This is a genomic window from Jeotgalicoccus nanhaiensis (assembly GCF_015235105.1).
GTDB lineage: Bacteria > Bacillota > Bacilli > Staphylococcales > Salinicoccaceae > Jeotgalicoccus > Jeotgalicoccus nanhaiensis.
In genome coordinates this window covers 403,700-456,920 of the sequence record NZ_JADGLW010000003.1, presented here as the reverse complement: position 1 = coordinate 456,920, position 53,221 = coordinate 403,700, and the positions used below count along the sequence as shown (strand labels likewise).

Sequence of the window (53,221 nt, the reverse complement as noted above, 5' to 3'; positions counted from 1 at the left end):
GCACGCCGCCAGCGTTCATCCTGAGCCAGGATCAAACTCTCCATGATTGGAGAACTTAAACTTAAGCTCTGTTGATACTGCTGACAGTATCTCGTTTGCGTTTCAATTGGTCGCCTCAATGTGTGCTTCTAGTTAATAGAAGACTTCTTTATTCGGAATTAAACGTTGACATATTGTCATTCAGTTTTCAATGTTCTTTGTGTTTTTCAGGCAATCTCTGTGATTGCTTAAGTTATCTTAACATGTCTGTTTTTCAGATGCAACAACTTTTATTAAGTTTTTGTTAAGAATATAAAGTTTTGATTACGTCGCGTTTGAAGCGACCTTTATATCTTAGCACATTCAAGCTTCGAATGCAATAACTAATTTTAAGTGTTTGTTAAGTTTCTTTCGCGCCTTTCGACGACTTTCATATCATAACACGTCTGTTTTTCAGATGCAACAACTTTTTAACTTTTTATTATTCTTGTTAATTTTTGTTGCGTCGTGTTTTGACGACTTTTATATCTTACCAAGATACGGAGGAAAGGTCAACGCTTTTTATATATTAATTTTATATATTATAAAGAAAGACCGCAAAATCAGCATTCTGCGGTCTTTTTTCTTCTTATATAGTTTTCTTCATAATATTTCTAACTCATTATTTCTTCTTATCCTGTTTCACAGCTTGCCGCGTTTTGTTTTTATAACCCATTTTCTCACGTGCTTTAATTTGGCTTTCTTCTTTCGTACGTTTTTCTTCCGCTTCTTTTTTGAGCTCTCTGCGTTTTTGCTCATTAATATCACTTCTCGTGATACGGCCTCTCTCTTCTTTTTCTTTTTGAGAGTCTTCTATATACTTCGGCAATCTGATCAGTTGATATGCGTTAGTCAGAATGACCGTAAATACTGAACGGTAAATCCAGTTAGTCTCTTCTACTGATATAAAAGGAAGTAATGTGAGTGAAGTCATAAAAATCATAAAGAACGCTGAAGCTATAAATACATTCGCCTTTGTGATTTTATTTTTATAATATGCAAAGCCTACTCCGGCTACTACGATTATAATAGGAATCCATACAAAGGACCATGTAGAACCGTGATCTATCCCAACCTGTCTGAAACGGAGATAGAACAAATCGAAAACTGCGTACATTATTAGAAGAATCTGTACATACGGCCAGGCTTTTCTGAATATTCCCATGCCAAGCGGATGAATGAATAAATATATATAGAAAACAACCTGACTGACTGTTGCTATTAACAGTCCGTAGCCGACCAGAAATATAAAGCCGGCAAAAAAGTCACCGAACTGGCCCTGGAACAAATATTTCGTAACAGTTTCGTATTCAGTTACCAGACTGATGGCGGTAGTTATAACCGCACCAATCATTAATGTAACAAAATAAAACTTAACTAAATACTTCGATGTCATTCAGCAGTGCCTCCGATCACTTTCTTCGCCATGTCTATATAGACAGCACTGATTTCATCATCTTCATATACTGACGGTGCAAAATCTTCTTCATTCCATTTCGGCTGACCCAGCGGAAGCTGTCCTAATAACGGCGTATTTAATTCATCTGCGAGCTTCTGGCCGCCGCCTTTACCAAAGATATACTCTTTGTTTCCTGTTTCTTTACTTTCAAAGTAACTCATATTTTCCACCACGCCGATAATCTCGTGATCTGTATGCTGTGCCATTGCACCAGCTCTTGCTGCAACAAAGGCAGCAGTCGGGTGCGGTGTTGTAACGATGATTTCTTTACTGTGCGGCAGCATCTGGTGAATATCCAATGCCACATCGCCGGTACCCGGCGGCAGGTCAAGCAGCAGATAATCCAGATCTCCCCACTTCACTTCTTCAAAGAAACTTGTCAGCATCTGGCCGAGCATCGGCCCTCTCCATATAACAGGCGTATTTTCTTCAACAAAGAAAGCCATGGAAATGACTTCGACACCAAATCTCTTTACTGGGATAATCGTTTCGCCGTCAAGTTCCGGACGTTCTGTAATACCCATCATATCCGGTACACTGAAACCGTATATATCGGCATCAATTAAACCGACTTTTTTGCCTTCTTTTGCAAGCGCAACTGCCAAATTCACAGCAACTGTCGATTTACCAACGCCGCCTTTACCTGAAGCGACAGAAATAAATTCCGTCTTTCCGAGTGTAAAACCGCGTTCCATTGCACTGCCGCGTGTGGAGCGGAATTTTTCAATTGTTTCATCCGGCAGCTCTTCAAAACGCAGTCCAACACTGTCTGCACCCTCTTCTTTAAGCAGGCTGACGATTTTCATCTGCAGTTCCAATTGTTCCTGCCCGCCCTCGCGGCCAATTGCTATTTTAACACTGACGTGTTTTTTCTCTTCTTTAATACTAACTTGTAAAATCCCTTCGGTCTCACTGATCGGGACATTTAAAATCGGGTCGTTCAAATTTCCTACTAGTTCTCTTACCTGACTTTCAGTAATCATGTATATGCTCCTTCATTCGACTTAATTCCATTACCGTTAATAATAACACAACATCAGAGACGCTAATATAAACGAAAAGTGAATTTCCGGTTACATTTCAAAAACTGGCTCTCCGTCTATAACAGTTTTCAGCACTTTTGTTTCCTTGACTTCATCCGGTGTGACCGTCATGACATCTCTGTCCAGCACGATAAAGTCCGCAAAATATCCTTCAGCTATTCTGCCTTGTATATTTTCTCTGTAGACAATTCTGGCCGCTTCAGTAGTATACATTTTAAACGCTTCAAAACGGGAGACAATTTGTTCCGGATTATATACAGTACCGTTATCCTCCCGGGTCATCAGCGCATGAATGCCGAGAAAAGGATTAACTTTTTCAATCGGTGCATCGGATGATCCGCCGAGTATAATACCTTTATCCAGCAGTGTTTTAAAAGGATATAAATATTCTGCACGTGCACTGCCTATATATTCCTCTACCCACGGCATATCTGAAGTCAGGAAGGTCGGCTGAATATCGCAAACAACAGGCAATTTGGCGATACGCTCAATTAAATCCGGCCGCAGCAGACTGATATGAATCAGACGGTCATGCTTCCCTTTTGGCACAGGATACTTCTCTACAGCATCGAGCACCATTTCAATCGCCCGGTCGCCAATCATATGAACAGCGATCGCATCATTATTAGCCCGGGCAGTCTGAACCAGCTGCTCCAGTTTTTCCACCGTGTGAATCTGCAGTCCTTTGTCTTGTGTACCGTTATATGGTTCGCTGACAAGTGCAGTCTTCGCTCCAAAAGCACCATCTGCAAAAATCTTCATCGCATCGCGTTCCACAAAGTTTTCTTTATATGTTTTATCAGCCTTAACGACATCTTCGTATACCTGCTCATGAGTCAGAAGATTCACCCTGAATTTTAATGCGTCTTTACCCAGCGTGTTTAAATAAGCATCCAGCGGCACATTAAAATCACCGTAGTAGGCAAGATCTTCCGTATGAACATTCGCAATACCGAGAGACTGCAAATATTTAACACCGCGGGCAATGTCTTCCCCTAACGATTCGGCGGTATCTTCCACAGTTGCCGCACGCATTTCTTCAAACGCCTTGTCGTATACCCAGCCTGTCAGTTCGCCATCCTTATCTCGTTCAAAATATCCGCCTTCCGGGTCCTCGGTATCTTTAGTGATGTTCAATGCTTCGAAAGCTGCAGAGTTCACTACTCCCGCGTGCGCACAAATACGCGTAATTAAAGTCGGTTTATCGGTCAGGTCATCCAGCTCTTCTGCTGTAATTTTATACTGGTTGCCGAAATTGTTTTCATCATAGCCGAGGATATTGTTCCAGCTGCGGTTTGTCTTAAACGCTTTAACCTGTTCTTTCATCTCATCGATGTCCGTTACATCGTCGAGTGCCAGCAGCTCCAGTTTCTTGCCGATCATAACCAGATGCTGGTGCACATCGGTCAGGGCGGGCATCATTGTTTTACCTTTTAAATCGATAAATTCAGATGCAGATGATTTTAATTCTTCATAGCTCCCGATTCTCTCAATCAGACCATTATGTATTAATACAGCCTCAACCGTATCCATAGGTGCATTCATCGTATAAATTGTTCCGTTATAATATAATGTCGACATCTATTCCATACCTCTCATCTATAAAAAAATACTTTCATATATTATTATATATGAAAGTATTTCCAGATTCATTTATCGTTCACTTAATTTTTTACTCCGGTCCCTCGCACTGCCGAGAGTCTTCGAAATCATTTCCTGAAGTTTGAATTCACTGAGCGTATCTAAGCCCGCTTCAGTCGTACCTGCTTTAGATGTAATATCCGTCCGCAACTGTTCAAATGATTCAGGACGTTCCGATAAAGTTTTCCCTGTACCAATAACCAGGTTTCTCGTCAGTTTTTCCGCATCTTCTTTTGAAAATCCGAGTTCCTCGAGACTTTTCGCATACTGTTCGTAAATGTAGTACAGAAATGCTGGCCCTGAGCCGGTCGCTGCTGTAATGTTATCCATGCCTTCTTCACCAACGACAACATTTTTACCGAAACTCGCCATTAATTCAATCAGTTCGTCCTTGTTGTCGAAGTCATCCGAAAATGCAATGCCGTTAACCGAATACTGCACCATTGCATTTGTATTCGGCATAATTCTCGCTACCGCATTTTCCATACCAGCTTCTTCCTGAATTGTCGCGATGTGAATACCCGCCATCACCGAAATCAGTTTTGTTTTCTTTTCCAAATACGGACGGATCCGTTCAGCTACATCTGTAAAGTTCTGGGGTTTGCTGGCGAGCACGATATAATCGGCATCTTTGCACAGTTCCGCATCATCGTAGGACACATTCACACCTAGCGATTCTTTAAATTCCATCGCTGCCACCCGGTTTGACTTACTCGTAATATAAATGTCTTCTGCTTTGACTGTTCCTTTTTCAATCATTCCTGTAAATATCGCACTGGCCATATTGCCTGCGCCAAAAAATACTATTTTCATCCCTACCACTCCGCTCAGTTTTTCATTCGTAAGCTGTCTATAATATCATATTATCCACGAAGGTTGCATCAGATATAAAAAACAATCGCTGTATAGTGGCATATCGCTGCGATTATGATAAAGAAGTGCCAAATCATGTGAAAATATTTACGTGTTTTCTGCGCATAAAACCATGCCCCTGCAGTGTAAGCGAGTCCGCCGAGTATAATAAGGCCGATAAAGACCCACGACGTTTCACTTATAATAGAAGGAATAAATGCAACTGCGGACCAGCCCATAATTAAATAAATTGCCAGACTGACTTTTTCGTTCACAACAGGTGCCAGCACCTTATAGAGAATACCGAGTATTGTTGCAACCCACTGCACGATAAGTATTACAAGGCCGAAGGTGCCGCCGACAACAGAAATTGCTATCGGTGTATACGTTCCGGCAATCGCCACGTAAATAAAACTGTGGTCGAGAAGACGCATAACATATTTATGATTTGTATTGTGCTCCATCGAATGGTACAGAGTGGAGGTCAAAAACATCAGCAGCATACTGATGACGAATATTGAACCCCCGGCTGCATGAGACATACCACCCTCCAGATACATATAGACAGCGGTAAACGGCAGCAGAAAAATAAATATTATCGCAGCTACCCCGTGACTGACCGCGTTGCCCACTTCTTCTCCGAACGTTAAGGGAACAACATTTTTCAAAGTTCTTTCTATCCTTGTAGATACTTCTTCTTTATTATATTTGCTGCTTTCAGAATTTGACTCTTCAGCCATTAGATCAGTCCTTCTTCAGTTAAATCTTTAAAGGCAGTTTCTATACTGTCATTTCCTGCTTTATTTTTAAGCGGTGAAAATTCACCTTTTCTGTCGACCTGAAGCGTATTGTGTTTATCAGCATATTTAAATGCATCGAAGTAAAACTTCTCAAACTTCAGCACCTCTTCTTTTACAACTGTTAAATGATGGTCGAGGTGTTCCAGTTTTTTCAGCGCCAGATGGTAAGGCATTTCACCGTCAGCTGCTTTATTTAAAAAGTTCATGCTGTACATATGAATACCGATATTTGCGTTCGTGAATTTGTCTTCACTGCCGGCAGGAAGTTCCGTATATTCCACCACCCCTTTACTGCCGTTCATTACGGCCAGACGTCCGACTGACTCACCAGATTTCGGCGTAATCGATTTCGATGTAATATCATTATTTTCAGTAACGTGGAGACCGACCAGCGCAGGATCCAGCACTTTAACGACAACGTTGTCGACATTGTTCATAAATACGTATTTTACGCCCGCCTGCTCCATCTCCTTGAGCATCCCGCTGTTCTTTAATGAGCTGAAAATCCCTCCGTTGCCGTTCGGTGTCAGCATAATGTCCTTATATTCGGTAAGAAGCAGTTCGCCCTCTTTGGTCAGCGGTGGAAAATGCTCCTGTTTAAAGAAGTGAATGTTTTCTTCCGGCACTTCAAAATAATTATGCTCTTTAAAGAAGTCCATCGTTTCTTCATGGTTGATATCGCTCGTCATAATATACCAGTGAACTTTCAGCTCACCCTGTGCATTTTTAAACTCGAGAATCTGTCTTGCCTGAAGCTCGAACAGCGACACACCTTCAAATGAAAATGTTCCTTTCGGACCTGGGTGTTCAAGTCTTGTTCCCTGACCTCCGGCCATCAGCACTACTGCAACTTCGCCGCTCTCGACAGCAGTGTTCGCCGCTTCAGACACAGCATCTAAATCGAGTGCGGATTTCAGCACATAAGGCACCTCTTCTACTGAAGATAAATCCACTTCTGTTTTGTTGACATATGTTTCGTTATAAACACGTTCGATAGTATCAATGTCGAGCGCGTTAAATTGTTCTTTCACTTTGTCCTGATAGCTGTCTTCCAGCAGATTGTATTGAGGAATCCATTTTTCAATCATATTTTTTCTCCTAACTTATGCAGTAATAATACGTTTGATTAGTTTAGTCTGTTTCTGCTCACTGCCTAAATGATAGCTCGCGATAACTTTCTGAGCGACGCTGTTCACGTCTTCAGTGTTCGCTGCAATTTTAGCGATAACATCGCCTTTTTGGATATAGTCTCCAACTTTCTTCTCGAGTACAATACCGACAGCGAGGTCGATTTCGTCTTCTTTTGTCTGGCGTCCTGCACCGAGGATTGATGCTGCAACCCCGATATTTTCCGCATCGATGACTTCAACGTATCCTTCTTCTTCGCTGACAACATCAAAGTGATATTCTGCCTGCGGCAGATTTTCAGGATGATCAACAAGCGTGCCGTCGCCGCCCTGATTGTTAACGAAAACTTTAAACTTTTCTAGAGCACTGCCGTCCTTAATAACTTTTTCCAGCATAGCGCGTGCTTCATCGAGATCTTTTGCCTTGCCGCCGACAACTGCCATCTGTGCTCCAAGTGTTAATGATAATTCAGTTAAGTCAGCAGGTCCTTCACCTTTAAGCGTATCGATTGCTTCTTTCACTTCGTTTGCGTTACCGACAGCATAGCCGAGCGGTTCTTCCATGCTTGAAATAATTGCCATCGTGCGGCGGCCGACATTATTACCAATACGCACCATTGTCTCAGCCAGTGCTACAGCATCTTCTTCTGTTTTCATAAATGCGCCGTCTCCGACTTTAACGTCTAAGACAATTGCATCTGCACCTGCAGCAATTTTTTTGCTCATTATAGAACTTGCAATTAACGGAATCGAGTTTACCGTTCCCGTAACATCGCGCAATGCGTAAATTAATTTGTCGGCAGGTGTCAGGTTTCCGGACTGTCCGATAACCGCAACTTTGTCCTTATTGACAAGATTCACAAAGTCATCCTGTGTCAATTCCACATGGAAACCTTTTAAAGCTTCAAGTTTGTCAATTGTTCCGCCGGTATGACCGAGGCCGCGCCCGCTCATTTTTGCAACGGGAACATCTAGTGCTGCTACTAAAGGTGCGAGCACTAATGTAGTTGTATCACCGACACCGCCTGTAGAGTGTTTATCCACTTTAATGCCGTCAATTGCAGACAAATCAATCTGATCACCGGAATTCACCATAGCCATCGTAAGGTCAGCTGCTTCTTCAGGGGTCATATCGTTGAAGAAAACCGCCATTAATAAAGCTGAAGCCTGATAGTCGGGAATTTCCCCATTTGTATATCCGTTAATGAAGAATTCAATCTCCTCTTTAGTCAATTCTTTGTTATCGCGTTTATTGGCGATAATATCTACCATTCTCATCGTAAAGTGCTCCTTCTATTTAGACGTTGCCGTCCATTCCTTTTTATTCTTATAGCGTTTCGTATGCGCATAAATATTCTCAGCCGCATAATCTTCATTAGTATACACTGTTATATCAAAATATGTCCCATTTTCACTGTGTTTTTCGTCAGTATAAATATCCTTTAAATGCACAAACAAATTTTTCATTGCCGTATGATCGAGGCTCGGATATTCACGTAAAATTTTCTTTTGCAGCCGGCCGTTCTGTTCCAGCACTTCCTGCACAACAATAACAAACGATTCCGATTCCTTAATTACATCATCAAAAATATTAGTCTGTCCGCGTTCAGCCATTGTAAATCCTCCTCTCTGTTAACAGGCATATCCATTTCATCTTTTTAATATCTTCATTATACTTAAAATATGTCACAATTCATAACATGAACTTTAAAAGTGGAGGTACAGATATGCAGAATTTACACGGGAAAACTGCTTTAATTACCGGAGGTTCCAGAGGTATCGGTTTAAAAACTGCCCAGGCACTGGCTGACAACGGAGTAAACGTTGCAATAGCCGGCCGCAACAGCGACACTTTAAAAGATGCTCTTTTAACCCTGGAAAAAAAAGATGTAAAAGCTATTGCCGTAAGCGGTGACGTTTCAGTTAAAGCGGATGTTAAAAGCATCGTCGAAGAAGTATTAAACGACTTTGGCCATATCGATATTCTGATTAATAACGCAGGAATTATGGGTAACGGCAGCTTCTTTGATGATAATGAAGATATGTTCCGGAAAATGATCGACGTTAATGTTTTCGGTATGTATTATATGATGAAAGAAGTGCTGCCTGGTATGCAGGAGCAGAATTCCGGCGACGTGGTAAATATCGCTTCTGTTTCAGGTCTTCGTTCGTCAGCAGGCAGCGCACTGTATTCCGCGACGAAGCATGCCGTTATCGGATTAACTGAAGGCGTGATGCGGGAAGTCCGTAAAAATAATATACGCGTTCAGTATTTAACACCATCAGCGGTCTTAACTGATTTAATCGGCACACCGTCACTCGAGCCCGAAACGATGACCCATCCCGAAGATATCGCTGATATTATCGTCAACCAACTGAAGATTCATCCACGCACATTTGTTAAAAACAGCGAGATGTGGGCTACGAATCCAAAGCCTAGAAATCTGTAATTAAATATAATTATCGTCTGGAACTGATATTTCCAGACGTTTTTTATGCGGCTGGTAAAAAATAACGCTTGTTTATTTTTAGAAAATGATTTGCCAGTCTATTAATTTTTCTTCATAATTAAAATTGAAGTTTCAGAATGGAGGGTAATAATGAGCCCAACTAAAGAAGATTATCTAAAGGTGCTGTTCGAACTTGGAGCGTGGAAAATCCAGGTGCCGAATAAAGAAATTGCCGAGCGTTTAAATATTTCCCCCCCGACTGTGACTGAAATGATGAACAGTTTAGTTAAAGCAGGATGGGTAGAATATACACCATATAAAGGAAGTATGCTGTCTGATGCAGGAGCAGAATATGCAAAAAAACTGATACGGAAACATCGCCTGTGGGAAGTTTTCCTTGTTGACAATCTGGGATTTAATATCGATGAAGTGCATAATGAAGCAGAAGTGCTCGAACACTCGACAAGTGATATTTTAGCCGATCAGCTTGAAAAGTATTTAGGCTATCCGGAACACTGCCCTCACGGCGGCGCTATTCCTTTAGAACTGATGGATACCCAGGAAAAAGTATCAACTCGTTTATCCGATATTAAAAACGATGATATCGTCAGCATTTCAAGAATATTAAATGAAGATAAGCTCGTGCAGCACTTTAAGCGTGCTAATCTGAATATCAACGATGACATTCAAATTACTGACCGTGACAAAAAACTTGATCTTTTTTACATTACCAATCACACTTCCGGTGAAGACACTGCGCTGAGCCGGACAATTGCCCAGTACTTATTCGTCGTTGATAAAACCGAATAAACGAAAAGACCGCTTCCTGCAGGAAGCGGTCTTTTCGTTTGTCATATTATATTATTTAACGTCTTCGCCTAAATAAGATTTAAGCATCCAGTTATTTTTCTCAATCTCCTGAGCCATTGCGATGAACATATCTGCTGTACGGTCGTCGCCGGCACCTTCTGCCACTTTCACACCCTGGTTTAATTCTGCTGAGAGTACTTCAAAGTCTTCTGTCAGCTGTTTAACCATCTGTTTTGCATCAAGTCCGTATTCGCCTTCTTCAATACTTGACTCTTCAAGTGCTTCAGTCAGTTTTGCGACTGGTTCGCCGCCGATTGTTAAAATTCTTTCCGCAAGATCATCTACATATACTCCTGTTGCATCATACAGCTCTTCAAATTTAGCATGTAGTGAAAAGAAGTTAGGTCCTTTAACATACCAGTGGAAATTATGAAGTTTAGTCCATAATACCGTGTTGTTTGCCAGCTGTTTATTAAGTACCTCGATTACTTGTGTTTTCTCTTTAACTTGTACCATTAAAAATCACCTTTCTCTTATATAGATTTGATTTTCGCCTAAACTCACTATTTAGAATCATTATTATCTGTAAATATATTATACCACGTCTGAAACAGATTTCAACTCTTATTTATAACTATTATAAATAAGGTTCTCTCTGATTCCGACTATTGTTTAGCAATACCCCTGCATACTTTTTATAAACATAAAAAAGCCGGATTATAATAATCCGGTCATCTTCAGCCCGTCATAGAGCCCATTTTCATCAACGTGTCCAGTGACGTATCTGCTGGCCGCTTTCGCTTCCTGAACACCGTTGCCCATCGCAACACTATTCTCAATTAGCTCAAGCATCTCTACATCATTGGGTCCATCGCCAAATGCATACGTATCCTTAATATCAATATTCATTTTATCCAGCAGCGTCTTTATTCCTTCAGCTTTTGATCCGCCTGCTGGAATAACATCCATACAGAATTCATGCCATCTTAAAAAATATACGTCGTCATAAGAAGCTGTATACTCTCTTTCCTCCTCCTCTGTACAGAACAGAAGAGACTGATAAATAGCATTATCTTCAAAATACGCTTTGTCTTCCGAAACTTCAAAGTCGAGTTTCAGTGAACCAATCCCCGCTTTTACATGTTCATGTTCTTTTGTGCTGACCCTTAAATCTTTCTCATCGCAAAATGCGACCGGGTGGTTATTGCTGTGCGCTTGTGCACTTAATTTTTCCAGTGTGCTGCTTTCGATTGGATTATCATATATCACCTGACCTTCGAAAACAATATATTGTCCGTTGTAGCTGATATATGTTTCAATGCCGAGTTCCTCTCTCAGCTTCTTATACATGAATGGGCCACGGCCGGTTGCGATCGCCACAATATGCCCATCTTCTTTCAACTGGCGGACAGCTTTCTTCGCTTCAGCAGGCACTACTTTATCAGAGTTGTATAACGTTCCATCGATATCAAAAAATATTAACTTGCGATTTGACATAAGGCACCTCTTCTATAATTTGTTACAGTATATAAATATTCGTTAAAATAATTAAACCGATAATCAGCAGCAGCCAGATTACTGTCATGACTAGATTAGATTTATCGTGAAATGCAGTGTACAGTTTGAAATCCGTTACTATATTCAAAATGAGCTGCAGTATAACTACACTAACCAAGAGCCAGACTCCAAGTGTTATGTTTCCTGTGAAAAATATCGCTGCTCCAATAATAAATACCACTGTCATAAGGACTAAAAACACACGTTCAATATAAACGAGTTTCAGCCGCATTATTTTACCTATTGCTTTTTCGTCGCTGAAGTATCTCCGTTCATCAAAGGAAAAATGCAGTCTGTCATCGTTGAAAAAAGTCGTCATTGCAAATTTAAGCAGCAGCCCTGCCACGAGGACAAATAATAATATGTACATACAGTAAGTCCTTCCTGCTAGTTATTCACTGCACGTTTAGCCAGTTCATCCGCCATCTCATTAAAACGGACACCGGTATGTGCAGCGACTTTGTAAAAATGTATGTTGATTTGTTTTCCAAAGCTGTTCATTTCTTCAGCATAATTACGCGTGACAGCATTTTTTGCCTGCCATTCCCCAGTGTACCATTTTTCAAGACCAGCGTAATCGTAGTGCACATGGATAGTCTTATAACCATGCTGTATTGCCCATTTGACGGCATACAGAATACCTGCAATTTCAGCCGACACATTCCACAGATTATTATCCGGATCAACAGGCGTGCTTTCTGCAGCAGTATGGATTACTTCATCATTAATGATAAACACCGCACCGAAGCCTGCCTTGTTAACACGCTTATCATAGCTGCCGTCCACGTAGCTGACGAGCTCGCCGTCAGGTATTTTTTTATTTTCATCTTTAAGATTATTCATAAAACGCTCCGCCTCAGCTTTTGTTTTAAAAGATTTAAATTCGGCTCCGCTGAAGCCTTTTGCTGCTTTTTCGCAGTCTGCCCATGTATTGTAAATACCGGGACGATGGCCTTTTCTTACCGCATAAAATTTTGCCATATATATCCTCCTGTAAGTTTCAACTATAAAAATCACTCATGATTGTACCATGAGCAGCCCTCTGTTTTATAGTAAACTGTCAACACCTAAAGATACTGGTCTTAAACATCAGCACATATCTGCTGTCAGTGTATTTTCTCAATAAACTGTCTTTTTATATGAAAACACTTTCTTAAGCGCTGCTCTGGACATTGAATTTAATGTGTATTAATATCTCCTATGTGCTTTTAATAGAAAGCTTGAAAGGGAGGCGCGTATGTTTAAAAATCCTTCAAGAAATACAATTATTACAGTGTTTATGATCGGAGCTTTCGCGGTCGGCATGACGGAATATGTCGTTACGGGACTGCTCACTCAGTTTGCCGCTGATTTAGATGTTGCTGTCTCGACGACAGGACTGCTGCTGAGCGTATACGCGCTGAGTGTCGCTCTGTTCGGACCCGTCATCCGGCTCTTAACTTTAAAATTTTCCCCAAAATTATTATTACTTATATTAATATCTATTTTTATTATCAGTAATATCATTGCAGCGACTGCACCGAATTTTGAAGTGCTGCTGCTGTCACGCCTGTTATCTGCCTCGATGCATGCTCCGTTTTTCGGCGTCATGATGAGTCTTGCGATGGCAATTTCACCGCCTCACAAAAAAACGGGAGCTATTGCTCTTGTCAATGGCGGCCTTGTGATTGCAGTAATGCTCGGTGTACCTTTTGGCTCTTACATCGGTTCAGTCCTCGACTGGCGTGTGGTTTTCTGGATGATTGTCGCTCTTGGCGTTATTAATCTGCTCGGTTTGATTCTTGTCACTCCGAACTTTAAAATTGCAGACGTCCCAAAAATTACTGCAGAACTGTCAGCTTTAAAAGATAAAAATGTCATCATGCTTATTATAACAATCGTCTTCGGTTATTCCGGAGTTTTTACAGCATACACCTTTTTAGAACCGATGCTGCGTGAAATCGCCAATATGGGAGATCTTGGCGTTACCTTCAGTATGCTAATGTTCGGTACTTTCGCCGTCATCGGGAATTTCTCTTCCGGCAGAGTTCAGCCGGGTAAACTGACGGGAGCCGTAACGCTGGTTATTTTATTTGTAGCCATCGTGCTGCTCGGGTTTACATTTATGCTGAAGGTACCTTATCTCGCTTACCTTGCTGCCGGCCTGTTCGGTTTAGGCACTTTCGGTATTTCACCGATGCTTAATGCTAAGATTATTTTTGCTGCGATAACGGCACCGGCTCTTGCAGGCACGCTCGCCGCTTCAGTATTCAACTTGGCAAATGCCATCGGTGCTTCGCTGGGTTCTGTGCTCCTGTCTAACAATTTCAGTTACACTGAAATCACATTTATTGCAGGCGGCATGCTGATATTCGGCGCCTTATGCATGGTTGCCACACACTTTATAGAAGATAAAGACCGCTTCACAGCCTGATGTTAAAAAGCAAAATTATAACCTCCGGGAATCTGAAATCAGATTCCCGGAGGTTTTCTGCTTACCGCTCTGTTAACAATTGATCTGCGAGCAGACGGTAGCTGTTTATTTTATCTTCTATATTATGAGTAATCGTCACAATCATAAATTCTTCGACTTGATAGGCTTCACTGAGCCTTGTCAGTTCAGCACCGGCTTCTTCCGGTGTTCCAAAGATTAGATTTGATAATATAGTTTCTGCTTCCAGTCTTTCATCTTCTGTCAGTTCAACAGCAGCTGCATCTTCCGGGCTTGAAATCCCTTTAAAAGCTCGTCCCGTGGATTTCAGCGCCTGATTGACAGCATAACTCCAGGCGAGTTTACGAGCTGTTTCGCCATTTTCATGACAGAACACATTAACTGTAACAATAATTTTACCCGGTGAAGAACTTTCACGATATGTATCCAGCACCTCCAGGGGATTGCTCGTACTCATAAATTCCCCAAAACAGTAATTCATATTGCTGTCCCGTGCAGAAATTGCACTTTTACCGCTCGTGCCAAGCATCCATAATTGAGGCGGGGTATCCGGTACTGGCATTGCCCGGAGGCTTTTATCATTATTCTTTATAAATCCCTGAAGCTCTGCCAGAAGTTCCGGCATTTTAAACACCTGCTGCAAATAGTTATCGCTCAGCGCTTCGGATGCTTTGTTATCTCCGCCTGGTGCACGACCGATACCGATATCGATACGGTCTCCGTAAAGAGCGGCCAGAGTATTGAAAGTTTCCGCCACTTTAAACGGTTTGTAGTACGGCAGTAAAGTTGCGCCGCTTCCGAGACGAATATTTTTGGTCACCATCCCGATAGCGCCGAGTGTCACTTCAGGCGCACTTGATGATAAACCGCTCATACCGTGGTGTTCTGCCAGCCAAAACCTCGTAAACCCAAGTTCATCGCCCGCTACGGCCAGCTTCACACTATTTCTTAGCGCTTCGCCTGCGGACATATTTACAGAAACAGGTGCCTGGTCAAGAATACTCAGTTTCATAATTTATTTTTCTTCTTTCAGTGTAATGCGGTACTCTCCCACCTGGTCTTCTTCATACAGGTTATCGAGTGATGTTGAATAGTTGATAATTCTCGCCTGGAACTCCTCATTATTATTCCCCGGGAGTCTTACAAGGAACTCTTCTTTGTACAGGTGCTCTGATAAATTGTGGTAATCTTCACTTGCCACATCAAATTCAATATACACTGTACCTTCTTCTTCATCTCTTTTTAACTCTTTTACATCCAGAGTTATATCGTCTAAAACTATAATGTCATTCGCCACTATTATTCATCCCTTTCGATTCACTAATGAGAATATTAACATCTGCAATATTCTATTGCTAATAAAATGATTACCCTTTTTAAAATTTTCTAAGCCTTGTCAAATGGACATTCCAGCGTATATTTTAATAATTTATATGTGTTCATTTTCACATATAATTAGACATTGGCTGCTTTATTACGTACATTAAAGAAATACAAATTGATTGGAGACAGACTATATGTTCAGTGATATCAAACAATTAATGAAAAATCCTTTTTTAATTATTTCCCTGCTCGCAATCTCAACAATCCCGGCACTCTATACAGCAATCTTTCTCGGCTCCATGTGGGATCCCTACAATCAGATGGATGAAATCCAAATCAGTGTCGTCAATGAAGACGAAGGCGCCGAGATGAATGATGAATCACTTAATGTCGGTGAGAGAATTGAAAATGAACTCGCTGAAAATAGCGAATTTGACTGGCAGTTCACCGATGCAGAAACGGCACAGAAACATTTAGAAAATGGAACATCGTATGCAATTATACATATTGCAGATAATGTATCCGAACAGGCAACAACGCTCCTGGATGAAGAACCGGAATTGATTTCAATCGATGTGACTACAAACCCGGGTTTTAATTTCGTCGGCAGCATGATGGGCACCCAGGGCGGATCAGGTGTTGCAGATGCTATTGCCAAAACTGTCGGTGAGACTTATACTTCAACGTTAATGGATGCTTTATCAGAAGCAGCAGAATCGACAAATGATATCGAAACTGCCCTTTCTGATTTACAGGAAGGTGCGTCCGAGCTCCGTGAAAGCAATGAACAGCTGCAGACAGGACTTGATCAGGCAGCGCCGGCGCTTGGAGCCTCGGGCAGCCAGCTGACAGAGGGGAATACTGAAATCACCGCCGGTCTCGAGTCACTTGAAGAAAATCTCGGCTCACTTGAACAGGAAGTAGCAGAAGGCTCAGCCCCTCTCGAGGATTATTCATTTACTGAACACAATGCTGAATCAATCATCAGCCCGGTGGAAGTAAACGAAAGTGAAATTACTGATATGAATAACTACGGCCAAAGCTTTGCTCCATTTATTATTGCTGTAAGCTTATTTGTCGGGGCAGTCGCTTTCAGTGTAATTTTCCCAATCAACCGGAGCACTGAAAATTACTCGAACTCACTTTCTATGTCCGTCAGTAAGCTGATTATTATCTCAATCCAGGCAGTGATCTCTTCTGCTGTAGTTGCATCAGTCATAGAATTTATGTTCGATTTCCCTTTAAATGAACCGCTTAAATTTTACGGCGTGATTATACTCTGGGCATTTGCCTCACTGCTCTTTGTATCGCTGCTTATATCGCTGTTCGGCAATATCGGTAAATTTATAACGATCGTTCTTTTAATCATTCAGCTCTCTGCGAGTGCCGGAACCTTTCCGATAGAAACAGCCGGCAGCATCTATCAATCCATTCATCCGGTACTGCCGATGAGTTATGTTATCGCAGCTATGCGTGAGTCGATTTTCAGTTTTGAAGGCAGTTTATCATACGGTGATGCAGTCATTTATACTGTTTCAATTACTGCCGGAAGCATTATCATACTTCAGCTGATAAACTTCCTGAAGTTCAAATTTGCTTCATTCGAGAACCTGATCAGAAAGCTGAGCAGAATTCAGTACTGATTATATGAACCGTCTGAAGTTGTAATCGAAGGCTTATCTTCATCAAAAAGGCACTGTCCCCGTCGGGGGACAGTGCCTTTTCTCTATTTAAACTTCATCTTCTGTAAGATCTTCCACCGGATAATCCAATTCTCTCAGCCGGTTTACAAATTGTTCATGGTTCAGATAAATATGATTCAGCTCTTTCAGTATTTCCTCTCCGCTGTAGAAACGAATGACTGTCTGAATATCACGTTCAATTGTAATATTGGTAATATCTTTTTTCGGCAGTACTGTTTGTCCCCGGCGGAATTTAATAATCATTCCAGATGGTGCAATATGCAGTTCGTAATATTTATCACCTTTATCGGCTTTAAATATAAAGCCGGCTATAATTCCGATTAGAATAACGAGTGCTACAATATAAGCACGGTTAAAAGCACTTTCTTCAATATTTCTGAACGTCATATATGACATATCAAAAATAATAAATAGTAAATAAGCACTCATTGCGACGAGCCCGAACAGTTTTACATTAAATCCTTTCGGATCATAATTTTTCGGTACATCTTTTCTCTCTAAATATATTACACCGTCGTTTGCCATCACAGCACCTCATCCTGCTCATTTATTCCACTATTTTAACATACCTCAAATGATGGAGAGAAAACACGTTTCAATTTTATTCTGTCACTTTGTCCAGCACTCCGAGGTTTCTTTTCATCAGTGAAATATAATCTTCCTGATTTTCGATATCCGCTTCTGTCCTGACCTCCATATTATGAATATATTCCGCTTCAGCACCTATCTCCTCCTGAATCACTTCAGAAATTCTGCCCGGACTGTTTTGTTCAAATAATACATATTTCAAATCATTGTCTTCCGCGGTCTTTAATAGTTCCGACAGCTGCTGCTGGGAAGGTTCATCGCTCATTGAATATCCTGAAACAGGTATTTGTTTTACACCGTAACGTTGCCAGTAGCCGAAAGCAGCGTGAGGCACAATAATTTTAGCATTCTTTTTAGATGATAAAACTTCGCTGAATTCCTCATCCAGCGCGGTCAGTTCTTTCACAAGTTTCTCATAATTTTCCTGGTAGAGCGTCTCTTCATCTTCATTCAATTTAATCAGTTCATCTTTTAGTATTTCAGCCGTTTCTATCATTTTTAACGGATCAATCCATATGTGAGGGTCGAATGAATCGTGGTTATCGATTTTTATATCTGCGATATCTTCCGCGATTAATTTTCCGTTCTCATAAATTGAAGCTCGTACAGAAAAACTTTTTGCTCCGGCTGTATACTTAAATTCTTCCCCGCTGCTCACCACTTCAAATTCATCTTTGCCTTCAGCTGCTGCCCATTCTATTTTATCGCCATTACCGGAAGCGCTAAGTTCCACCGTATCGCCCGTATGATAATGTTCTTTCATACCCTCGATAAAGTCATCATCCGCTTCGTGTTCACGGCCAGCAAATTCTTCAGGTGCGCCGCTGAACAATTCATGATAATCGCCGATTTTAATCAAAGCTGTTTCCTCGCTGCCGAGGGCATCAGCTATATTTTCAGAGAATGCTTCCATGCCCTCGCCGACATACACAACACCGTCGCCGTCTGCGTATTTCAGCATTTCCTGAGATGTCGGTTCATAGCTGTGACCATCAGCACCCGGCGGCAGAATAGATTCTGTTTCTACAGTATCACCGCCGATTTCAGAAATGATATATTCCAGGGGATATACTGTAGTGTAAATTTTTAATTTATCGCTATCTTCGGTATCACTGCTGCATGCTGTTAATATTATCACCGCAGCAAATAAAAGCATCCAGTTTAATCTTCGCATTCTATCCCTCTTTCTAATGTTTCAGCATATCTTTTTTAATACTGTCCGCCGTTGAATCAGCCGGATAATACGTTGGCCAATTTACAACTTCATCCAGCAGCGCCTCTCTGTCATCACCCCAGTATAAATGGAAATGGCTTGATTTCTCAGGTGCAATAATATGATCGCTGAACTGAATGAAGTCGGGCGCTTCTCCATCACCATCTGTTTTATTAAAGATAAAGCGAACGCCTCTGTTGCCAGCTTCATATTCCAATATTTCATATCCGTCATATTCATATTTTCCTGTATACTCTTCATCACTTTCATAAAAAGTAAATTCACCGCTGTCCGTTATGTTAATCTCGTTCACATTTGTCATATAGCCTTCACGGTAATATTCCTTATATTCTTCTGCTGTCATATCACCGTCTTCAGATTTATGCTCGAACACGTCGTCAAGCTCGCCTGACTCAAGGTACGGGTATATCGATTGCCACTCGCCCGACCAGTCGGATATATCCCGATCTTCTATTTGGTTGTCTTCAAAATGTCCGTTGTATATATCGCCCGTATGGTCATCAATTTTAATATTTACCGGGTCGCTTTCAGCTACAGGCTCGTGTTCATCGTCATATAAGACTGTTTTTATGTACTGTTCATCCGCCGCTTCCAGAGACAAAGCATCCTCGTATTCTCCTTCAATCAGTTCCCAGTTTTCCTGATCCTCACTTGTATACCAGTGCCAGTGGCCATCTGTTTCGATATCGGCAGCTGCCGTCAGCTCAACGGTATCACCGGTATGATAATGATCTGAAAGCCCCTCTATAACTGCTGGTGCTGTTTCTGTATTTCCCGTCTCTTCTGTATGCTGGTGCGATTCGTGAGTATCTTCTTCCGATTGCTTTACCTCTTCATTCTGGCATGCAGCGAATAATCCTGCCGCAGCAAGCACGCTTAAACCCTTCAGCAATTTCTTTTTCATTTTGTCCTCCTATTTAAATCGTAATAATTACTATTCGTAATAGTTACGTTTTATATAATAGCATTGTCATCTTAAAAATGTAAACTGTTTTTTTATAAAAATTAAAAACCTTCCTGATTTCTCAGAAAGGTTTTTATCAAAAATATTTATTTAGCACAGCTACATCCAATCTTTATATTTAAAATATCCCAGCATAGCCACGCTGATTATAATCATTGCTCCCAAGGTCACAAAGTAGGCCGGCGGCCACGACAGTTCCGGCATATTTTTAAAATTCATGCCGTATATACCGGTGATTAGTGTCAGCGGCAGAAAAACCGCTGAAATAATCGTGAGCACGTTAATAATTTTATTCATGCGGAAAGTATTATAAGAAATATAATTATCTTTCATTTCATCAATCATTTCTTCTGAGAATTGAATAATCAGCTGCTGTCTGTCGATTTTAGAATCGATTTTACTCAGTATCGGCTCGCTCTGGCTGCTGTTAAAAATATCTTCCTGTTCCTTAAATTTTTCCACGAGTTCTTCCATCGGGACGATGACGCGCTTCACCCGGAAGATTCTTTTTCTTAAATCGAACATTTTTGCTGTGATATCTTCACCTTTTTTCTCATTGCCGTGCTTTTCTTCAAACAGCATTACATCATCTTCTATTTCATGGACGATATCGAAATACTGATCGACCGTTGCATGAAGTATATGGAGTGCGATATCAACTTCCAAATCTTCGTGTTTATGTTTAATAATTTCGGCAATATCGATAAAATCATCCAGCACTCCGTCATGATAGGTAACAATGACATCTTTCATGATAGAGATATTAATTGCATGAGCTTCCAGCGTATCCCGGTCAATGACGTGACAGATTAACAGCTGATAGTCATCAAAGTTATAATACTGCGGCCGGTATCTTTTCGTAGTTTCATCCTCTAATCTGTCTTCTTTAAAATTAAAATCTGCAAGCAGCTGCTCCTTATCGTTAAAACTGTTGTAATCATACCAGGTAAAAGTTGTATCGTAAGGAACTGTATCCCGGCCATCTACTGTTTCTATCTGGTTGTTTTTAGATATGTACTGAATTTCAAGACTCATCGGAATCTCCTCCCTGATATCTAATACCCGAATGTTAAAGGTTAAAGCAAAAGAGCAGTGAGATTAAAAAATCTCACTGCTCTTATCATCTTATTTCATATCTTTTTCAAAAATCGTATCTCTCTTGAACTTGGAACCTTTGAACATCGTTTTCGAAATGATTGGGTACGCAACACCTGCAACGATAAATCCGATTAGCCATGCAAGGTCAACGAACATGAAGGCTGCCGCCGCCCCGATACCGAGTGCCAGTATCGCCGCATAGTTGACTCCGTCAAAGTTTCCGCCTTTTTTATACAATTCTTTAATATCGATACGCTGTTTTCTCATAATGTAGAATTCAACGATAAGAATCGCAATTAACGGTCCTAAGAAAGCTGAGTATACCTGAACGAAAGTATCCAGACCTTTTGCATTGTCATCCTGTACTAACAGCCAAGGGAATGAACCCATTGCAAGCAGTCCTGTAATTACTACTGCAACCTTGTAGTTCAGTTTAGTAAATAGCTGAATCACATAAGTTGGTGTAACAATGTTTGCTACCATGTTTACTGCTATTGCACCAAATACGATAAATACAGAGATGAACAGCTGCATGTAAACATTATCGAATAAGGCTGGCAGTCCAAGTGCCGGATTTGTATAGCCTGTCGCACTTGCAAGCATCGCACCGACAACGATTACTGAACCGTAGGCAACAATAATCGGCAGGAAGTAAAGTAATCCTCTTTTTCCGTCCGTATAACCTGTTTTCAGTTCACGTGAATAGTCTGCCGCACTTAGGAATATAGCAGCATAGTTGCCGAGGAAGACCATGATATATGCGAAGAACTCAATCCCCCATGTACCTTCGGCATTAATCCATGAAGTTGAAATTGCTGCACTGTGGTCTTTAACCAGTATGATAAACACAGTTACAACAATACCCATCAGAACGATGGATGCCACTGATTCAACTGCTTTAATACTCTTGAAGCCTTTCATTGAAAGCACTATCTGTATAACTAATAGAATAATAAAACCAACAAAAACGTTGTCGAATGCGCCGCCTGACAGTATTCTGAATACTTCATTTAGCGCCGTACCGCCGATCCAGCTCTGGATACCGTACCAGATAACAGCAGGCACCGCCCGGAGCAGTGAAGAAAGTAATGTACCTTTCTCACCAAATGAAGCTTTTAAGTGAGCTACGTAAGGAATACCGTATTTATAACCCGCTCTGTCGTTTAATGCAAAGAGAATAGAAACGATTCCGATTGCAATTAATGCTGCTGCAATAGTCTGCCAAATATTCAGTACTGCCATACCTGCAACTACAACACTCGCACCGAGTGTCATATTACCCATGTTGACACCGTCTCCGACCCACAGTGACATGTATCCCGCTGCTCCTAAAGTTCTGTCTTCAGGACCATTCGGTTTAAGAGAATCCGTCTGAGCTGCCGCATCCAGGCCCTCAGGCGGTTGATTGTTATGTTCTTCTGACATATTTACACCTCTGTTATATTCCAAATTTGATTTATTTACATTCAGTGTTTAACACCATGATTTATTATATATGTCTAAAAGCCCGATGTCTTTATCCAGTATAGATAATTTTTTACGTTTTTATCTATTTAATTATCTATATTTTACAGGTTACTCCTTTCTCATTATTTCCAGTATCTTCAGTCCGACCTGGACTGAGAGCATTTCATTCGCATCGTCGTAGTCCATCTGGGTAATTTCCTTAATTTTATCAAGGCGGTAGGAAACCGTTTTATAGTGTACGTAAAGTCTGTCTGCAGAACGCGAAACATTTTGCTGGCACTGCAAATACATTTCCAGTGTCTCAATTAATTGTTCCCTGTTTGTCTTGTTATAATCGAGCAGCCTTCCGAGACTGGTGGGAATAAATTCTTTCAGTCTGTTGTTATCGTGTTTGAACTGGTAGAGCAGACGGTAAATGCCAAGCTCTTCAAAACTTAAAATAGGATTGTGCTGGTAAGACATTTCATTTACATCAAGCACTTCCTGCGCTTCTTTGTGACTTTTCGGCAGATCATGCACTGTATCCGCAATGGAGCCGATACCAGTATAAACTTTCGCATCTCTGACTGTACTTTCAAATTTGTTAATGACATAGCCGAGCGTTCTTTTAATAGTATCCATCTCTTTTTTCTTATTGCTCTGTCCGGAATGCACCGGCCAGATTACAATGACCTGATTAAACCGTTCGCGCACGATAGCATTTTTTAAATAGTAGTCTATATTATTATTTAAAATATTATAATACCGTTCTCTGATTTCGCTCGTTACTTTTTTACTTTTGAATTTCAGTGTAAATACTACGACTGCAGAACGGCTGTTTAAATCAAATTTAATATTATCGGCACGTTCGGCAATATCATCTTCATCCCTGATGTCGCCCGATAATAAATCATCGATAATCTCATTCTTATACTTCTTCTCAACTTCAGAAATCGCAATTTTTTTAGCAAGATTTAAAGACAGCGCTGTCGCCGCATTTTCAATAGCTATAAAATCAAAATCGCTGAAGCCTGAATGAATTGCACTGATCACAAGCATAACTTTCGTCTGGTTAACCGATGTGACTGGTATCATAATCTGCTCACATTCACGGTCCTGCAGTTTCGGATAAATTACAAAGCGGCGGTAGATTGGGAAAATGGTGTTCTTGGTATTTTTCTCCTCTTGAAACTTATGAGATTCGTAAAATAATTCTACTTCCTTGTCCGTTGTCGCAATTACCTTAAACAGTTCGTTGTAAATTGTGACTGGATTTCCAATCAGTGACTCGAGCGTCTCAATAATCACTTCATCGCTGACATTTCGAATTGACAATTCGGTGAAACGGTGATGAATTTCTCTGAAGTACTCCAGTTTTTCAACATCCTGATTAAAAATTTTCCGTGTGACTTTATAAATAATATCGATAAACGGAATTGCAGTCGGCAGCGATATAATAGGAATATTCCTCTCTCTGCAGACCTCCCTTACCGGTTTTGGGATACTGTCAAACTCTTTCGGTATCTTAACGATTAAAGCGCTGATTTTTTTATCGGCAAGCTCGTGCATCCAATCCTTCATTTCTTCTTCGTTTAAATCTTTTACCGGAAAGAAACTTGTCAGAATGGACTCGCCCCCGTTAAGCCATAACGAAATGTCAGGTGAATCGATTACCGTTATACCTTTTATGTTTTTTGCGAGACTCTGTTTGGTGCCTATATATTCAGCCTCCCGGAATTCGTCGAGAGTCAGTAATTCTTTAACTGTATAATACATGGTCAAACCTCTTTTTAAATAATTTTATCCTAAGTCGATAAACATTCTTATATCTTCCACCATATACTATAACAGCTTTTGACCTCTTTATACCCAATAATAAGCTCATGGAAAACACATAATTTCTTATCGAAGTTGGATATACCTTTTTACACTAATAGATTTTGTTTATTGCTAGTCAATTCCCTTAAAAATGCTATGATTAAATTATTATAATTAGGAGGGTGTTTTATGAGCAGAAAAGCATTTAACACAAAAACAGTCAGCAGCTCGGGGCCGTATTCGCACGTTACCGACGCTGGAGATTTTCTTTATTTTTCAGGACAGACAGCAAAAAACAGATTGGATGTTACTGAAGATTTAACAGGAGATATTGCTAAACAGACTGAAATTGCCTTCAATAACCTTTTTGACGTTATGGAAGATGCGGGAGTTACAGAAGATCAGGTTGTTAAAGTAAATGTTTACTTAACGACGATGAAAAACTTCGAAGCGATGAATGAAGTATATAAAGAGAAATTCAGCGCACCATATCCGTCACGCACATGCGTGGCAGTACTTGAGTTACCGCTCGGCGCAGAAGTTGAAATAGAAATGATTGTTAAAAAATAAGATTAAATAAAGCAGAATCCTGAGTTGTGGGATTCTGCTTTTTTGTTGAGAATGGGGAGGAATTTTTTGGAGATGAGGAGTGTGCAGGAGTTGGGATACATATGAGATTTTGTCATACCAACCCTAGGAGTCTGGGATACATATGAGATTCCGTCATACCAATCCTGAGAGTCTGGGATACATATGAGATTCTGTCATGCCAACCCTGGCAGTCTGGGATACATATGAAACTCTATCACATCAACCCCAAGAGTCTCGGATACATATGAGATTGTGTCACATCAACCCCAGCAATTTTTCAGCCATTTCCTTCTCAATCCTCAGCAATATTAGTCTAGAAGCTATTATGATAAAATCAGAGTGAGGAGGCGTGACTATGAAAGTACTGATTTTTGACGGAGACTGCAGTTTCTGCAATTTCTTCGTACGCTTTACGGTGCGCATTAATAAAAATCCTGAACTTCGCATTACCGATTTCAATACTGATTGGGCTAAAGAAAATCATAAGCCGGATGACGATATAGACAGCGTTATTTATATCGCAGAAGACAAAACTTATATATATTCTGATGCTGCACTTCACATGCTCGCGGATGCTAACAGGCTTTTTAAGCCCGTAATTCTTCTAAAACTTATTCCTAAATTTATACGGGATACATCATATAAAGTCATTGCAAAATACCGTAAAAAAATTCCCGTTAAGAATGTCTGCGAACGTCCTTCAAAAAAATTTATCGATATGTATTTAAGTTAATAGGAAAAGTGCCGGCAATGATGACATTACCGGCATTCTTTTCATCTTCTCGTGCCACCGTCAGTTCTCGGTGGCGCGCAATTCATCTTCTCGTGCCACCGTCAGTTCTCGGTGGCGCGCAATTCACCTTCCCGTGCCACCGACAGTTCTCGGTGGCGCGCAATCGCCCGCTTCAATATCACTCTCAAATATTTAAAACACATTCAGCGCCGTGTAAATAACGAGCGGCAGAGTGATTGCGCTGAGCAGCGTGCTCATCATCACAATTTCCGCAGCGTATTCCGGATCACTGCTGTACTGCTGGGCAATGACGGAACTGTTTACAGATGCAGGCATTGCTGTCGTAATCAGTATCGCCTGTGCAACGACACCTTCGACGTTAAAGAGAAGCAGCATCGGCAGTGCCATGGCAGGAATGACTAACAGTTTAACAGCTGTTGCGATAAAGGCAGTAAACCGGAGATGGCGGAATCTGATACCGGCAATCTGTGTTCCGAGTATGAACAGCACCATACCGATCATCGCGTCTCTTATGTAATCCAGTGATGATATTACCGGCGTCGGCAAACCGATATTGAAGTAGTTAAATATCAGACCTAAAAACAGCCCGTAAAATATTGGCATTTTAAAATAGCCGAGCAGCGCTTTAAATTTCCCCACATTTTCCGCACTCAGGACGAAGATACCGTATGAGTATGCAATAATATTTTGGAAGACTACCATCATGACCTGCACACTCATCGCAAACGGATCACTTTTAAATACCAGATCGTTAACCGGCACGCCGTAATTACCAGCGTTATAAAATAAACTGGAGTTCGTAAATAATACAGTGTGCTGCCCTTTCACTCCAAACACAGCTGCGATAATCCTCGACACGGCATAAGACAGCAGTGCAAAGATAAATAAAAAAATCATTATGTATAACAGCAGACTGAAGTCTATATCCGAACTGTAGAGGTTCATAAATATGAATCCCGGAATAATATAGTTCACCATCAGTTTGCCGAGTGTCGGCCGATCGAGTTGTAATCTCAGCTGTGCAACGTAACCGATAAAAACAATAATAGCTATCGGCAGCATTACATTCGTTAAAATAAACAGAAATTCAGTCATAGATGTGTTCTCCCCTTACTTTGATGCAAGCACCTCTTGAAAAGCTTTTAAAAATGAATTTTTATCTTCCTGCGATAAAGCCTTAGGACCTTTTGTCCGCCCTCCGCCTCTTCTGATTACACTGCTCATATGGCGTGTTTCAAGCAGATGGTCCATATTCATCTTATTATACTCGAACCCTGTATGATGCAGTACTGTACAGCCCTTCGGCAGAAGCAGCGAGGCTAAGCCGTAGTCCTGCGTTACGATGACATCTCCCGCTTCAGCCAGCTGGACAATTTTATAATCTGCAGCATCGGGACCGGCATCGACATAAATTGCCCGGACATGCGAGTCGAGTTCTCTTGAACTGAAATGAGACAGGCTCGATACAAGTACGACTTCTATATTTTCATCTTTAGTTTCTTTAATCACTATATCCTTTACCGGACATGCATCTGCATCGATAATAACTTTCATAAAACATCACTGCCTTTTCATTTAAACTCAATTATAGCAAATATTCTTTATTCTTTTCTCCGGAAATCTGTTCTTCTGATTTTCCCCTTCTTTGTTTTGATAATTTACGATAAAAACCATTCTCAATTTATCTGTTTTAGACAATGTTTTTTTATACAGCCCACATTATTATAGAGTAGATATTAAAATAAATTAAATATGAAATGGTGTGACATAAAGTATGACTAAGTATTTCAAAAATGTCGATAACTGGCTTGGCGGCCTTCAATGGTTAATGTATATATTTATCAACACAGTTGTTGTGCCGATTACCATGGGCGCAGCTTTTAATTTATCCCAGGCGGAAATTGTCAGTACAATGCAATTTTCATTTATACTTGGCGGAATCGCATGTCTGTTACAGGTATTTATCGGGCATAGAAGACCGATTATGGACGGCCCATCCGGACTGTGGTGGGGCGTACTTCTCGCCTTATCTTCACTTGCAGCAGCGCATGGAATGCCTATTGCAGAAGTGGGCGGCAGTATCGCAACCGGCTTAATTATTACAGGAATTCTTACAGTAATTATCGGTTTAACAGGTTTTGGATATTATTTAGAAAAATTATTTAACCCAAGTGTTATGGGAGTATTCATGCTCTTGTTCGGCGTTTCCCTTTGCATCAGCTTCTTCAAAGGCATGGTCGGTCTGCCGTTTGGCGGTGGAGAGGGCCCGACAGAAATTCAAATTGGACCTGCGATTTTGTCATTTGTTATTGTCAGCTTAGTTCTTATTTTAACGATTCGCGGTTCCAATAAATTGTCACAGTACGCTATGCTGATTGGGATTATTGTCGGCTGGCCAGCTTATCTCTTATTGTTCGGCTCTGATGCACAGCTTACAGGCGGAACAGCAAGCTCTCTTGAAATATTCTGGTTCCCGCTCGGTTCGCCGGCATGGAATATCGGAATTATTTTAACCGTTGTTATTACAGGTATGCTTAACTTATCTAAACAGTACGGCTCTATTAAAGGAACAGATCCTCTTTATCCGGATTCACCTTCAACGAGCAAAGATTACAGAAATTCATTTACTATTACCGGTGTTATGACAATCCTTCCGGGATTCCTTGGATTGGTGCCTTATTCTCCATTTGTATCATCAATCGGTTTTATTCAGCAGACTAAAATTTACGAGCGTATGCCGTTTATCTTCGGTGCGGCAATGTTCTTTATTATGGGTGTGATTCCTCAATTCGGTTCATTCTTTACGATGATTCCATTAAGCGTCGGTTGTGCAGTATTATTCGTTTCATATGTTCAACTCTTCGGCTCTGCATGGGACTGGTTCAAACTTGTGGAATTCAACAGCCTGAATATTTACCGTGCAGCTATCCCGATGTTTCTCGGGCTTGTACTTATGGCAGTACCCGCTTCGGTATTCGCAAGTCTTCCAGGCTATGTTCAGCCGTTATTATCAAGCGGTCTCTTAATGGGTACGATAATTTCCATCGCAATGGAAAATTTAATGAATTGGGATAAGGTCGGTGCAACTATCTCAAACAATATTGGTAAAAATATTGAAAAAGAAGAACCTGTCAATAAATTATAAGTAAAGTAAAAGCTCTGTCCCAACGGCCAGAGCTTTTCTTTATGTTCGTATCATGATGTATATCTGCTGTTATGGTAAGGTAGATTCATATCATGAAGAAGTGAGGGGTTTGAATATGGACGTAAAATATCCTATCGGTAAATTGCAGGTTCCTGAGACTGTGACGCTTAACGACATTCAAAAATGGCTGGAAGATATCAGTACTTATACTGAACGTCTCCGCAATGAAGTTGCTTCCCTGACGGATGAGGAGTTAAGTAAAACATACCGTGAAGGCAGCTGGACTGTGCGTCAGCTCGTTCATCACATTGCTGATTCACAGCTGAATATGTATCAGCGCCTGAAGCTTGCTTTAACGGACGATAATCCAAAAGTTCCGGAGTTCATTCAGGATGAGTGGGCAGAACTGCCTGACAGCAAACTTCCTATAGAGAGTTCTCTTAAAATATTGGAAGGTATTAATGAACATGTGATCGCGCTTGGAAACAGTTTGACCGAAAAACAGTTAACACGTGTATTCACACACCAGGTCAATGGCGAAATTTCTGTCGGCACTAAAATTGCTAAGCTGGCATGGCATGAAGAACATCATTTAGCCCATATTAAAATCGCCTTATCAAAATAAATACACACAGCAAGAGCTCCTTTGAAAAAACTTCAAAGGAGCTTCTTTTAGTCGAGTTCGATAATATTCAGTTCAAACAAATAATCATCGTGGAAACTGATATTAATATAATTTGCACCACTCACTTCAGGCAGATATGCAGGCACCGCTGTAATTTCTACAGTTTCTATAAATCTCCTGCCGTTATAAAAACTGATATAAGCAGGTGATGTAATAACATAATCTTCAGAAGGTGTATATTCCAATGCGCCTGTTATATAATAATCAGCATCTTCAACGAAGTTACCTTTGTCATCGATTCGTTCGCCGGTAAATACATCATCCCCTGACAAAAAATCCTGCCCAAACATGATCGTACCCTGCATTCCTTCTTCCACCGGTTTACCGCGTCCGACCAGATCATCAGGAGTAGTATTTACTTCATTACCCGCTGATGCGTCTTCCCTTCCTTCATTTATCAGCTGAACCGTGTCCTTTTCCGGCTCATTGAAACTGACAATAATACGGTCCGCTTCAGGCACCTGTTCTATAATATGCGGTCCGTCATGCCCGTAGTTATTTGTTTTAATAAATTCACTGCCGTAAAAGTAAGATACGTAAGAAGCAGCGGTTACCGTATAATCCTTCTCCGGGTTATATTCCATCGGCTCAGTGCGGGTCATATAAGATCTGGCATCATCTTCACCGCTGTAATTTATCCAGTAACCGCTGGCAAGTTCAGTGTCTTCCATTACATCAACCGGTTCTGCAGCTTCCTCCACTTCTTCTGTTTCAGATTCATTTTCCGTATTCTCACTGGCAGTCTCATCAGATTCTTCTTCAGATTCAGCATCTTCTTCATCTGCTGTCTCCGTAGTTTCCGTCTCTTCAGTCACAGATTCTTCTGTATCTGCCTCAGAAGTTTCAGGTTCGTCAATCGGCGGTTCGTCCGTATCACTGCACCCTGTCAGAATAAACGCACCTGCCAGCATAAGTATTAACCATCTCATAGCCTCTCCCCCTGCTTGTCCATTCCCCTTAAATTCACTGCGGCTGTATGTAGCATTATTAACCTATACCCATATTTTCTAAAAAATAATAAAAGGCTGCCTGAATTTTTCATCAGACAACCTTTTAACAATAGAATTTTTACGGATTATTCGACCACAGTCCTGCATTTTTCAGTACAACACGCGGATTTAATTTAAGCTGGGCAACAATCAGTTCAGCCAGATCTTCTGCCTGCATGACTTTTTCTGGATTGCCGTCTGTTAAGTTCAGTTCAACCGCCATATCTGTCGCGACTGTACTTGGCGTTAATGTCGTTACGCGGATATTGTGCTTACGCACTTCCATCATCAGTGATTCACTCAGGCCGATGACTGCAGCTTTCGATGCAGAATAAGCACTCGTCACCGGACCGCCTTTTTGTCCTGCTGTAGAAGATATATTAATAATATCCCCTGTCTTACGCTCAACCATCTCAGGCAGTACCGCGCGCGTGGTGTAATACACGCCGTTAACATTAACATTGAGAATGTTCGTCCACTCTTCAGGTGTCAGTTCCATAAAGCTGCCGAATTTGGAAATACCGGCGTTATTCAGAAGAATATCAATTGCACCTAATTCACCTCGGATTGATTCTACCGCTGAAGTGATTGCTTCCATATCTGAAACATCAGCTGCAGCGATTGCTGTTTTAACATCATAGCTTTTAAGCTCTTCCTGAACTTTTTTAAGATTTTCAATCGACCGGCCGACCAGTCCGATATTTACACCCTCTGCTGCCAGAGCAAGAGCCGTTGCACGGCCAATACCGCGGCCTGCTCCTGTAATCAATGCTGTTTTACCGCTTATATTTTGCATATTGAAATCTCCTTTAACTCTTTTATTTCACATATAATTTTATCACGTTCTTCATCTTTAAGATAACTTATGACTTAAAACAATAAGATAAATCATGCAGATGATTAATCTCATAATCAGCTTGAATCTGAGAATCATTTTCCAACCTGTAAGGATTGTACCAGACCGAATCAATGCCGGCATTATGAGCACCGGCAATATCAGAAACAAGACTGTCTCCGACCATCAGTATCTCATTTGGATAAAGATCGGCTCTTTTCATACTTTTTGTAAAGAAACTGATATCCGGTTTTGCATGACCAAGATCATCAGATACAAACAAGTCAGTAAAGTACCGCTTCAGTCCTGATAATTTCAGTCTGTTTTCCTGCATCGTTAATACACCGTTCGAAGCTGCATAAATTTTACAGTCTGCTGATATTTTCCGAAGCATTTCTTCAATACCTGGTTCCATAATGTGCTGCTCCCCGAGTAAATTGCCAAAATGTGCCTTGGCGAGATCGCTGTCAAAATCCATATTCAGCGATTCAGACAGTTCTTTGAATCTTATATTCATTACATCTGCAACGGACAGCACTTCCTCTTTCTGCTGTTTCCATAAACGCTCATCAATTTCTGCGAACGACTCAAAAACACCTTTGTTATATTCGATATTGAGCGTTGAAAAAGTTCCCTTCAGCGCACTCTCACTGCATTTTTTAAAGTTAAATACTGTATCATCGATATCCAAAAAAACCGCTTTATACATATCATCTCTCCCGTAATATTTTTAGTCCTCAACTTACCATCCACAATATCAATAATGATTAACGTGCTCAATACTTTCATTTTTCTCCCGAAGTATTATATTCTTAAGGTAGATTCTAATTAAATGAGGTGCAGTGATGAATATAATTGTTACAAGCCTGTTCGTTGATGATCAGAAGAAAGCATTAAACTTCTACACCAGTATTCTCGGTTTCATTAAGAAACATGACGTACCTGCAGGTAATTTCAGATGGCTTACAGTCGTCTCAAAAGACGATGAGAATGGGACAGAACTCGTCCTGGAACCCAATGACAATATCGCAGCACAAGACTATCAGAACAGCCTGATGCAGCAGGGTATTCCCGCAACGATGTTCGGAACAGATGACATTGATGAAGAATTCAAGCGCTTAAAATCACATGGCGTTGAGTTTACGATGGAACCGAAGGCTGCAGGTGAGATAAAACTCGCAGTATTTAACGATACGTGCGGCAATTTAATTCAGCTGATTGAGCAGTAAAATAGACACTTCCAAAAATTGGAGGTGTCTATTTTTATTTTGGCTCCGTCAATTCATATACTTCATGGAACTTCGAACTTGGCGGATCTATATAGAAATAATAATTTCCTTCAGAATTATTGACGTTAACTACAAACGGCAGTTTCATAGTGACTGACTCCCCTGGATTAATATCTGCGGTCAATTCTTCTTCAATCGCATATTCTTCCATGTAGTTAAAGCCTTCCTGATCTTTTTCCATCAAGGAAATATTTGAATTCTCTTCGAATTTAAATGCTTCTTCCCCATTATTAGTCACAGTGACATCTACAAGAGCCAAATAAAATCCTGTATCTTCTTCAAAACCTATAAGATACTCTTCCATCGACTTTCCTTTAAACTCTCTTGTCAATGTAAAATCATTCACTGTTAATGTGTAAGGCTGATTAATCATAATTGATTCTTCCAGTTCAACTGTATCACCTAGATGGCGATATTCAACATCATCTGAAGTTTCTTCATCAGCTGTGTCACCCTGTTCAAGCTTCTCTTCTGATACGTTGTCTTCCTCATTCTCTGAAGTCGCCTCGCTCGTTTCAGCATTCTCTTCTGTCTCTTGTTCCTTTTTCACTTCATCATTACCGCATGCCGCTATAATAAGAAGTAGAACAATACTAGTAAAGTATAAATATTTCTTCATCAAAATCTCTCCCCTTAGCTTAAAATATATAGTAACTGGTTAATTGTAACATTAGTTCCTTTGCATTTTCAGCTGAAATTTAAAAGTTCCCAAGCAGTGATTATTCGATGGAATGAGACATTTTACTTTGATTATAAAATAAGAAAACACTTCCCATTCCTGGGAAGTGTTTCGAATATATAGATATATTAACGTTTTGAGAACTGTGGAGAACGACGGGCTTTCTTAAGTCCGTATTTGTAACGTTCTTTCATACGTGGGTCACGTGTTAAGAGTCCAGCTCTTTTCAGCGTGCCGCGGTGTTCTGGATCTGCTTCAAGTAAAGCTCTTGCAATACCGTGACGGATTGCTTGTGCCTGACCTGTGAAGCCACCACCGTGAACATTTACCAATACATCGTAGTTACCTTCTGTTTCTGTAACTGCGAATGGCTGGCTTAAATCTAAAATTAAGCTTTCAAATGGGAGATAATCTCTCATGTCACGTCCGTTAACTGTTACTTTACCTTCACCTGGTACTAAACGTACACGTGCAACTGAGTGCTTACGACGTCCAGTTCCTTGATATTCTACTTTAGCCAAATGTTTTCCCTCCTAGTCCTTAACCACGTAACTCGTAGTTTTCAGGTTGTTGTGCTGCGTGTGGGTGTTCCGCTCCACCGTATACAAATAATTTCTTGCCTTGTTTACGTCCTAATGGATTCTTAGGTAACATTCCTTTGATAGAAGTTTCTAATAATCTCATTGGGTTTTTGTCTCTTAATTCACCAGCTGATACTGATTTGATTCCACCAACATGACCTGAATGTCTGTAGTAGATTTTTTGTGATTCTTTTTTACCTGTTAACACAATCTCACTTGCATTGATTACGATAACGTAGTCACCTGAATCAACGTGAGGTGTGAAAGTTGGTTTATGTTTCCCGCGTAAAATTGTTGCTACTTCTGTAGATAAGCGGCCTAAAGTTTTACCTGCTGCATCTACAACAAACCATTTACGTTCGATGTTTTGCTCATTAGCCATAAACGTTTGACGCATAGTAATTTCCTCCTAAATCTGTTCTCTATTGTCGTTTTAAATTTGTCGTTTTTGTCTTTTTATATTCATAATCCTAATAAGTTTCCGGGGCCTATTAATCATGGATGGATATAAAAATGTACCGTTAATTATTATATAATTTAACCTTCATAAAGTCAATGTTTTCAAGATAATTTCTACAGCTTTTCATACCAAACTTTTTCCAGATAAAGACCTTCTGCCGGTGCGGTTTTAGGAATCACCGTTCTGTCTTTTTTGGCAATCATGTTTAAAGTATCAGGTTTTCTGATACCTCTGCCGCATTCGAGAACATAAGCTGTGATTACCCGCACCATATTATAAAGGAAACCGGTGCCGGTAATCAGAAATTCAAACCCGTCTGCTGTTTCGATAACTTTAAAGTCTTTAATAGTCCGAACTTTATTTTTAATTTCCGCCTTGGCACTGGAAAATGTCGTGAAGTCATGCGTGCCGATAAACGGCTGCATCGCCTCTTCCATCAGCAGAGCATCCAGTTCATACGGGTAATGTGTCTTTAAACCATCGTAAAAAGGGTTCTTAGTGCCTGTGTAGACTTTATAACGGTAAGTCTTCCCCGTCGCATCAAAGCGTGAATGAAAGTCATCAGCAGCGATTTTAACATCATTAATCAATATGTCATCCGGCATCGCTCTGTTTAAAATGAATTTCCATTTTTCAGGCGGCAGATCTATCGGTGTGTCAAAGTGGAAATACTGTTCCAAAGCATGCACACCCGCATCCGTTCTTGATGATGCATGAATCCGGACAAACTCCTTGTGCATCCGTTTCAGCTGTTTTTCCACAGTGCCCTGCACCGTGCGGTAGTCATGTTGATACTGGAATCCACTGAAGTTTCGTCCGTTATATGAAATATTAACTGCCACTCTCATTAGTTTCACTGCCTTACAAATATTAATAATGTACCGAATAAAACAAGCACGATCAGTGCCAGTGTATCCCGTGTTCTCCAGGACAGAAGACGATAGTGTGTCCTGCCTTCTTCGCCCTGATAACCTCTGACTTCCATCGCTATCGCCATTTCTTCCGCTCGTTTAAATGCAGACATAAAAAGAGGTATAAAAATTGGAACGAGTGCATTGATACGCTGTTTTAAATTTCCTGTCATAAAAGTCGATCCGCGCGCACTCTGTGCTTTTATTATTTTTTCTGTCTCATCCATCAGCGTCGGAATGAATCTTAATGAAATCGACATCATCATCGCAATCTCATGCACAGGAACTTTTAAGGCTTTCAGCGGCCTGCACAGCTTTTCAATAGCATCTGTCAGCTCAATCGGACTCGTTGTCAGCGTCATCAGCGTGGTAATGACTACGAGAAGTATCAGCCGGATTGTAATGTAGATACCGGTGATCAGCCCTTCGGACTCGATTGTAAAGAATCCGCCGTCAACCAGCACCGTCCCGCCCTTGGTTAAGAAGATATGCATCAGGAAGGTAAATATCAGCAGAATAAAAATCAATTTTAAACCGTTAAACAGAAATCTGATTGATAAACCTGCAAGTTTTGTCACCGACAAAACGAACAGTATCAGCAGACTATAGCCGACCCAATGATTTGCAAAGAAAACGATAATCATAAACAGAATAACCGAAATAATTTTAGCTCTCGGATCCAGTCTATGGACTATACTGTCTCCCGGAATATATCTGCCGAGCAGCATCGAACTAAGCATTGTTACGCCTCCAGTCCTCATACAGCCGAATAAATTCAGCTGTATTTTTCGGAGTGCCATTCAATGCTATGCCCTTCTCTTTTAAATCCCGGGCCAGCTGAATAACATGAGGTACTTCCAAATCGTACCGTTCCATAAAGTTCTGGTCTGTCAGTATATCAGCTGTTCTGCCTTCGCCTGCAAGCTCTCCCTGTGACATCACCTTTACTTCATCAGTAAATTCGAGCACATCATTCATATCATGTGTAATTAAAATTACTGTAATACCTATTTTTTTATACACATCATAAAACAGCTGCATCGTTTCATCATGGCTTAAAGGATCGAGTCCCGCCGTCGGTTCATCCAGTATTAAGATATTCGGTTCCATCGCAAGTATTCCAGCGATTGCAACTTTCCGCATCTGGCCGCCGGAAAGTTCGAACGGGCTTTTCTCAAGCAGCGATTCATGAACATTGAGAAGTTTAAGGTAATAGCAAGCTTTCTCTCTTGCAGCTTCTTCCGCTATTCCCATATTCATCGGACCAAACATAACATCTTTCAGCACCGTGCTTTCAAACAGCTGATGTTCAGGGAACTGGAATACCATGCCGACCTTCATCTTCGCCTGATGGATAAGCTTCTGCTTAGATTTTTTCGAAAGTATAATGCCGTCTGTTTCCACTGTGCCGGAGCTCGGCAGAATCAAGCCGTTCATCGTTTGAATCAGCGTTGATTTACCGCTCCCTGTATGGCCGATCAACCCGTAGAACTTCCCATTTTCAAAAGTCGTATTTATATTCTTTAATGCATGATATTCAAACGGGGACTTGCGGTGATAAATTACATTTACATCTGTAAATCGAATCGTCATGATAACCGCACCACCAGTTCATCATGAGTGACGAATGAACCGTCCAGAAGTGCATTTGAAATTTCCACCGTATACGGTACTTTTAAGCTGCTTCTTTCCAGCATTTCCTTATCCCGGTAAATTTCTTCAACCGTGCCTTCTCCGACAATGCTGCCGTCGTTCATAACGATGACTTTGTCGCTGTGGTCAATTTCCGTTAAATCATGAGTAATATAAAGAATCGTTGTATCCAGCTGTTCGTGCAGGTTCCATAAAATGGACAGCACTTCGTTCCTGCCTGCCGGGTCCAGCATCGAAGTCGCTTCGTCCAAAATGAGGACCTCCGGCTGGAGTGCGAGTGCACCTGCGATAGCAACTCTCTGTTTTTGGCCTCCCGACAGACGGTGGGGTTCATGAGAACGAAATTCAAGCATATTAACGAGACCGAGAGCATGTTCTGTGCGGGCAATCATTTCCTCTCTTTCAAGTCCCAGATTTTCCAGTCCGAAGGCAACGTCATCTTCTACTGTCGCACCGACAAACTGGTTATCCGGATTTTGAAAGACAATTGCAAACTTGCGTCTCAGTCTCTGTTTATTTTTCTCGGTTAAAAGTTCATTGCCGACGTATATTTCACCTTCATAGTCTTCGATAATACCCATGATGATTTTTACCAGCGTACTTTTACCTGAACCATTATGCCCGATAATGGACGTCCATTCGCCTGCATTAAAAGAGATGGAAATATGATCCAGAGCATATGCTTCTTCAGACCGGTATTTAAATGCAATATCTTTTAGTGAAATCATATTTCCACCCCTTTAAAAAATTATGTAAAAAAAGCGCGTACCCTGCAATAAGAGTCGCGCACTGATTATATACTGCAGGATACGTTGAGCTAGACGAATGAGCCCTTCCGGGCTCACCATCATAACACTCACTCTGCTTTTAAAAGTTTACGCTTCTTCAGTTGTAACTGGAGCGCCTTCTACGAATTCGATAATTACAAGTTCAGCTCCGTCACCGCGACGAGCACCAAGTTTCTTAATGCTTGTGTAACCGCCTTGACGGTCTGCGAAACGTGGAGCGATGTCTTCAAATAATTTTTGAAGTGCATAACTTGTTGAACCATCTTCATTGATGATTTCTACGTTACGTACAGTTTGACCGGCACGTCTTTTCGATGCTAGGTCACCGCGTTTACCAAGTGTAACTAAACGGTCTGCAAGTTTACGTAATTCTTTAGCACGGTCTTCAGTAGTAGTGATGCGCTCACTTACTATTAGTGAAGTTGCTAAGTCGCGTAGCATTGCTTTTCTTTGGTCAGATGTACGTCCAAGTTTTCTGTAACCCATTATTTCTCCTCCTTTATGACTAGTCTTCTTTACGTAGACCTAAATCAAGGTCTTCAAGTTTAAATTTAACTTCTTCCAGTGACTTACGTCCCAGATTACGCACTTTCATCATATCAGCTTCTGTTTTATCAGTAAGTTCCTGAACAGAGTTAATACCAGCGCGTTTCAGACAGTTATAAGAACGTACTGATAAGTCAAGTTCTTCAATAGACATTTCAAGTACTTTCTCTTTCTGATCTTCTTCTTTTTCGATCATGATTTCAGCGTTTTGCGCTTCATCTGTAAGACCTACAAAGATGTTTAAATGTTCAGTGAGAATTTTAGCACCCAATGATACTGCTTCCTGAGGAGAGATTGAACCATCAGTCCAAACATCCAGAGTCAGCTTATCGAAGTTTGTACTTTGTCCTACACGTGTATTTTCAACAGTATAATTCGCACGTTCTATCGGTGTATAGATAGAGTCGATTGGAATTACACCAATTGGCATATCAGCTTTATTATTACCGTCTGCAAGAGTATATCCCCGACCGCGATCTGCTGTCATGCGTAATTTTAAGCTTCCGCCTTTAGATACTGTTGCAATCTTAAGGTCTCTGTTTAAAATTTCCACATCGCTGTCGTGAGTAATATCAGCTGCAGTAACTACACCTTCACCGCTAAAATCAATTTCCAAAGTTTTTTCTTCTTCGGAATATATTTTTAAAGCAAGGCTCTTCATGTTGGTAATAATTGTAGTCACGTCTTCAACAACGTTGTCAATTGTCGAAAACTCATGAAGTACATTTTCTATTTCAATCGTCTTAACTGCCGCACCTGGTAATGATGATAACAGAATGCGACGCAAGGAGTTCCCAAGTGTTGTCCCATAACCTCTCTCTAAAGGTTCTACAACAAACTTACCAAACTTAGAATCTTCCGATACCTCTACTGTCTCAATTCTAGGTTTCTCGATTTCGATCATGTGTAACATATCCTCCCTTTAAACGCCGAAAATATTAGAAAATAATATTGTTCCCAACTACTTAAGCGATTTATTATTTTTTATACACGACGGCGTTTAGGCGGACGGCAGCCATTGTGTGGAACTGGAGTTACATCTTTGATAGCTGTAATTTCAAGTCCAGCTGACTGAAGCGCACGGATAGCTGCTTCACGTCCGGCACCAGGACCTTTAACTGTAACTTCTACAGTTTTAAGACCATGTTCCATCGCTGCTTTAGAAGCAGTTTCAGAAGCCATTTGTGCAGCGAAAGGAGTAGATTTCTTAGAACCTTTAAACCCTAATGCACCAGCAGATGACCATGAAAGAGCATTACCGAACTCGTCAGTAATTGTTACGATAGTGTTGTTAAAAGTTGAACGGATGTGTGCCACACCTGCTTCGACATTCTTTTTCACTCTACGTTTACGTGATTGTTGTTTGCGAGCCATTATTTATCCTCCTTTACTTTAGTAACTATTTATTTCTTCTTGTTCGCTACTGTTTTAATTGGACCTTTACGAGTTCTTGCGTTGTTCTTAGTTTTTTGACCGTTAACCGGTAAACCGCGACGGTGACGCATTCCCTTGTAAGAACCGATTTCCATTAGACGTTTAACGTTTAAGTTTGTTTCACGGCGTAAGTCACCTTCGACTTTATACGCATCTACTACTTCACGAATTTTGTTTAATTCATCTTCAGTAAGATCTTTAACTCTAGTATTTTCATCAACTGATGCTTTAGCTAAAATTTCGCTAGCGCGTGCTGGTCCAATACCGAAAACATATGTTAAAGAAATTACAACACGTTTGTCACGTGGTACGTCAACTCCTGCAATACGAGCCATATCTTTGCACCTCCAAATTAAATATTAACCTTGTTTTTGCTTGTGTTTAGGGTTTTCACAAATTACCATTACTTTTCCTTTTCTGCGGATAACTTTACATTTTTCACAGATAGGTTTTACTGATGGTCTTACTTTCATGTTTTTTACCTCCTTAGAATATGGAGTCTCTTATTTAAAACGATAAGTGATTCTGCCACGTGTTAAGTCATAAGGTGACATCTCAACTGTTACTTTATCACCAGGAAGTATGCGTATATAGTTCATACGAATTTTACCTGATACATGAGCTAATATCTCATGACCATTTTCTAATTCTACTTTGAACATTGCATTTGGTAAAGTATCAAGCACTGTACCTTCCAGTTCAATTACATCTTGTTTACTCACTTCTTTTCCTCCTTATACAGCATTTCAATTCCTTTATAGAAATTTGCTCTAGGTGACGACTCACTTCGTCTAATAACGACTCTCTCGTATACATATAGACATAGCAACATTCACCTAAATTGCTGCAAGGTGAACATTTCTATAAGCCATTAAGAATTTCATCGACTTCTTCGAAAACTTCTTCTATATCTTTTGAGCCATCTACTGTAGCTAGAACTCCAAGACTTTTATAGAAATCTAAAAGTGGTGCTGTCTGTTTGATGTTGACTTCCAGACGGTTTTGCACTGTTTCCGGATTATCATCTTCGCGCTGGTATAATTTACCGCCGTCTAAGTCACAGATACCCTCTGTCTTAGGCGGATTAAACACGAGGTGGTAAGTCGCACCGCAAGTTTCGCAGATGCGCCGGCCAGTCAGTCTGTTCATCAGTTCTTCTTCAGGCACTTCAACATATATAGTTTTATCGATTTGAGTGCCGAGCTCTGACATGATGCTGTTCAATGCTTCAGCCTGTTCAACGGTTCTAGGGAAACCGTCAAGCAGGAAACCATCTTTTGCATCACTTTGAGAGAGACGCTCTTTTACGATACCAACTGTTACTTCGTCAGGAACAAGTTCTCCCTGATCCATAAACGCCTTGGCCTGTCTTCCGAGATCCGTCTCGTTTTTAATTGCAAGACGGAACATATCTCCTGTGGAAATATGGGGAATCGAGTATTTTTTGATTATTTTCGCAGCTTGAGTACCTTTACCTGCACCAGGCAAACCCATAATAATAATATTCATTATTTTGTTTCCTCCTACTTATCTACGCTTTCTAAATCCGCGGTATTCTCTCTGGTTAGCCTGAGCTTCCAATTGTTTCATCGTTTCAAGGGCGACCCCGATAACGATCAGCAAGCTCGTTCCCCCAATTTGAATTGCCTGCGGCAAGTCCATAAACTTCGTAATTAAGAGTGGTAAAATTGCAATTCCTGCAAGGAACAGAGAACCTACAAATACTAATCTGTATAAAACAGAAGTAATATAGTCCTGTGTATTTTTACCTGGGCGGATACCGGGAATGTAGCTGCCCTGTTTTTTCAGGTTGTCAGCCATTTTCTCAGGATTCACCTGTACAAATGAATAGAAGTAAGCAAATGCGATAATCAGGACAACATAGACAATCATGCCTATCCAGTCAGACGGATCGGCAAAACGGGCTACCGTTTGTGCCCAGTCCGCATCCGGGAAGAATAATGTCAGTGTTTGAGGCATCATCAGAAATGCCATTGCAAAAATTACCGGGATAACCCCTGCCGGGTTAACTTTCAGCGGTAAAAATGTCGATTGCGGCGCCAGTTGTGATCCAGGTGTTCTCTGTCCTTTTGCATATTGCACTGGAATCTTACGAATCGCCTGTAAGATAAACACTGCAAACGCAGTCAGAAGAATAAGGAATATTACAATGCCGGCAATTTGGAGCACTGCCATTGTAGTATCCGCATTACCTGTGAATCTTGACTGATAAAGCTGAATCAATGCACCTGGAAGTGCACCGAGGATACCAGCAAAGATAATGATTGAAATACCATTACCGACACCATGTGCAGTGATCTGCTCACCAAGCCACATAAGAAATGCTGTACCCGTAGTTAAAATTAAAGCAATAAGCAGATAAGATCCGACATTATTGTCATCGATAAGGTTGCCGCCAAACATCTGGTTAAATGCAAATGACATACCGATAGCTTGGATAAATGCTAAAACGATCGTGAAATACCTAGTGAATTGAGCAAGTTTACGTCTTCCGACTTCACCTTGTCTTGCCCATTCAGCAAACTTTGGAACTACATCCATTTGAAGCAGCTGCGTCACAATTGAAGCCGTGATGTACGGCATTATTCCCATCGCAAGGATAGAGAAGTTCATGAGTGCTCCGCCGCCAAATGTGTTCATTAAATCTAAAACTCCGCTCCCGGAAGCACCAGTGTCAAATACGCTGGGGTCTACACCGGGAACCGGAATATATGTGCCGATTTTAAAGATAACTAGCATTGCCAAAGTAAACAGTATCTTGTTACGTATTTCTTTAATTTTAAAGAAATTCGATATCGTTCCGATCATTAGATCACCTCATGAGTTCCGCCCTGTTGCTCAATCGCTTCTACAGCTGAACTAGAAAATTTGTGCGCTTTAATCGTCAACTTCTTCTCTAAGTTACCGTTGCCTAAAATCTTAATTCCAGATTTTTCGTTTTTAACAATCCCTGATTCTATTAAAAGTTCAGGCGTTACTTCTGTACCATTGTCAAAACGGTTTAACGCACTAACATTTACAACTGCGTAATCTTTACGGTTGATGTTTGTGAATCCGCGTTTTGGAATACTACGGAAAAGCGGTAATTGACCACCTTCGAAAGTAAGACCAATTTTACCGCCAGAACGTGACTTCTGTCCGTCATGACCGCGACCGGATGTTTTACCGTTACCTGATGACATACCGCGTCCAACTCTGTTACGTTTGTTACGCGCGCCTTCAACTGGTTTAAGTTCGTGTAATTTCATCTTCGCACCTCCTACATTATTTTATCATTAATTCTCTTCGACTGTAACTAAATGACTGACTTTTGCAAGCTGTCCTCTTAACTGAGGAGTATCTTCCTGCTCAACAGTCTGGTGCATTTTTCTAAGGCCTAATGCTCTAACTGTTTCTCTTTGTGTTTCTGGTTTCCCAATAACACTTTTAGTGAGGGTAACTTTCACTTTTGCCATTGACTATTCCCTCCTTAGTTTAGAATCTCTTCTACAGTTTTATCTCTGAGTTTTGCAACTTCGTTAACATCTTTAAGTTCAGTTAAACCTAACATTGTAGCGCGAACTACGTTAATTGGTGTGTTAGCGCCAAGTGACTTACTTAAGATATCTGTGACACCAGCTAACTCAAGTACGGCACGGACAGGTCCGCCCGCGATAACCCCTGTACCAGGAGCAGCAGGTTTCATTAATACGTTACCTGATGAGAATCGTCCAATTACTTCATGAGGTACAGTACCATTGACAATCGGTACTTCGATTAGATTTTTCTTAGCAGCTTCGATTGCTTTTTTAATAGCTTCCGGAACTTCCTGTGCTTTCCCAGTACCGAAACCTACACGTCCTTTTCTGTCTCCAACTACTACTAAAGCTGAGAAACGGAAACGGCGACCACCTTTAACTACTTTAGCGATACGGTTGATCGTTACAACGCGTTCTTCAAATTCTTGTACTTCTCTTTCTCTTCTTTGAGCCATGAAATATGTCCCTCCTTTATATTAGAAATCAAGTCCGTTTTCACGAGCTGCGTCTGCTAATGCTTTAACGCGTCCATGATATAAATATCCACCACGGTCAAATACTACTTTCTCGATGCCTTTATCTTTTGCACGGTTAGCAATAAGAGTTCCGACTTCTTTAGCAGCTTCTACGTTAGAGCCTGATTCGCCTTTGAATTCAGTGTCTTTAGTAGACGCGCTTGCAAGTGTAATTTGCGCAGTGTCATCAATTAATTGAGCATAGATATGCTTGTTTGAACGGTAAACATTTAAACGTGGTCTTTCAGACGTACCTGAAAGTAAGTTACGCACGCGACCATGTCTCTTTTGACGTACTTTATTCTTGTCAATTTTCGCGATCATTGATGTTCACTCCTCACTTATTTATTATTTACCAGTTTTACCTTCTTTTTGGCGAACGTTTTCACCTTTATAGCGAATACCTTTACCTTTGTATGGCTCTGGCGGACGTACTTGGCGGATTTTAGAAGCTAATGCTCCAACTTCCTCTTTATTAATACCTTCAATTTTAATGTTAGTATTACCGTCAACTGTGATTGAAAGATCTCCAGCTGATTCGAATTCTACCGGGTGTGATAAACCAACGCTGAGCGTTAATTTATTACCTTGCATTTGAGCACGGTAACCAACCCCGATAAGTTCTAATTCTTTAACGAAACCTTTTGATACACCCTCAACCATGTTATTGATAAGTGCACGAGTTGTTCCGTGAACTGTACGGTGTTCTTTAGATTCACTTGGGCGAACTACTTCTAAAGTAGTGTCTTCAAGATTATATGCCATTTCTTCATTAAATGTGTTTACCAGTTCACCTTTAGGGCCTTTTACTGTAATAGTATTGTCCTTAATGTCAACTGTAACATCATTTGGAATGTCAATAAGACGTTTACCTACACGACTCATTACTTTGCACCTCCTGTTTTATTAATTACCAAACGTATGCGAGAACTTCCCCGCCGAGATTTCTTTTACGTGCTTCTTTATCAGTAAGCACACCTTCTGATGTTGAGATAAGAGCAATTCCAAGACCGTTAAGTACTCTCGGTAACTCTTCTCTTTTAGCATAAACACGAAGTCCAGGTTTAGAAATACGTTTCAAACCAGTGATAACGCGTTCGTTTTCGTTGCTGTATTTCATGAATACACGGATGATGCCTTGCTTATCGTCCTCGATGTATTCTACATTTTTTACAAAACCTTCTGTTTTCAAAATTCCAGCGATTTCCTTTTTCATGTTTGAAGCAGGAATCTCTAAAGTTTCATGTCTAACAATGTTCGCATTTCTAATGCGTGTTAGCATATCTGCAATTGGATCTGACACTGTCATTTAAGTTGCCTCCTTTCGATTAATGAATCTTACCAGCTTGCTTTTCTTACACCAGGAATTTGCCCTTTGTAAGCAAGTTCACGGAAACAGATACGGCAAAGCTTGAATTTACGTAGTACTGAGTGTGGTCTTCCACATCTTTCACAGCGAGTATATTCTCTAACTTTGAATTTTTGTTCTTTTTGCTGTTTAGCAATCATTGATTTTTTAGCCACTATATTGCCTCCTTATTACTTACTTTTGGAACGGCATACCGAATTGTGTAAGCAGTTCACGAGCTTCTTCGTCCGTGTTTGCTGTCGTTACAATAACGATATCCATACCGCGCACTTTTGATACTTTATCGTAATCAATTTCCGGGAAGATTAATTGTTCTTTAACACCTAATGTGTAGTTACCGCGGCCATCGAATGCTTTCTTCGAAATACCTCTGAAGTCTCTTACACGTGGTAATGAAACTGAGATAAGTTTGTCCAGGAATTCATACATTCTTTCTCCGCGAAGTGTAACTTTCGCACCGATAGGCATACCTTCACGTAAACGGAATGTAGCGACTGATTTTTTAGCTTTAGTAACAATTGGTTTTTGACCTGTAATAGCACTTAATTCCTCAACTGCTGTGTCGAGTACTTTTGCGTTTTGTACAGCGTCACCGATACCCATGTTTACTACGATTTTATCAATCTTTGGTGCCTGCATTACTGAAGAATAATTAAATTTATTTACGAGTTCTTGTTTAATTGTTTCATTGTATTTATCTTTTAAGCGAGCCATTAATGGGACCTCCTTCCGTTTAAATCTTATTTGATCTCTTTACCTGATTTAACAGCGATTTTCACTTTTTTACCATCTTTGATTTCATGACGGACACGAGTGCGTTCACCTGATTCAGGATCTACATGCATGACGTTGGAAACATGAATCGGAGCTTCTACCTCTAGAATCCCGCCTTCCGGGTTCATTTGAGATGGCTTCTGATGTTTCTTAATTACGTTGACATTTTCGATAACGACACGATTATCTGCAGGAATTGCTTTTAGTACAGTTCCTTTTTTACCTTTGTCCTTACCGCTTATTACAACGACCTGGTCACCTGTTTTTACGTGCATAGTTGTCGCACCTCCTTCGGTTTTGGTTATAGTACTTCTGGTGCTAATGAGATAATCTTCATGAAGTTTCCTTCGCGAAGTTCACGAGCAACTGGTCCGAAAATACGCGTACCTCTTGGACCTTTATCATCAGTATCACGGATGATTACGCATGCGTTCTCATCGAATTTAATATATGAACCATCTTCACGACGGACACCTGTTTTTGTTCTGACGATGACGGCTTTAACAACCTCACCTTTTTTGACAACCCCACCTGGTGTTGCATTCTTAACACTTGCAACGATTACATCACCGATGTTCGCAGTTTTACGGCCTGTTCCGCCTAAAACTTTAATAGTTAGCACTTCACGTGCACCTGAGTTGTCAGCTACCTTCAAACGGCTCTCTGACTGAATCATGCGTGATTCCCTCCTTCTGTTTCAAATATTTTATATAATTACAGATTCTTTAACGATCTCAACTAGACGGAATCGTTTAGTCGCAGATAATGGACGTGTTTCTTCAATTCTTACAATGTCGCCCATTTTCGCAGTGTTATTTTCATCATGTGTTTTATATTTCTTAGAATATTTAACACGTTTTCCGATGATCGGGTGCTTAGTGTAAGTTTCAACAAGTACCGTTACAGTCTTATCCATCTTGTCGGATACGACGCGGCCCTGGTAAACCTTGCGTTCGTTTTTTCTTTCCACGATTTGAACCTCCTCTAATTATTGATTCGCTTGTGCTTCTTCAATCTCTCTCTGGCGAACCGTCGTTTTCATTCTAGCGATAGTCTTTCTAACTTCTTTGATACGAGCAGTGTTTTCTAGCTGACCTGTAGCTAGCTGAAAGCGCAGATTGAAAAGTTCTTCTTTCAATTCTTTAACATTAGATTCAATTTCGGAATTCGTTAAATCACGGATTTCTTTAGCTTTCATTCGTATCACCACCTAATTCTTCACGTTTTACTACTTTCGTTTTTAATGGAAGTTTATGACTTGCAAGACGAAGAGCTTCTTTCGCTACTTCTTCTTCAACACCCGCAACTTCAAACATAACGCGGCCTGGTTTAACAACTGCAATCCAGCCTTCAATTGCACCTTTACCAGAACCCATACGTACTTCTAATGGTTTCTTTGTATATGGCGTGTGCGGGAAGATGTTGATCCATACTTTACCGCCACGTTTCATGTAACGTGTCATTGCAATACGTGCTGCTTCGATTTGTCTTGCAGTAATCCAAGACGTTGTTGTAGCCTGCAGTCCGTATTCGCCAAAGCTTACTTGATTTCCGCCTTTTGAACGTCCTTTAGTGTCTGGACGGTGCTGACGACGGTATTTAACTCTTTTTGGTAATAACATTCCAAATTTCCTCCTTACTATTTATTATTCTTTGTAGGAAGAACTTCTCCACGGTAGATCCATACCTTGACACCTAACTTACCGTAAGTAGTGTCTGCTTCTTCGTGAGCATAATCGATGTCTGCACGAAGTGTATGAAGTGGAACTGTTCCTTCATTGTAACCTTCAGCACGAGCGATGTCGGCACCGCCTAAACGTCCTGATACTTGTGTTCTGATACCTTTAGCGCCTGATTTAATAGCTCTTTGAAGCGCTTGTTTTTGTGCTCTACGGAAAGATACACGGTTTTCTAGCTGACGCGCAATATTTTCTGCTACAAGTTTAGCATCCATATCCACTTTCTTAATTTCAATAACGTTGATATGAACCTTCTTGCCAGTTAAGTTAGTCAGTGCAGTACGGAGTTTGTTAATTTCACTACCGCCTTTACCAATTACCATACCTGGTTTACCTGTGTGCAGTGCAATGTTTACACGGTTTGCTGCACGTTCGATTTCCACTTTGGAAATTGATGCATCTTTAAGATTAGTCTCGATATATTCACGAACTTTTAAGTCTTCGTGTAACAGGCTTGCAAAGTTTTTATCTGCATACCATTTTGCTTCCCAGTCACGAATGACACCTACACGAAACCCAATTGGATTTATCTTTTGGCCCAAGTTAATTCCCTCCTTATATAATTAAGCGTTCTCTGTCTCTTGGTTTTCTTCAGTTTCAACTTCTGTTTCATTTGCATATTCTTCAACAACTACTGTGATATGGCTCGTACGCTTGTTGATTTTAGTAGCACGGCCCTGGGCACGTGGACGGAATCTTTTCAGCGTTGGACCTTCGTCTGCATAAATTTCTGAAATGTACAGGTTGTCGATATCCATATCGTAGTTGTGTTCTGCGTTAGCAACAGCAGATTTAACTAATTTCTCCACTACCGGTGAAGATCTCTTGTTTGTAAGTTTTAGAATTGAAATCGCTTCTCCAACTTCTTTACCTCTGACAAGGTCAAGAATAAGGCGTACTTTACGCGGAGCGATTCTCACAGTTTTAGCAACAGCTTTCGATTGCATGAGTCTTTCCTCCTTTATCGCATATGGTTAGTTATTTATCTTTTTGTTTTCTGATCGTTTCCGTGACCTCTGAAAGTTCTAGTAGGTGCAAATTCACCCAGTTTGTGGCCAACCATATCTTCTGTGATGTACACAGGTACATGTTTGCGTCCGTCGTATACAGCGATTGTGTGTCCGATGAAATTCGGGAAAACCGTTGAACGGCGTGACCATGTTTTAATTACACTTTTTTTACTACCTTCGTTCTGAGCCTCTACTTTTTTCATGAGGTGATCATCGACGAAAGGTCCTTTTTTAAGACTGCGTGCCATGTAGGCGCCTCCTTCCAATAATGCGTGCGGATTTTATCCGCACACTTACATTACTTATTTCTTACGTCCTCTTACTATGAACTTAGTCGAACGGTTTTTGCCTCTGCGAGTTTTCTTACCGAGAGTTGGTTTGCCCCAAGGTGAAACTGGAGATGGCATACCGATTGGCGCTTTACCTTCACCACCACCGTGAGGGTGATCGTTAGGGTTCATTACCGAACCGCGTACTGTAGGGCGTTTACCTTTCCATCTAGAGCGTCCGGCTTTACCAATGTTGATAAGTTCGTGCTGCTCGTTACCAACTTGTCCGATTGTCGCTCTGCATGTAAGGAGAACCATACGTACTTCGCCGGAAGCTAATCTTACCAGCGCGTATTTACCTTCTTTACCTAACAGCTGTGCACCTGTACCTGCTGAACGAGACATCTGTCCGCCGGCACCCGGTTTTAATTCGATATTGTGGATTGTAGTACCAACCGGGATATCAGCTAATGCTAATGCGTTCCCTGTTTTGATATCTGCTTCAGGCCCACTCATGATTACTGCTCCAACTGTCATGCCTTTAGGTGCTAAGATATATCTCTTTTCACCATCTGCATATGATACTAACGCGATGTTAGCTGAACGGTTTGGATCGTATTCAATAGTTTTTACTGTTGCAGGAACCCCGTCTTTATTACGTTTAAAATCAATGACTCTGTATTGACGTTTGTGTCCACCTGCTTGGTGACGTACAGTGATTTTACCCTGGTTATTACGTCCCGCTCTTTTCGGCAGCGGCTGTAATAATGAACGTTCCGGAGTTGTTGAAGTAATTTCAGCAAAGTCCGAACCAGTCATATTACGACGACCATTCGTGGTAGGCTTATATTTCTTAATTGCCATCCTCGTTATACCTCCTTATTGGTATCTATTATTAATTAGAAGATTTCGATTGAACCTTCTTTAAGTTTTACAATCGCTTTTCTTCTTCTGTTTGTGTAGCCTTCGTAACGGCCCATGCGTTTTTTCTTAGGCTTAACATTCATAATGTTTACTTTGTCTACTTTAACGTCGAAAATTTCTTCAATTGCGTGTTTAACTTGAGTTTTGTTCGCTCTCACATCTACATCAAATGTGTATTTGTCTTCTGACATTAAGTCAGCAGAACGCTCAGTGATTACTGGGCGCTTGATAATGTCGCGTGCATCCATTATACAAGTACCTCCTCTGCTTTTTTGATTGCTCCCTCAGTGAAGATCACATGGTTAGCAGAAAGGATATCTAGTACGTTAAGACCAGCTGGAGTCAACACGGTAACACCTGGGATGTTACGCGCTGATTTTTCAACGATTTCGTCTTTATTTTCAAGTACAAGAAGTACTTTCTTAGCCGCACCAAGGTTTTCAAGAACTGTTAAGAATTCTTTAGTTTTTGGCGCTTCCATTTCAAGGTGGTCAATCACTTGTAGTGCTTCTTCATTCACTTTCGCTGAAAGTGCTGAACGAAGTGCAAGTTTCCTCATTTTCTTCGGCATGCTGAAGCTGTATGATCTTGGAGTCGGTCCGAATACAACGCCGCCTCCGCGGAACTGCGGTGCACGGATTGTACCTTGTCGTGCGTTACCTGTTCCTTTTTGTTTAAACGGCTTTCTTCCGCCGCCGCGTACAGCTGAGCGGTTTTTCACTGCATGTGTCCCTTGTCTAAGAGATGCACGCTGTAAGTGAACTGCTTCAAACAGTACATGCTGGTTCGGTTCGATTCCGAATACATCCTGGTTTAGTTCGATAGAACTTACTTTAGTTCCTTCTTTTGATAAAACATCGATTGCCATGTGTTTATCCTCCCTTCCTTATTACTTGTTACCTTTTTTAATTGATGATGAAATTTTTACAAAACCTTTTTTAGGTCCTGGTACGTTGCCTTTAATAAGAACAACATTTTTGTCTGCGTCAACACGTACGATTTCTAAGTTTTGCATAGTAATCGTTTTACCACCCATTTGTCCAGGTAATTTTTTACCTTTGAACACTCTTGACGGGCTCGCTGCCATAGCCATGGCACCTGATCCTCTGTGGTAACGTGAACCGTGACTCATTGGTCCGCGGCTGAAATTGTGTCGTTTGATAGAACCCTGGAAACCTTTACCTTTTGAAGTTCCTGTTACGTCTACAAAATCGCCTGCAGCAAATGTATCTACAGTGACTTCTTGACCTACGTCAAATTCCTCTGTGTTTACGTTCTTGAATTCGCGTATGAAGCGCTTAGGAGCAGCACCAGATGCTTTAGCATGGCCTGCCTCTGCTTTGTTGGCATATTTATTGCTTCTGCCTTTTGCGTTATAATCGCGTTTGTCATCAAATCCGATTTGAATCGCGTTATATCCGTCTGTTTCTTCAGTTTTCTTTTGAACTACTACGTTTCCTGCAGCTTCAACTACTGTTACAGGGATTAGCTCTCCGTTTTCACCGAAAACTTGAGTCATCCCAATTTTTCTACCTAAGATTCCTTTGGTCATCGAAAGTCGCACCTCCTATAATTTATAACTTGATTTCGATGTCTACGCCTGATGGTAAGTTTAAGCCCATTAGAGCATCAACTGTTTTAGGTGTAGGGTTTAAAATGTCGATAAGACGTTTGTGCGTACGCTGTTCAAACTGTTCACGTGAATCTTTGTATTTGTGCACCGCACGAATAACTGTGTAAATAGTTTTCTCAGTCGGTAACGGAATCGGTCCTGATACATCTGCACCTGAACGTTTTGCCGTTTCAACGATTTTCTCTGCTGATTGATCCAGCACTCTGTGGTCGTACGCTTTTAAGCGAATACGAATTTTTTGCTTTGCCATTATTTATACCTCCTTATGGTCGTCATCCTATTAATGGTAGACTATCTCCGCGAAAATTTTCTCGCACATCAGCCATGGCAATGCGGCCGGGTGTGTCAGTAACCTCTCGCTTCATCGATGTGTGATGTGCATTGGATCAGCACTTCACGTATACAGGACACATTGGTGTCCGCTTAAGTCCAACGTTAGATATGATACAGCAAAAGAGTGAGGAAATCAATAGATATCTAAAGATTTCTTCACTCTTTTTAAAGTTTTTTTATTTTCCTATTATATATGCATCAGTTCTGATATTAATTAATGAATATGAAGTATAAAATAAATACTATAAATAAACCGTACATGATTGGATTAATTTCTTTTCTTTTTCCTGCCATAATCATCGTGATCGGATAGAAGATAAATCCGACAGCGATACCGGTCGCAATACTGTAAGTGAGCGGCATCATAAATACAGTCAGGAATGCAGGGACTGCGACTTCAAATCTGCCCCAGCTTATCTTAGATAAATTCGATGCCATTAAAATTCCTACTATTATAAGTGCAGGCGCTGTCACTTCAGAAGTAAATGTCACAATCAGCGGTGAAAAAAATATTGCTGATAAGAATAACAGTCCGGTGACCACCGAAGCAAATCCGCTCCGTGCGCCAGCTGCTACTCCGGCAGTAGACTCTACATATGAAGTAGTTGTAGATGTTCCGAAAATCGCTCCTGTAATCGTGGCAAATGCATCTGCGAGAAGCGCTTTACCAGCCCGCGGGAGTTTGTTGTCTTTAATAAGGTTGGCTTGTGACGCTACTCCTACGAGTGTTCCTGCAGTATCAAAGAAATCCACAAACAGGAATGTCAGCACTACAATTAGAAACTGCACATTAAATATTGTATCAAAGTCCATCAGACCTTCAAACGCCGCACCAAATGTCGGTGCAACACTTGGCACAGAGCCAACAATTGCAGACGGCAGCGGAACAATCCCTGTCATAATACCGAGAAGTGCAGTAGCAATCATACCGATAAAAATTGCAGCCGGCACTTTTTTAGTCATTAGAATAACGGTAATAACGAGTCCTGCAAAAGTCAGCAGCACACCGCCGCTTTGAACATCGCCGAGGCTGATTAATGTCGCATCATCTCCTGCGATAATACCTGAGGACTGAAGTCCAACGAATGTAATAAAGAATCCGATACCGGCACTGACCGCCATTTTCATTTCCATCGGAATGGCATTAATTATGTATTCGCGAAGTCCGGTCAATGTCAGCAGTACGAATATTACTCCGGAGAAGAGAACGCCGGTCAAAGCAGTCTGCCATGGAATACCCATCGTCAGCACAACTGTAAAAGCGAAGAACGCGTTCAGCCCCATGCCCGGTGCTAAAGCGATGGGATACTTCGCAATAACGCCCATAAAAAGACAGCCGACAAAAGCGGCAAGACACGTTGCCACGAAGACGGCATTAATATCCATCTTCATTTCATCGGGTACACCCTCTATA

71 protein-coding genes (1 of these 71 only partly in view) are annotated in these 53,221 nt (G+C 40.9%); 9 read left to right on the top strand and 62 right to left on the bottom strand.

All coding sequences use genetic code 11. The annotated features are described in order from the left end of the window. Nucleotides 1–640: 640 nt before the first annotated feature. The 8 genes from IR135_RS06905 to IR135_RS06870 all read right to left on the bottom strand — a co-directional run bounded on the left by IR135_RS06905 (nt 641) and on the right by IR135_RS06870 (nt 8,554). Nucleotides 641–1,414, bottom strand: a complete 774-nt coding sequence (locus IR135_RS06905; RefSeq protein ID WP_135097965.1) for a KinB-signaling pathway activation protein — start codon at nt 1,412–1,414, stop codon at nt 641–643. After that, nucleotides 1,411–2,460 carry an Mrp/NBP35 family ATP-binding protein gene (locus IR135_RS06900; protein WP_135097963.1) on the bottom strand — a complete coding sequence of 350 codons (1,050 nt, stop codon included), beginning with the start codon at nt 2,458–2,460 and terminating at the stop codon, nt 1,411–1,413. Before IR135_RS06900 ends, IR135_RS06905 begins: the two co-directional genes overlap by 4 nt. Nucleotides 2,461–2,550: 90 nt before the next feature. Beyond that, complete coding sequence (locus IR135_RS06895) at nt 2,551–4,101, bottom strand: amidohydrolase (protein WP_135097960.1); 1,551 nt, start codon at nt 4,099–4,101, stop codon at nt 2,551–2,553. A gap of 72 nt (nt 4,102–4,173) precedes the next feature. Next, a complete protein-coding gene (gene proC, locus IR135_RS06890; RefSeq protein WP_135097957.1) occupies nt 4,174–4,974 on the bottom strand; it encodes a pyrroline-5-carboxylate reductase in 801 nt (266 codons plus the stop codon). Nucleotides 4,975–5,042: 68 nt separating this feature from the next. Next, nucleotides 5,043–5,753, bottom strand: a complete 711-nt coding sequence (gene trhA / locus IR135_RS06885) for a PAQR family membrane homeostasis protein TrhA (protein ID WP_135097955.1) — start codon at nt 5,751–5,753, stop codon at nt 5,043–5,045. After that, on the bottom strand, nt 5,753–6,901 hold the full coding sequence (locus tag IR135_RS06880; protein WP_135097953.1) for a UTP--glucose-1-phosphate uridylyltransferase: 1,149 nt from the start codon (nt 6,899–6,901) through the stop codon (nt 5,753–5,755). The genes trhA and IR135_RS06880 overlap by 1 nt, the downstream gene beginning before the upstream one ends. Before the next feature lie 15 nt (nt 6,902–6,916). After that, nucleotides 6,917–8,218: a pyrimidine-nucleoside phosphorylase gene (locus IR135_RS06875; protein ID WP_135097951.1), complete on the bottom strand. Its 1,302-nt coding sequence runs from the start codon at nt 8,216–8,218 to the stop codon at nt 6,917–6,919. Nucleotides 8,219–8,233: 15 nt separating this feature from the next. Further along, the gene (locus tag IR135_RS06870; protein WP_115884801.1) at nt 8,234–8,554 is read right to left on the bottom strand and encodes a hypothetical protein; all 321 of its coding nucleotides are present in this window, start codon (nt 8,552–8,554) and stop codon (nt 8,234–8,236) included. A 113-nt stretch (nt 8,555–8,667) separates the two neighbouring features. Here IR135_RS06870 and IR135_RS06865 point away from each other — a divergent pair, with 113 nt between their 5' ends. Together IR135_RS06865 and IR135_RS06860 are read left to right on the top strand one after the other, a co-directional pair. Further along, nucleotides 8,668–9,390: an SDR family NAD(P)-dependent oxidoreductase gene (locus tag IR135_RS06865; RefSeq protein ID WP_135097949.1), complete on the top strand. Its 723-nt coding sequence runs from the start codon at nt 8,668–8,670 to the stop codon at nt 9,388–9,390. A gap of 150 nt (nt 9,391–9,540) precedes the next feature. Continuing rightward, nucleotides 9,541–10,200 (top strand): metal-dependent transcriptional regulator, encoded by a 660-nt coding sequence (locus IR135_RS06860; RefSeq protein ID WP_135097947.1) that lies wholly within the window; start codon nt 9,541–9,543, stop codon nt 10,198–10,200. A gap of 51 nt (nt 10,201–10,251) precedes the next feature. Here the strand turns inward: IR135_RS06860 and IR135_RS06855 are convergent, their stop codons facing one another. The 4 genes from IR135_RS06855 to IR135_RS06840 form a co-directional block, all read right to left on the bottom strand. Then, on the bottom strand, nt 10,252–10,716 hold the full coding sequence (locus IR135_RS06855) for a Dps family protein (protein WP_115884804.1): 465 nt from the start codon (nt 10,714–10,716) through the stop codon (nt 10,252–10,254). Between the two features lie 201 nt (nt 10,717–10,917). After that, entirely contained in the window at nt 10,918–11,697 is a 780-nt protein-coding gene (locus tag IR135_RS06850) for a Cof-type HAD-IIB family hydrolase (protein ID WP_135097945.1), read from the bottom strand. 22 nt (nt 11,698–11,719) lie between these two features. Then, nucleotides 11,720–12,127: a hypothetical protein gene (locus tag IR135_RS06845; RefSeq protein WP_135097943.1), complete on the bottom strand. Its 408-nt coding sequence runs from the start codon at nt 12,125–12,127 to the stop codon at nt 11,720–11,722. 17 nt (nt 12,128–12,144) lie between these two features. Further along, nucleotides 12,145–12,738, bottom strand: a complete 594-nt coding sequence (locus IR135_RS06840) for a viroplasmin family protein (protein ID WP_135097941.1) — start codon at nt 12,736–12,738, stop codon at nt 12,145–12,147. Between the two features lie 256 nt (nt 12,739–12,994). Here IR135_RS06840 and IR135_RS06835 point away from each other — a divergent pair, with 256 nt between their 5' ends. After that, complete coding sequence (locus IR135_RS06835; RefSeq protein WP_135097939.1) at nt 12,995–14,170, top strand: MFS transporter; 1,176 nt, start codon at nt 12,995–12,997, stop codon at nt 14,168–14,170. A gap of 61 nt (nt 14,171–14,231) precedes the next feature. Here IR135_RS06835 and IR135_RS06830 read toward each other — a convergent pair whose 3' ends face one another. Together IR135_RS06830 and IR135_RS06825 are read right to left on the bottom strand one after the other, a co-directional pair. Then, nucleotides 14,232–15,200, bottom strand: coding sequence for an LLM class flavin-dependent oxidoreductase (locus tag IR135_RS06830; RefSeq protein WP_135097937.1), 969 nt, complete (start codon nt 15,198–15,200; stop codon nt 14,232–14,234). Nucleotides 15,201–15,203: 3 nt separating this feature from the next. Continuing rightward, nucleotides 15,204–15,485 (bottom strand): DUF3219 family protein, encoded by a 282-nt coding sequence (locus IR135_RS06825; protein ID WP_318272303.1) that lies wholly within the window; start codon nt 15,483–15,485, stop codon nt 15,204–15,206. Between the two features lie 220 nt (nt 15,486–15,705). Here IR135_RS06825 and IR135_RS06820 point away from each other — a divergent pair, with 220 nt between their 5' ends. Beyond that, the gene (locus tag IR135_RS06820; protein ID WP_135097935.1) at nt 15,706–17,154 is read left to right on the top strand and encodes a YhgE/Pip domain-containing protein; all 1,449 of its coding nucleotides are present in this window, start codon (nt 15,706–15,708) and stop codon (nt 17,152–17,154) included. A gap of 87 nt (nt 17,155–17,241) precedes the next feature. On the opposite strand, the gene IR135_RS06815 is transcribed toward IR135_RS06820, so the two are convergent. The 6 genes from IR135_RS06815 to IR135_RS06790 all read right to left on the bottom strand — a co-directional run bounded on the left by IR135_RS06815 (nt 17,242) and on the right by IR135_RS06790 (nt 24,320). Further along, the gene (locus tag IR135_RS06815) at nt 17,242–17,739 is read right to left on the bottom strand and encodes a hypothetical protein (protein WP_135097933.1); all 498 of its coding nucleotides are present in this window, start codon (nt 17,737–17,739) and stop codon (nt 17,242–17,244) included. A gap of 76 nt (nt 17,740–17,815) precedes the next feature. Beyond that, on the bottom strand, nt 17,816–18,976 hold the full coding sequence (locus tag IR135_RS06810; protein ID WP_135097931.1) for a metal ABC transporter solute-binding protein, Zn/Mn family: 1,161 nt from the start codon (nt 18,974–18,976) through the stop codon (nt 17,816–17,818). 13 nt (nt 18,977–18,989) lie between these two features. After that, the gene (locus IR135_RS06805; RefSeq protein ID WP_135097929.1) at nt 18,990–19,940 is read right to left on the bottom strand and encodes a ZinT family metal-binding protein; all 951 of its coding nucleotides are present in this window, start codon (nt 19,938–19,940) and stop codon (nt 18,990–18,992) included. 159 nt (nt 19,941–20,099) lie between these two features. Further along, nucleotides 20,100–21,035: a CorA family divalent cation transporter gene (locus IR135_RS06800; protein ID WP_135097927.1), complete on the bottom strand. Its 936-nt coding sequence runs from the start codon at nt 21,033–21,035 to the stop codon at nt 20,100–20,102. Between the two features lie 90 nt (nt 21,036–21,125). Continuing rightward, nucleotides 21,126–22,523, bottom strand: a complete 1,398-nt coding sequence (locus IR135_RS06795) for an NCS1 family transporter (RefSeq protein ID WP_135097925.1) — start codon at nt 22,521–22,523, stop codon at nt 21,126–21,128. Nucleotides 22,524–22,673: 150 nt separating this feature from the next. Continuing rightward, nucleotides 22,674–24,320, bottom strand: coding sequence for a PucR family transcriptional regulator (locus IR135_RS06790; RefSeq protein WP_135097923.1), 1,647 nt, complete (start codon nt 24,318–24,320; stop codon nt 22,674–22,676). Nucleotides 24,321–24,551: 231 nt separating this feature from the next. Between IR135_RS06790 and IR135_RS06785 the strand changes: the two genes are divergently transcribed. Further along, nucleotides 24,552–24,932, top strand: a complete 381-nt coding sequence (locus IR135_RS06785; RefSeq protein WP_135097921.1) for a RidA family protein — start codon at nt 24,552–24,554, stop codon at nt 24,930–24,932. A 376-nt stretch (nt 24,933–25,308) separates the two neighbouring features. Continuing rightward, entirely contained in the window at nt 25,309–25,686 is a 378-nt protein-coding gene (locus IR135_RS06780) for a thiol-disulfide oxidoreductase DCC family protein (protein WP_135097919.1), read from the top strand. 192 nt (nt 25,687–25,878) lie between these two features. Here the strand turns inward: IR135_RS06780 and IR135_RS06775 are convergent, their stop codons facing one another. Further along, the gene (locus IR135_RS06775) at nt 25,879–26,802 is read right to left on the bottom strand and encodes an AEC family transporter (RefSeq protein ID WP_115884818.1); all 924 of its coding nucleotides are present in this window, start codon (nt 26,800–26,802) and stop codon (nt 25,879–25,881) included. A 15-nt stretch (nt 26,803–26,817) separates the two neighbouring features. Beyond that, entirely contained in the window at nt 26,818–27,261 is a 444-nt protein-coding gene (locus tag IR135_RS06770) for a YaiI/YqxD family protein (protein ID WP_135097917.1), read from the bottom strand. A gap of 220 nt (nt 27,262–27,481) precedes the next feature. On the opposite strand from IR135_RS06770, the gene IR135_RS06765 reads away from it, so the two are divergent. Together IR135_RS06765 and IR135_RS06760 are read left to right on the top strand one after the other, a co-directional pair. Then, the gene (locus IR135_RS06765) at nt 27,482–28,852 is read left to right on the top strand and encodes a uracil/xanthine transporter (protein ID WP_135097915.1); all 1,371 of its coding nucleotides are present in this window, start codon (nt 27,482–27,484) and stop codon (nt 28,850–28,852) included. Nucleotides 28,853–28,967: 115 nt separating this feature from the next. Beyond that, entirely contained in the window at nt 28,968–29,477 is a 510-nt protein-coding gene (locus IR135_RS06760) for a YfiT family bacillithiol transferase (RefSeq protein ID WP_135097913.1), read from the top strand. 47 nt (nt 29,478–29,524) lie between these two features. On the opposite strand, the gene IR135_RS06755 is transcribed toward IR135_RS06760, so the two are convergent. The 3 genes from IR135_RS06755 to IR135_RS06745 all read right to left on the bottom strand — a co-directional run bounded on the left by IR135_RS06755 (nt 29,525) and on the right by IR135_RS06745 (nt 32,070). Further along, a complete protein-coding gene (locus IR135_RS06755; RefSeq protein ID WP_228063448.1) occupies nt 29,525–30,466 on the bottom strand; it encodes a hypothetical protein in 942 nt (313 codons plus the stop codon). A gap of 139 nt (nt 30,467–30,605) precedes the next feature. Then, nucleotides 30,606–31,322 carry a 3-ketoacyl-ACP reductase gene (locus IR135_RS06750; RefSeq protein WP_135097911.1) on the bottom strand — a complete coding sequence of 239 codons (717 nt, stop codon included), beginning with the start codon at nt 31,320–31,322 and terminating at the stop codon, nt 30,606–30,608. Between the two features lie 67 nt (nt 31,323–31,389). Then, nucleotides 31,390–32,070 (bottom strand): YjjG family noncanonical pyrimidine nucleotidase, encoded by a 681-nt coding sequence (locus tag IR135_RS06745; RefSeq protein ID WP_135097909.1) that lies wholly within the window; start codon nt 32,068–32,070, stop codon nt 31,390–31,392. Nucleotides 32,071–32,206: 136 nt separating this feature from the next. On the opposite strand from IR135_RS06745, the gene IR135_RS06740 reads away from it, so the two are divergent. Further along, the gene (locus IR135_RS06740) at nt 32,207–32,590 is read left to right on the top strand and encodes a VOC family protein (protein ID WP_135097907.1); all 384 of its coding nucleotides are present in this window, start codon (nt 32,207–32,209) and stop codon (nt 32,588–32,590) included. A 34-nt stretch (nt 32,591–32,624) separates the two neighbouring features. On the opposite strand, the gene IR135_RS06735 is transcribed toward IR135_RS06740, so the two are convergent. From IR135_RS06735 to IR135_RS06555, 37 genes are all read right to left on the bottom strand, one after another. Next, the gene (locus tag IR135_RS06735; protein ID WP_135097905.1) at nt 32,625–33,269 is read right to left on the bottom strand and encodes a DUF4352 domain-containing protein; all 645 of its coding nucleotides are present in this window, start codon (nt 33,267–33,269) and stop codon (nt 32,625–32,627) included. A 188-nt stretch (nt 33,270–33,457) separates the two neighbouring features. Next, nucleotides 33,458–33,850 carry a 30S ribosomal protein S9 gene (rpsI, locus tag IR135_RS06730; RefSeq protein ID WP_135097903.1) on the bottom strand — a complete coding sequence of 131 codons (393 nt, stop codon included), beginning with the start codon at nt 33,848–33,850 and terminating at the stop codon, nt 33,458–33,460. Nucleotides 33,851–33,869: 19 nt separating this feature from the next. Continuing rightward, nucleotides 33,870–34,307, bottom strand: coding sequence for a 50S ribosomal protein L13 (rplM, locus tag IR135_RS06725; protein WP_115884826.1), 438 nt, complete (start codon nt 34,305–34,307; stop codon nt 33,870–33,872). A gap of 176 nt (nt 34,308–34,483) precedes the next feature. Beyond that, on the bottom strand, nt 34,484–35,218 hold the full coding sequence (gene truA, locus IR135_RS06720; protein ID WP_135097901.1) for a tRNA pseudouridine(38-40) synthase TruA: 735 nt from the start codon (nt 35,216–35,218) through the stop codon (nt 34,484–34,486). Between the two features lie 5 nt (nt 35,219–35,223). Further along, nucleotides 35,224–36,021: an energy-coupling factor transporter transmembrane component T family protein gene (locus IR135_RS06715; RefSeq protein ID WP_135097899.1), complete on the bottom strand. Its 798-nt coding sequence runs from the start codon at nt 36,019–36,021 to the stop codon at nt 35,224–35,226. Further along, nucleotides 36,014–36,874, bottom strand: coding sequence for an energy-coupling factor transporter ATPase (locus IR135_RS06710; protein WP_135097897.1), 861 nt, complete (start codon nt 36,872–36,874; stop codon nt 36,014–36,016). The genes IR135_RS06715 and IR135_RS06710 overlap by 8 nt, the downstream gene beginning before the upstream one ends. Further along, nucleotides 36,871–37,662, bottom strand: a complete 792-nt coding sequence (locus IR135_RS06705; RefSeq protein ID WP_135097895.1) for an energy-coupling factor transporter ATPase — start codon at nt 37,660–37,662, stop codon at nt 36,871–36,873. Before IR135_RS06705 ends, IR135_RS06710 begins: the two co-directional genes overlap by 4 nt. Nucleotides 37,663–37,809: 147 nt before the next feature. Further along, entirely contained in the window at nt 37,810–38,208 is a 399-nt protein-coding gene (gene rplQ / locus IR135_RS06700; protein ID WP_115884831.1) for a 50S ribosomal protein L17, read from the bottom strand. Nucleotides 38,209–38,227: 19 nt separating this feature from the next. After that, a complete protein-coding gene (locus IR135_RS06695; RefSeq protein WP_135097893.1) occupies nt 38,228–39,172 on the bottom strand; it encodes a DNA-directed RNA polymerase subunit alpha in 945 nt (314 codons plus the stop codon). A gap of 80 nt (nt 39,173–39,252) precedes the next feature. Further along, nucleotides 39,253–39,642: a 30S ribosomal protein S11 gene (gene rpsK, locus IR135_RS06690; RefSeq protein ID WP_035809663.1), complete on the bottom strand. Its 390-nt coding sequence runs from the start codon at nt 39,640–39,642 to the stop codon at nt 39,253–39,255. Nucleotides 39,643–39,671: 29 nt separating this feature from the next. After that, complete coding sequence (gene rpsM / locus IR135_RS06685) at nt 39,672–40,037, bottom strand: 30S ribosomal protein S13 (protein WP_135097891.1); 366 nt, start codon at nt 40,035–40,037, stop codon at nt 39,672–39,674. A gap of 24 nt (nt 40,038–40,061) precedes the next feature. Further along, on the bottom strand, nt 40,062–40,175 hold the full coding sequence (gene rpmJ / locus IR135_RS06680; protein WP_003156543.1) for a 50S ribosomal protein L36: 114 nt from the start codon (nt 40,173–40,175) through the stop codon (nt 40,062–40,064). 30 nt (nt 40,176–40,205) lie between these two features. Further along, the gene (infA, locus tag IR135_RS06675; RefSeq protein ID WP_017547668.1) at nt 40,206–40,424 is read right to left on the bottom strand and encodes a translation initiation factor IF-1; all 219 of its coding nucleotides are present in this window, start codon (nt 40,422–40,424) and stop codon (nt 40,206–40,208) included. 139 nt (nt 40,425–40,563) lie between these two features. Further along, nucleotides 40,564–41,211, bottom strand: a complete 648-nt coding sequence (locus IR135_RS06670) for an adenylate kinase (RefSeq protein ID WP_115884834.1) — start codon at nt 41,209–41,211, stop codon at nt 40,564–40,566. A gap of 18 nt (nt 41,212–41,229) precedes the next feature. Next, the gene (gene secY, locus IR135_RS06665; RefSeq protein ID WP_135097889.1) at nt 41,230–42,531 is read right to left on the bottom strand and encodes a preprotein translocase subunit SecY; all 1,302 of its coding nucleotides are present in this window, start codon (nt 42,529–42,531) and stop codon (nt 41,230–41,232) included. Next, nucleotides 42,531–42,971, bottom strand: coding sequence for a 50S ribosomal protein L15 (gene rplO / locus IR135_RS06660; RefSeq protein ID WP_135097887.1), 441 nt, complete (start codon nt 42,969–42,971; stop codon nt 42,531–42,533). Before rplO ends, secY begins: the two co-directional genes overlap by 1 nt. A gap of 27 nt (nt 42,972–42,998) precedes the next feature. Continuing rightward, nucleotides 42,999–43,178 carry a 50S ribosomal protein L30 gene (rpmD, locus tag IR135_RS06655; protein ID WP_135097885.1) on the bottom strand — a complete coding sequence of 60 codons (180 nt, stop codon included), beginning with the start codon at nt 43,176–43,178 and terminating at the stop codon, nt 42,999–43,001. A gap of 14 nt (nt 43,179–43,192) precedes the next feature. Next, nucleotides 43,193–43,696 carry a 30S ribosomal protein S5 gene (gene rpsE / locus IR135_RS06650; RefSeq protein WP_135097883.1) on the bottom strand — a complete coding sequence of 168 codons (504 nt, stop codon included), beginning with the start codon at nt 43,694–43,696 and terminating at the stop codon, nt 43,193–43,195. Between the two features lie 21 nt (nt 43,697–43,717). Beyond that, nucleotides 43,718–44,080, bottom strand: coding sequence for a 50S ribosomal protein L18 (rplR, locus tag IR135_RS06645; RefSeq protein WP_115884839.1), 363 nt, complete (start codon nt 44,078–44,080; stop codon nt 43,718–43,720). A 24-nt stretch (nt 44,081–44,104) separates the two neighbouring features. Next, nucleotides 44,105–44,641, bottom strand: coding sequence for a 50S ribosomal protein L6 (gene rplF, locus IR135_RS06640; RefSeq protein WP_135097881.1), 537 nt, complete (start codon nt 44,639–44,641; stop codon nt 44,105–44,107). Between the two features lie 25 nt (nt 44,642–44,666). After that, nucleotides 44,667–45,065, bottom strand: a complete 399-nt coding sequence (gene rpsH / locus IR135_RS06635) for a 30S ribosomal protein S8 (protein WP_092595632.1) — start codon at nt 45,063–45,065, stop codon at nt 44,667–44,669. Between the two features lie 29 nt (nt 45,066–45,094). Beyond that, nucleotides 45,095–45,280 (bottom strand): type Z 30S ribosomal protein S14, encoded by a 186-nt coding sequence (locus IR135_RS06630; protein ID WP_026859096.1) that lies wholly within the window; start codon nt 45,278–45,280, stop codon nt 45,095–45,097. Between the two features lie 19 nt (nt 45,281–45,299). After that, nucleotides 45,300–45,839, bottom strand: coding sequence for a 50S ribosomal protein L5 (rplE, locus tag IR135_RS06625; RefSeq protein ID WP_135097879.1), 540 nt, complete (start codon nt 45,837–45,839; stop codon nt 45,300–45,302). Nucleotides 45,840–45,865: 26 nt separating this feature from the next. Continuing rightward, nucleotides 45,866–46,174 (bottom strand): 50S ribosomal protein L24, encoded by a 309-nt coding sequence (gene rplX / locus IR135_RS06620; RefSeq protein WP_115884842.1) that lies wholly within the window; start codon nt 46,172–46,174, stop codon nt 45,866–45,868. Between the two features lie 26 nt (nt 46,175–46,200). After that, nucleotides 46,201–46,575, bottom strand: a complete 375-nt coding sequence (gene rplN / locus IR135_RS06615) for a 50S ribosomal protein L14 (RefSeq protein ID WP_115884843.1) — start codon at nt 46,573–46,575, stop codon at nt 46,201–46,203. A gap of 30 nt (nt 46,576–46,605) precedes the next feature. After that, nucleotides 46,606–46,869 carry a 30S ribosomal protein S17 gene (gene rpsQ / locus IR135_RS06610; RefSeq protein ID WP_115884844.1) on the bottom strand — a complete coding sequence of 88 codons (264 nt, stop codon included), beginning with the start codon at nt 46,867–46,869 and terminating at the stop codon, nt 46,606–46,608. Between the two features lie 18 nt (nt 46,870–46,887). Further along, nucleotides 46,888–47,097: a 50S ribosomal protein L29 gene (gene rpmC, locus IR135_RS06605; protein WP_026859101.1), complete on the bottom strand. Its 210-nt coding sequence runs from the start codon at nt 47,095–47,097 to the stop codon at nt 46,888–46,890. Beyond that, entirely contained in the window at nt 47,087–47,521 is a 435-nt protein-coding gene (rplP, locus tag IR135_RS06600; protein WP_115884845.1) for a 50S ribosomal protein L16, read from the bottom strand. The genes rpmC and rplP overlap by 11 nt, the downstream gene beginning before the upstream one ends. Before the next feature lie 17 nt (nt 47,522–47,538). Continuing rightward, entirely contained in the window at nt 47,539–48,180 is a 642-nt protein-coding gene (gene rpsC, locus IR135_RS06595) for a 30S ribosomal protein S3 (RefSeq protein WP_135097877.1), read from the bottom strand. A gap of 21 nt (nt 48,181–48,201) precedes the next feature. Beyond that, nucleotides 48,202–48,585, bottom strand: a complete 384-nt coding sequence (gene rplV, locus IR135_RS06590) for a 50S ribosomal protein L22 (RefSeq protein WP_115884847.1) — start codon at nt 48,583–48,585, stop codon at nt 48,202–48,204. A 35-nt stretch (nt 48,586–48,620) separates the two neighbouring features. Beyond that, nucleotides 48,621–48,896: a 30S ribosomal protein S19 gene (gene rpsS / locus IR135_RS06585; protein WP_092595648.1), complete on the bottom strand. Its 276-nt coding sequence runs from the start codon at nt 48,894–48,896 to the stop codon at nt 48,621–48,623. A gap of 54 nt (nt 48,897–48,950) precedes the next feature. Continuing rightward, nucleotides 48,951–49,781 (bottom strand): 50S ribosomal protein L2, encoded by an 831-nt coding sequence (gene rplB / locus IR135_RS06580; RefSeq protein WP_135097875.1) that lies wholly within the window; start codon nt 49,779–49,781, stop codon nt 48,951–48,953. Nucleotides 49,782–49,816: 35 nt separating this feature from the next. Further along, nucleotides 49,817–50,089 (bottom strand): 50S ribosomal protein L23, encoded by a 273-nt coding sequence (gene rplW / locus IR135_RS06575; protein ID WP_115884849.1) that lies wholly within the window; start codon nt 50,087–50,089, stop codon nt 49,817–49,819. Next, a complete protein-coding gene (rplD, locus tag IR135_RS06570) occupies nt 50,089–50,709 on the bottom strand; it encodes a 50S ribosomal protein L4 (protein WP_115884850.1) in 621 nt (206 codons plus the stop codon). The genes rplW and rplD overlap by 1 nt, the downstream gene beginning before the upstream one ends. A gap of 21 nt (nt 50,710–50,730) precedes the next feature. Then, the gene (gene rplC / locus IR135_RS06565) at nt 50,731–51,393 is read right to left on the bottom strand and encodes a 50S ribosomal protein L3 (RefSeq protein ID WP_115884851.1); all 663 of its coding nucleotides are present in this window, start codon (nt 51,391–51,393) and stop codon (nt 50,731–50,733) included. Between the two features lie 22 nt (nt 51,394–51,415). After that, nucleotides 51,416–51,724, bottom strand: coding sequence for a 30S ribosomal protein S10 (gene rpsJ / locus IR135_RS06560; protein ID WP_026859110.1), 309 nt, complete (start codon nt 51,722–51,724; stop codon nt 51,416–51,418). A gap of 293 nt (nt 51,725–52,017) precedes the next feature. Further along, nucleotides 52,018–53,221: the 3' portion of an NCS2 family permease gene (locus tag IR135_RS06555; protein ID WP_135097873.1), read on the bottom strand. It continues 128 nt past the right edge of the window; 1,204 of the gene's 1,332 nt are visible here — the last part of the coding sequence; the start codon falls outside the window, past its right edge; the stop codon is at nt 52,018–52,020.

Excerpts from the sequence above, each read along its gene's own strand:
- IR135_RS06905 (WP_135097965.1), bottom strand. The coding sequence starts at position 1,414 with ATGACATCGAAGTATTTAGTTAAGTTTTATTTTGTTACATTAATGATT.
- IR135_RS06900 (WP_135097963.1), bottom strand. The coding sequence starts at position 2,460 with ATGATTACTGAAAGTCAGGTAAGAGAACTAGTAGGAAATTTGAACGAC.
- IR135_RS06895 (WP_135097960.1), bottom strand. The coding sequence starts at position 4,101 with ATGTCGACATTATATTATAACGGAACAATTTATACGATGAATGCACCT.
- proC (WP_135097957.1), bottom strand. The coding sequence starts at position 4,974 with ATGAAAATAGTATTTTTTGGCGCAGGCAATATGGCCAGTGCGATATTT.
- trhA (WP_135097955.1), bottom strand. The coding sequence starts at position 5,753 with ATGGCTGAAGAGTCAAATTCTGAAAGCAGCAAATATAATAAAGAAGAA.
- IR135_RS06880 (WP_135097953.1), bottom strand. The coding sequence starts at position 6,901 with ATGATTGAAAAATGGATTCCTCAATACAATCTGCTGGAAGACAGCTAT.
- IR135_RS06875 (WP_135097951.1), bottom strand. The coding sequence starts at position 8,218 with ATGAGAATGGTAGATATTATCGCCAATAAACGCGATAACAAAGAATTG.
- IR135_RS06870 (WP_115884801.1), bottom strand. The coding sequence starts at position 8,554 with ATGGCTGAACGCGGACAGACTAATATTTTTGATGATGTAATTAAGGAA.
- IR135_RS06865 (WP_135097949.1), top strand. The coding sequence starts at position 8,668 with ATGCAGAATTTACACGGGAAAACTGCTTTAATTACCGGAGGTTCCAGA.
- IR135_RS06860 (WP_135097947.1), top strand. The coding sequence starts at position 9,541 with ATGAGCCCAACTAAAGAAGATTATCTAAAGGTGCTGTTCGAACTTGGA.
- IR135_RS06855 (WP_115884804.1), bottom strand. The coding sequence starts at position 10,716 with ATGGTACAAGTTAAAGAGAAAACACAAGTAATCGAGGTACTTAATAAA.
- IR135_RS06850 (WP_135097945.1), bottom strand. The coding sequence starts at position 11,697 with ATGTCAAATCGCAAGTTAATATTTTTTGATATCGATGGAACGTTATAC.
- IR135_RS06845 (WP_135097943.1), bottom strand. The coding sequence starts at position 12,127 with ATGTACATATTATTATTTGTCCTCGTGGCAGGGCTGCTGCTTAAATTT.
- IR135_RS06840 (WP_135097941.1), bottom strand. The coding sequence starts at position 12,738 with ATGGCAAAATTTTATGCGGTAAGAAAAGGCCATCGTCCCGGTATTTAC.
- IR135_RS06835 (WP_135097939.1), top strand. The coding sequence starts at position 12,995 with ATGTTTAAAAATCCTTCAAGAAATACAATTATTACAGTGTTTATGATC.
- IR135_RS06830 (WP_135097937.1), bottom strand. The coding sequence starts at position 15,200 with ATGAAACTGAGTATTCTTGACCAGGCACCTGTTTCTGTAAATATGTCC.
- IR135_RS06820 (WP_135097935.1), top strand. The coding sequence starts at position 15,706 with ATGTTCAGTGATATCAAACAATTAATGAAAAATCCTTTTTTAATTATT.
- IR135_RS06815 (WP_135097933.1), bottom strand. The coding sequence starts at position 17,739 with ATGGCAAACGACGGTGTAATATATTTAGAGAGAAAAGATGTACCGAAA.
- IR135_RS06810 (WP_135097931.1), bottom strand. The coding sequence starts at position 18,976 with ATGCGAAGATTAAACTGGATGCTTTTATTTGCTGCGGTGATAATATTA.
- IR135_RS06805 (WP_135097929.1), bottom strand. The coding sequence starts at position 19,940 with ATGAAAAAGAAATTGCTGAAGGGTTTAAGCGTGCTTGCTGCGGCAGGA.
- IR135_RS06800 (WP_135097927.1), bottom strand. The coding sequence starts at position 21,035 with ATGAGTCTTGAAATTCAGTACATATCTAAAAACAACCAGATAGAAACA.
- IR135_RS06795 (WP_135097925.1), bottom strand. The coding sequence starts at position 22,523 with ATGTCAGAAGAACATAACAATCAACCGCCTGAGGGCCTGGATGCGGCA.
- IR135_RS06790 (WP_135097923.1), bottom strand. The coding sequence starts at position 24,320 with ATGTATTATACAGTTAAAGAATTACTGACTCTCGACGAATTCCGGGAG.
- IR135_RS06785 (WP_135097921.1), top strand. The coding sequence starts at position 24,552 with ATGAGCAGAAAAGCATTTAACACAAAAACAGTCAGCAGCTCGGGGCCG.
- IR135_RS06780 (WP_135097919.1), top strand. The coding sequence starts at position 25,309 with ATGAAAGTACTGATTTTTGACGGAGACTGCAGTTTCTGCAATTTCTTC.
- IR135_RS06775 (WP_115884818.1), bottom strand. The coding sequence starts at position 26,802 with ATGACTGAATTTCTGTTTATTTTAACGAATGTAATGCTGCCGATAGCT.
- IR135_RS06770 (WP_135097917.1), bottom strand. The coding sequence starts at position 27,261 with ATGAAAGTTATTATCGATGCAGATGCATGTCCGGTAAAGGATATAGTG.
- IR135_RS06765 (WP_135097915.1), top strand. The coding sequence starts at position 27,482 with ATGACTAAGTATTTCAAAAATGTCGATAACTGGCTTGGCGGCCTTCAA.
- IR135_RS06760 (WP_135097913.1), top strand. The coding sequence starts at position 28,968 with ATGGACGTAAAATATCCTATCGGTAAATTGCAGGTTCCTGAGACTGTG.
- IR135_RS06755 (WP_228063448.1), bottom strand. The coding sequence starts at position 30,466 with ATGAGATGGTTAATACTTATGCTGGCAGGTGCGTTTATTCTGACAGGG.
- IR135_RS06750 (WP_135097911.1), bottom strand. The coding sequence starts at position 31,322 with ATGCAAAATATAAGCGGTAAAACAGCATTGATTACAGGAGCAGGCCGC.
- IR135_RS06745 (WP_135097909.1), bottom strand. The coding sequence starts at position 32,070 with ATGTATAAAGCGGTTTTTTTGGATATCGATGATACAGTATTTAACTTT.
- IR135_RS06740 (WP_135097907.1), top strand. The coding sequence starts at position 32,207 with ATGAATATAATTGTTACAAGCCTGTTCGTTGATGATCAGAAGAAAGCA.
- IR135_RS06735 (WP_135097905.1), bottom strand. The coding sequence starts at position 33,269 with ATGAAGAAATATTTATACTTTACTAGTATTGTTCTACTTCTTATTATA.
- rplM (WP_115884826.1), bottom strand. The coding sequence starts at position 34,307 with ATGCGTCAAACGTTTATGGCTAATGAGCAAAACATCGAACGTAAATGG.
- truA (WP_135097901.1), bottom strand. The coding sequence starts at position 35,218 with ATGAGAGTGGCAGTTAATATTTCATATAACGGACGAAACTTCAGTGGA.
- IR135_RS06715 (WP_135097899.1), bottom strand. The coding sequence starts at position 36,021 with ATGCTTAGTTCGATGCTGCTCGGCAGATATATTCCGGGAGACAGTATA.
- IR135_RS06710 (WP_135097897.1), bottom strand. The coding sequence starts at position 36,874 with ATGACGATTCGATTTACAGATGTAAATGTAATTTATCACCGCAAGTCC.
- IR135_RS06705 (WP_135097895.1), bottom strand. The coding sequence starts at position 37,662 with ATGATTTCACTAAAAGATATTGCATTTAAATACCGGTCTGAAGAAGCA.
- rplQ (WP_115884831.1), bottom strand. The coding sequence starts at position 38,208 with ATGGGTTACAGAAAACTTGGACGTACATCTGACCAAAGAAAAGCAATG.
- IR135_RS06695 (WP_135097893.1), bottom strand. The coding sequence starts at position 39,172 with ATGATCGAAATCGAGAAACCTAGAATTGAGACAGTAGAGGTATCGGAA.
- rpsK (WP_035809663.1), bottom strand. The coding sequence starts at position 39,642 with ATGGCTCGCAAACAACAATCACGTAAACGTAGAGTGAAAAAGAATGTC.
- rpsM (WP_135097891.1), bottom strand. The coding sequence starts at position 40,037 with ATGGCTCGTATTGCAGGAGTTGACGTACCACGTGACAAACGTGTTGTA.
- rpmJ (WP_003156543.1), bottom strand. The coding sequence starts at position 40,175 with ATGAAAGTAAGACCATCAGTAAAACCTATCTGTGAAAAATGTAAAGTT.
- IR135_RS06670 (WP_115884834.1), bottom strand. The coding sequence starts at position 41,211 with ATGAATATTATTATTATGGGTTTGCCTGGTGCAGGTAAAGGTACTCAA.
- secY (WP_135097889.1), bottom strand. The coding sequence starts at position 42,531 with ATGATCGGAACGATATCGAATTTCTTTAAAATTAAAGAAATACGTAAC.
- rplO (WP_135097887.1), bottom strand. The coding sequence starts at position 42,971 with ATGAAATTACACGAACTTAAACCAGTTGAAGGCGCGCGTAACAAACGT.
- rpmD (WP_135097885.1), bottom strand. The coding sequence starts at position 43,178 with ATGGCAAAAGTGAAAGTTACCCTCACTAAAAGTGTTATTGGGAAACCA.
- rpsE (WP_135097883.1), bottom strand. The coding sequence starts at position 43,696 with ATGGCTCAAAGAAGAGAAAGAGAAGTACAAGAATTTGAAGAACGCGTT.
- rplR (WP_115884839.1), bottom strand. The coding sequence starts at position 44,080 with ATGATCGCGAAAATTGACAAGAATAAAGTACGTCAAAAGAGACATGGT.
- rplF (WP_135097881.1), bottom strand. The coding sequence starts at position 44,641 with ATGAGTCGTGTAGGTAAACGTCTTATTGACATTCCAAATGATGTTACA.
- rpsH (WP_092595632.1), bottom strand. The coding sequence starts at position 45,065 with ATGACAGTGTCAGATCCAATTGCAGATATGCTAACACGCATTAGAAAT.
- rplE (WP_135097879.1), bottom strand. The coding sequence starts at position 45,839 with ATGGCTCGCTTAAAAGATAAATACAATGAAACAATTAAACAAGAACTC.
- rplX (WP_115884842.1), bottom strand. The coding sequence starts at position 46,174 with ATGCACGTAAAAACAGGTGACCAGGTCGTTGTAATAAGCGGTAAGGAC.
- rplN (WP_115884843.1), bottom strand. The coding sequence starts at position 46,575 with ATGATTCAGTCAGAGAGCCGTTTGAAGGTAGCTGACAACTCAGGTGCA.
- rpmC (WP_026859101.1), bottom strand. The coding sequence starts at position 47,097 with ATGAAAGCTAAAGAAATCCGTGATTTAACGAATTCCGAAATTGAATCT.
- rplP (WP_115884845.1), bottom strand. The coding sequence starts at position 47,521 with ATGTTATTACCAAAAAGAGTTAAATACCGTCGTCAGCACCGTCCAGAC.
- rplV (WP_115884847.1), bottom strand. The coding sequence starts at position 48,585 with ATGCAATCGAAAGCTGTTGCTAAAACTGTGAGAATCGCTCCGCGTAAA.
- rpsS (WP_092595648.1), bottom strand. The coding sequence starts at position 48,896 with ATGGCACGCAGTCTTAAAAAAGGACCTTTCGTCGATGATCACCTCATG.
- rplB (WP_135097875.1), bottom strand. The coding sequence starts at position 49,781 with ATGGCAATTAAGAAATATAAGCCTACCACGAATGGTCGTCGTAATATG.
- rplW (WP_115884849.1), bottom strand. The coding sequence starts at position 50,089 with ATGGATGCACGCGACATTATCAAGCGCCCAGTAATCACTGAGCGTTCT.
- rplD (WP_115884850.1), bottom strand. The coding sequence starts at position 50,709 with ATGGCAATCGATGTTTTATCAAAAGAAGGAACTAAAGTAAGTTCTATC.
- rplC (WP_115884851.1), bottom strand. The coding sequence starts at position 51,393 with ATGACCAAAGGAATCTTAGGTAGAAAAATTGGGATGACTCAAGTTTTC.
- rpsJ (WP_026859110.1), bottom strand. The coding sequence starts at position 51,724 with ATGGCAAAGCAAAAAATTCGTATTCGCTTAAAAGCGTACGACCACAGA.